Origin of the sequence: Psychromarinibacter sp. S121, assembly GCF_049801035.1 — a bacterium.
Classification (GTDB): Bacteria; Pseudomonadota; Alphaproteobacteria; order Rhodobacterales; family Rhodobacteraceae; genus Psychromarinibacter.
This window is the reverse complement of the sequence record NZ_JBNAGE010000001.1, coordinates 788,288-843,722: the sequence shown is the minus strand read 5'-3', so window position 1 is coordinate 843,722 and position 55,435 is coordinate 788,288. Positions and strand designations below refer to the sequence as shown.

53 protein-coding genes and 1 pseudogene (2 of these 54 cut by a window edge) are annotated in these 55,435 nt (G+C 67.8%); 23 read left to right on the top strand and 31 right to left on the bottom strand.

All coding sequences use genetic code 11. From position 1 onward, the window contains the following. Together carA and ACP156_RS04170 are read left to right on the top strand one after the other, a co-directional pair. A protein-coding gene (gene carA / locus ACP156_RS04175) for a glutamine-hydrolyzing carbamoyl-phosphate synthase small subunit (protein ID WP_425050041.1) crosses the window boundary here: on the top strand, positions 1-796 show its 3' portion. 362 nt of this gene lie to the left of the window's left edge; the window shows 796 of its 1,158 coding nt (coding positions 363-1,158); the start codon falls outside the window, past its left edge; the stop codon is at positions 794-796. Between the two features lie 93 nt (positions 797-889). Continuing rightward, entirely contained in the window at positions 890-2,869 is a 1,980-nt protein-coding gene (locus ACP156_RS04170; RefSeq protein WP_425050039.1) for a glycosyltransferase, read from the top strand. Here ACP156_RS04170 and ACP156_RS04165 read toward each other — a convergent pair. Further along, entirely contained in the window at positions 2,844-3,485 is a 642-nt protein-coding gene (locus ACP156_RS04165) for a GntR family transcriptional regulator (protein ID WP_425050038.1), read from the bottom strand. The genes ACP156_RS04170 and ACP156_RS04165 overlap by 26 nt on opposite strands. A 102-nt stretch (positions 3,486-3,587) precedes the next feature. On the opposite strand from ACP156_RS04165, the gene ACP156_RS04160 reads away from it, so the two are divergent. Next, a complete protein-coding gene (locus tag ACP156_RS04160; protein ID WP_425050037.1) occupies positions 3,588-4,238 on the top strand; it encodes a pyrimidine 5'-nucleotidase in 651 nt (216 codons plus the stop codon). Next, the gene (locus tag ACP156_RS04155) at positions 4,235-5,428 is read left to right on the top strand and encodes an FAD-dependent monooxygenase (protein ID WP_425050035.1); all 1,194 of its coding nucleotides are present in this window, start codon (positions 4,235-4,237) and stop codon (positions 5,426-5,428) included. Before ACP156_RS04160 ends, ACP156_RS04155 begins: the two co-directional genes overlap by 4 nt. 109 nt (positions 5,429-5,537) lie before the next feature. On the opposite strand, the gene ACP156_RS04150 is transcribed toward ACP156_RS04155, so the two are convergent. Continuing rightward, positions 5,538-6,119: a hypothetical protein gene (locus tag ACP156_RS04150; RefSeq protein WP_425050034.1), complete on the bottom strand. Its 582-nt coding sequence runs from the start codon at positions 6,117-6,119 to the stop codon at positions 5,538-5,540. Between the two features lie 85 nt (positions 6,120-6,204). Between ACP156_RS04150 and moaA the strand changes: the two genes are divergently transcribed. Continuing rightward, entirely contained in the window at positions 6,205-7,212 is a 1,008-nt protein-coding gene (moaA, locus tag ACP156_RS04145; protein ID WP_425050033.1) for a GTP 3',8-cyclase MoaA, read from the top strand. Here the strand turns inward: moaA and ACP156_RS04140 are convergent. Together ACP156_RS04140 and ACP156_RS04135 are read right to left on the bottom strand one after the other, a co-directional pair. Beyond that, on the bottom strand, positions 7,209-7,760 hold the full coding sequence (locus tag ACP156_RS04140; protein WP_425050032.1) for an RSP_2648 family PIN domain-containing protein: 552 nt from the start codon (positions 7,758-7,760) through the stop codon (positions 7,209-7,211). The two genes, moaA and ACP156_RS04140, sit on opposite strands and share 4 nt — an antisense overlap. Further along, on the bottom strand, positions 7,757-8,947 hold the full coding sequence (locus tag ACP156_RS04135) for an RSP_2647 family RNA methyltransferase (protein WP_425050031.1): 1,191 nt from the start codon (positions 8,945-8,947) through the stop codon (positions 7,757-7,759). Before ACP156_RS04135 ends, ACP156_RS04140 begins: the two co-directional genes overlap by 4 nt. Before the next feature lie 378 nt (positions 8,948-9,325). Here ACP156_RS04135 and trpS point away from each other — a divergent pair, with 378 nt between their 5' ends. Continuing rightward, positions 9,326-10,381: a tryptophan--tRNA ligase gene (gene trpS / locus ACP156_RS04130; RefSeq protein ID WP_425050030.1), complete on the top strand. Its 1,056-nt coding sequence runs from the start codon at positions 9,326-9,328 to the stop codon at positions 10,379-10,381. Positions 10,382-10,403: 22 nt separating this feature from the next. On the opposite strand, the gene eda is transcribed toward trpS, so the two are convergent. Together eda and edd are read right to left on the bottom strand one after the other, a co-directional pair. Further along, positions 10,404-11,045 carry a bifunctional 4-hydroxy-2-oxoglutarate aldolase/2-dehydro-3-deoxy-phosphogluconate aldolase gene (gene eda, locus ACP156_RS04125; RefSeq protein ID WP_425050816.1) on the bottom strand — a complete coding sequence of 214 codons (642 nt, stop codon included), beginning with the start codon at positions 11,043-11,045 and terminating at the stop codon, positions 10,404-10,406. A 136-nt stretch (positions 11,046-11,181) separates the two neighbouring features. Further along, complete coding sequence (edd, locus tag ACP156_RS04120; protein ID WP_425050029.1) at positions 11,182-12,987, bottom strand: phosphogluconate dehydratase; 1,806 nt, start codon at positions 12,985-12,987, stop codon at positions 11,182-11,184. 281 nt (positions 12,988-13,268) lie between these two features. On the opposite strand from edd, the gene ACP156_RS04115 reads away from it, so the two are divergent. Together ACP156_RS04115 and ACP156_RS04110 are read left to right on the top strand one after the other, a co-directional pair. Continuing rightward, complete coding sequence (locus tag ACP156_RS04115; protein WP_425050028.1) at positions 13,269-13,421, top strand: RSP_7527 family protein; 153 nt, start codon at positions 13,269-13,271, stop codon at positions 13,419-13,421. A 313-nt stretch (positions 13,422-13,734) separates the two neighbouring features. After that, positions 13,735-14,262: a DUF6778 family protein gene (locus ACP156_RS04110; protein WP_425050027.1), complete on the top strand. Its 528-nt coding sequence runs from the start codon at positions 13,735-13,737 to the stop codon at positions 14,260-14,262. An 82-nt stretch (positions 14,263-14,344) separates the two neighbouring features. On the opposite strand, the gene ACP156_RS04105 is transcribed toward ACP156_RS04110, so the two are convergent. Beyond that, on the bottom strand, positions 14,345-16,030 hold the full coding sequence (locus ACP156_RS04105) for a chloride channel protein (RefSeq protein WP_425050026.1): 1,686 nt from the start codon (positions 16,028-16,030) through the stop codon (positions 14,345-14,347). 125 nt (positions 16,031-16,155) lie between these two features. Here ACP156_RS04105 and ACP156_RS04100 point away from each other — a divergent pair, with 125 nt between their 5' ends. The 3 genes from ACP156_RS04100 to ACP156_RS04090 are packed head-to-tail and all read left to right on the top strand — an operon-like array spanning position 16,156 to position 18,220. Continuing rightward, a complete protein-coding gene (locus tag ACP156_RS04100; RefSeq protein ID WP_425050025.1) occupies positions 16,156-17,529 on the top strand; it encodes an FAD-binding oxidoreductase in 1,374 nt (457 codons plus the stop codon). Next, positions 17,526-17,972 (top strand): SgcJ/EcaC family oxidoreductase, encoded by a 447-nt coding sequence (locus tag ACP156_RS04095; RefSeq protein ID WP_425050024.1) that lies wholly within the window; start codon positions 17,526-17,528, stop codon positions 17,970-17,972. The genes ACP156_RS04100 and ACP156_RS04095 overlap by 4 nt, the downstream gene beginning before the upstream one ends. Next, positions 17,969-18,220, top strand: a complete 252-nt coding sequence (locus ACP156_RS04090) for a hypothetical protein (protein ID WP_425050023.1) — start codon at positions 17,969-17,971, stop codon at positions 18,218-18,220. The genes ACP156_RS04095 and ACP156_RS04090 overlap by 4 nt, the downstream gene beginning before the upstream one ends. Before the next feature lie 76 nt (positions 18,221-18,296). Here ACP156_RS04090 and ACP156_RS04085 read toward each other — a convergent pair whose 3' ends face one another. From ACP156_RS04085 to ACP156_RS04075, 3 genes are read right to left on the bottom strand one after another with little or no spacing between them, the layout of a single operon-like run. Next, positions 18,297-18,557, bottom strand: coding sequence for a hypothetical protein (locus tag ACP156_RS04085; protein WP_425050022.1), 261 nt, complete (start codon positions 18,555-18,557; stop codon positions 18,297-18,299). Continuing rightward, positions 18,554-21,355: a glutamine-synthetase adenylyltransferase gene (locus ACP156_RS04080; protein ID WP_425050021.1), complete on the bottom strand. Its 2,802-nt coding sequence runs from the start codon at positions 21,353-21,355 to the stop codon at positions 18,554-18,556. The genes ACP156_RS04085 and ACP156_RS04080 overlap by 4 nt, the downstream gene beginning before the upstream one ends. Before the next feature lie 53 nt (positions 21,356-21,408). Then, positions 21,409-21,783, bottom strand: coding sequence for a DUF4440 domain-containing protein (locus tag ACP156_RS04075; RefSeq protein WP_425050020.1), 375 nt, complete (start codon positions 21,781-21,783; stop codon positions 21,409-21,411). A gap of 64 nt (positions 21,784-21,847) precedes the next feature. Here ACP156_RS04075 and ACP156_RS04070 point away from each other — a divergent pair, with 64 nt between their 5' ends. Further along, positions 21,848-22,321 carry a YbaK/EbsC family protein gene (locus ACP156_RS04070; RefSeq protein ID WP_425050019.1) on the top strand — a complete coding sequence of 158 codons (474 nt, stop codon included), beginning with the start codon at positions 21,848-21,850 and terminating at the stop codon, positions 22,319-22,321. A gap of 29 nt (positions 22,322-22,350) precedes the next feature. Here the strand turns inward: ACP156_RS04070 and ACP156_RS04065 are convergent. The 6 genes and pseudogenes from ACP156_RS04065 to ACP156_RS04040 all read right to left on the bottom strand — a co-directional run. After that, a pseudogene (locus tag ACP156_RS04065) lies at positions 22,351-23,325 on the bottom strand (3-hydroxyacyl-CoA dehydrogenase NAD-binding domain-containing protein); the annotation flags it as partial. A 2-nt stretch (positions 23,326-23,327) separates the two neighbouring features. After that, entirely contained in the window at positions 23,328-23,816 is a 489-nt protein-coding gene (locus ACP156_RS04060) for a hypothetical protein (protein ID WP_425050018.1), read from the bottom strand. A 17-nt stretch (positions 23,817-23,833) separates the two neighbouring features. Beyond that, positions 23,834-24,733, bottom strand: coding sequence for a 3-keto-5-aminohexanoate cleavage protein (locus ACP156_RS04055; RefSeq protein ID WP_425050017.1), 900 nt, complete (start codon positions 24,731-24,733; stop codon positions 23,834-23,836). A 207-nt stretch (positions 24,734-24,940) separates the two neighbouring features. Further along, a complete protein-coding gene (locus tag ACP156_RS04050; RefSeq protein ID WP_425050016.1) occupies positions 24,941-26,251 on the bottom strand; it encodes a glycosyltransferase family 87 protein in 1,311 nt (436 codons plus the stop codon). Positions 26,252-26,373: 122 nt separating this feature from the next. After that, positions 26,374-27,150 carry a gamma-glutamyl-gamma-aminobutyrate hydrolase family protein gene (locus ACP156_RS04045; protein ID WP_425050015.1) on the bottom strand — a complete coding sequence of 259 codons (777 nt, stop codon included), beginning with the start codon at positions 27,148-27,150 and terminating at the stop codon, positions 26,374-26,376. A 485-nt stretch (positions 27,151-27,635) separates the two neighbouring features. Next, positions 27,636-29,783, bottom strand: coding sequence for a malate synthase G (locus ACP156_RS04040; protein ID WP_425050014.1), 2,148 nt, complete (start codon positions 29,781-29,783; stop codon positions 27,636-27,638). Positions 29,784-29,970: 187 nt separating this feature from the next. Between ACP156_RS04040 and ACP156_RS04035 the strand changes: the two genes are divergently transcribed. The 3 genes from ACP156_RS04035 to ACP156_RS04025 are packed head-to-tail and all read left to right on the top strand — an operon-like array spanning position 29,971 to position 31,402. Continuing rightward, positions 29,971-30,612, top strand: coding sequence for a dihydrofolate reductase family protein (locus ACP156_RS04035; RefSeq protein ID WP_425050013.1), 642 nt, complete (start codon positions 29,971-29,973; stop codon positions 30,610-30,612). Next, on the top strand, positions 30,609-30,944 hold the full coding sequence (locus tag ACP156_RS04030) for an ArsR/SmtB family transcription factor (protein WP_425050012.1): 336 nt from the start codon (positions 30,609-30,611) through the stop codon (positions 30,942-30,944). The genes ACP156_RS04035 and ACP156_RS04030 overlap by 4 nt, the downstream gene beginning before the upstream one ends. Then, on the top strand, positions 30,941-31,402 hold the full coding sequence (locus tag ACP156_RS04025) for an SRPBCC family protein (protein ID WP_425050011.1): 462 nt from the start codon (positions 30,941-30,943) through the stop codon (positions 31,400-31,402). The genes ACP156_RS04030 and ACP156_RS04025 overlap by 4 nt, the downstream gene beginning before the upstream one ends. Before the next feature lie 42 nt (positions 31,403-31,444). On the opposite strand, the gene ACP156_RS04020 is transcribed toward ACP156_RS04025, so the two are convergent. The 4 genes from ACP156_RS04020 to folE2 form a co-directional block, all read right to left on the bottom strand. Beyond that, a complete protein-coding gene (locus tag ACP156_RS04020; RefSeq protein WP_425050010.1) occupies positions 31,445-32,014 on the bottom strand; it encodes a hypothetical protein in 570 nt (189 codons plus the stop codon). 339 nt (positions 32,015-32,353) lie between these two features. Then, entirely contained in the window at positions 32,354-32,551 is a 198-nt protein-coding gene (locus tag ACP156_RS04015) for a hypothetical protein (RefSeq protein WP_425050009.1), read from the bottom strand. A 76-nt stretch (positions 32,552-32,627) separates the two neighbouring features. Beyond that, positions 32,628-34,076 (bottom strand): TrkH family potassium uptake protein, encoded by a 1,449-nt coding sequence (locus ACP156_RS04010; RefSeq protein ID WP_425050008.1) that lies wholly within the window; start codon positions 34,074-34,076, stop codon positions 32,628-32,630. Positions 34,077-34,174: 98 nt separating this feature from the next. After that, positions 34,175-35,275, bottom strand: a complete 1,101-nt coding sequence (gene folE2 / locus ACP156_RS04005; protein WP_425050007.1) for a GTP cyclohydrolase FolE2 — start codon at positions 35,273-35,275, stop codon at positions 34,175-34,177. A gap of 188 nt (positions 35,276-35,463) precedes the next feature. Between folE2 and ACP156_RS04000 the strand changes: the two genes are divergently transcribed. From ACP156_RS04000 to ACP156_RS03990, 3 genes are read left to right on the top strand one after another with little or no spacing between them, the layout of a single operon-like run. Next, on the top strand, positions 35,464-36,150 hold the full coding sequence (locus ACP156_RS04000; RefSeq protein ID WP_425050006.1) for a type 1 glutamine amidotransferase: 687 nt from the start codon (positions 35,464-35,466) through the stop codon (positions 36,148-36,150). Next, on the top strand, positions 36,143-37,495 hold the full coding sequence (locus ACP156_RS03995; RefSeq protein WP_425050005.1) for a glutamine synthetase family protein: 1,353 nt from the start codon (positions 36,143-36,145) through the stop codon (positions 37,493-37,495). The genes ACP156_RS04000 and ACP156_RS03995 overlap by 8 nt, the downstream gene beginning before the upstream one ends. Before the next feature lie 4 nt (positions 37,496-37,499). Further along, positions 37,500-38,795, top strand: a complete 1,296-nt coding sequence (locus ACP156_RS03990; protein ID WP_425050004.1) for an NAD(P)/FAD-dependent oxidoreductase — start codon at positions 37,500-37,502, stop codon at positions 38,793-38,795. A gap of 16 nt (positions 38,796-38,811) precedes the next feature. Here ACP156_RS03990 and ACP156_RS03985 read toward each other — a convergent pair whose 3' ends face one another. The 5 genes from ACP156_RS03985 to ACP156_RS03965 all read right to left on the bottom strand — a co-directional run bounded on the left by ACP156_RS03985 (position 38,812) and on the right by ACP156_RS03965 (position 45,512). After that, complete coding sequence (locus ACP156_RS03985) at positions 38,812-39,858, bottom strand: DUF2235 domain-containing protein (RefSeq protein ID WP_425050003.1); 1,047 nt, start codon at positions 39,856-39,858, stop codon at positions 38,812-38,814. Positions 39,859-39,894: 36 nt separating this feature from the next. Further along, the gene (locus ACP156_RS03980; protein ID WP_425050002.1) at positions 39,895-42,180 is read right to left on the bottom strand and encodes a xanthine dehydrogenase family protein molybdopterin-binding subunit; all 2,286 of its coding nucleotides are present in this window, start codon (positions 42,178-42,180) and stop codon (positions 39,895-39,897) included. Between the two features lie 81 nt (positions 42,181-42,261). After that, entirely contained in the window at positions 42,262-42,999 is a 738-nt protein-coding gene (locus ACP156_RS03975) for a hypothetical protein (protein WP_425050001.1), read from the bottom strand. A 63-nt stretch (positions 43,000-43,062) separates the two neighbouring features. Further along, a complete protein-coding gene (locus tag ACP156_RS03970) occupies positions 43,063-44,619 on the bottom strand; it encodes a trimethylamine methyltransferase family protein (protein ID WP_425050000.1) in 1,557 nt (518 codons plus the stop codon). A gap of 194 nt (positions 44,620-44,813) precedes the next feature. Next, a complete protein-coding gene (locus ACP156_RS03965) occupies positions 44,814-45,512 on the bottom strand; it encodes an HAD family hydrolase (RefSeq protein WP_425049999.1) in 699 nt (232 codons plus the stop codon). 97 nt (positions 45,513-45,609) lie between these two features. On the opposite strand from ACP156_RS03965, the gene ACP156_RS03960 reads away from it, so the two are divergent. Together ACP156_RS03960 and ACP156_RS03955 are read left to right on the top strand one after the other, a co-directional pair. Then, a complete protein-coding gene (locus tag ACP156_RS03960) occupies positions 45,610-46,059 on the top strand; it encodes a MarR family winged helix-turn-helix transcriptional regulator (protein ID WP_425049998.1) in 450 nt (149 codons plus the stop codon). 8 nt (positions 46,060-46,067) lie between these two features. Further along, complete coding sequence (locus ACP156_RS03955) at positions 46,068-49,259, top strand: 2Fe-2S iron-sulfur cluster-binding protein (protein WP_425049997.1); 3,192 nt, start codon at positions 46,068-46,070, stop codon at positions 49,257-49,259. A 1-nt stretch (position 49,260) separates the two neighbouring features. On the opposite strand, the gene ACP156_RS03950 is transcribed toward ACP156_RS03955, so the two are convergent. Continuing rightward, positions 49,261-49,539, bottom strand: coding sequence for a DUF3572 domain-containing protein (locus tag ACP156_RS03950; RefSeq protein ID WP_425049996.1), 279 nt, complete (start codon positions 49,537-49,539; stop codon positions 49,261-49,263). Positions 49,540-49,647: 108 nt separating this feature from the next. Between ACP156_RS03950 and ACP156_RS03945 the strand changes: the two genes are divergently transcribed. Continuing rightward, positions 49,648-51,021, top strand: coding sequence for a diguanylate cyclase (locus ACP156_RS03945; protein ID WP_425049995.1), 1,374 nt, complete (start codon positions 49,648-49,650; stop codon positions 51,019-51,021). Between the two features lie 65 nt (positions 51,022-51,086). Here ACP156_RS03945 and ACP156_RS03940 read toward each other — a convergent pair whose 3' ends face one another. From ACP156_RS03940 to ACP156_RS03925, 4 genes are all read right to left on the bottom strand, one after another. After that, positions 51,087-51,584 carry a periplasmic heavy metal sensor gene (locus ACP156_RS03940; protein ID WP_425049994.1) on the bottom strand — a complete coding sequence of 166 codons (498 nt, stop codon included), beginning with the start codon at positions 51,582-51,584 and terminating at the stop codon, positions 51,087-51,089. A 2-nt stretch (positions 51,585-51,586) separates the two neighbouring features. Further along, the gene (locus ACP156_RS03935; RefSeq protein ID WP_425049993.1) at positions 51,587-51,976 is read right to left on the bottom strand and encodes a hypothetical protein; all 390 of its coding nucleotides are present in this window, start codon (positions 51,974-51,976) and stop codon (positions 51,587-51,589) included. After that, complete coding sequence (locus ACP156_RS03930) at positions 51,969-52,553, bottom strand: RNA polymerase sigma factor (protein WP_425049992.1); 585 nt, start codon at positions 52,551-52,553, stop codon at positions 51,969-51,971. The genes ACP156_RS03935 and ACP156_RS03930 overlap by 8 nt, the downstream gene beginning before the upstream one ends. 84 nt (positions 52,554-52,637) lie before the next feature. Next, entirely contained in the window at positions 52,638-53,462 is an 825-nt protein-coding gene (locus ACP156_RS03925) for an EF-hand domain-containing protein (RefSeq protein WP_425049991.1), read from the bottom strand. A gap of 341 nt (positions 53,463-53,803) precedes the next feature. Between ACP156_RS03925 and ACP156_RS03920 the strand changes: the two genes are divergently transcribed. Together ACP156_RS03920 and ACP156_RS03915 are read left to right on the top strand one after the other, a co-directional pair. Next, on the top strand, positions 53,804-54,208 hold the full coding sequence (locus ACP156_RS03920) for a DUF983 domain-containing protein (RefSeq protein ID WP_425049989.1): 405 nt from the start codon (positions 53,804-53,806) through the stop codon (positions 54,206-54,208). A 44-nt stretch (positions 54,209-54,252) separates the two neighbouring features. Continuing rightward, positions 54,253-54,960 (top strand): NUDIX hydrolase, encoded by a 708-nt coding sequence (locus tag ACP156_RS03915; RefSeq protein ID WP_425049988.1) that lies wholly within the window; start codon positions 54,253-54,255, stop codon positions 54,958-54,960. Here the strand turns inward: ACP156_RS03915 and ACP156_RS03910 are convergent. Beyond that, positions 54,957-55,435 carry the 3' portion of an EamA/RhaT family transporter gene (locus tag ACP156_RS03910; protein WP_425049987.1) on the bottom strand. The gene runs 415 nt beyond the window's last position, so 479 of the gene's 894 nt are visible here — the last part of the coding sequence; its start codon lies beyond the right edge, outside the window; it ends in the stop codon at positions 54,957-54,959. The genes ACP156_RS03915 and ACP156_RS03910 overlap by 4 nt on opposite strands.

Genomic DNA, 55,435 nt, shown 5'->3' with positions numbered 1-55,435 from the left:
CACCCGGCGCCTGACCCGCGCGATCCGCCAGCAGGGCGCGCCGCATGTCGCGCTGGCGCACAGCCCCGACGGCGAGTTCGACCTGGAGGCGCTGGTCGCCGCCGCGCGCGATTTCCGCGGGCTGGTGGGGCTGGACCTTGCCAAGGACGTGACCTGCGCCCAGTCGTACCGCTGGGACCAGATGCGGTGGGCGTGGCCCGACGGCTTCCCGACCCGCAGCACCCCCGGCCACAAGGTCGTCGCCATCGACTATGGCGCGAAACGCAACATCCTGCGCTGCCTTGCCTCGGCGGGCTGCGACGTCACCGTGCTGCCCGCGACCGCGACGGCGGAAGAGGTGATGGCGCATGAACCGGCGGGCCTGTTCCTGTCGAACGGCCCGGGCGACCCGGCGGCGACCGGCGAATACGCGGTGCCGATGATCCGCGATATCCTCGACAAGACCGACATGCCGGTGTTCGGCATCTGCCTTGGCCACCAGATGCTGGCCCGCGCGCTTGGCGCCAGCACGGTCAAGATGAACCACGGCCACCACGGCGCGAACCACCCGGTGAAGGATCTGGAAACCGGCAAGGTCGAGATCACCTCGATGAACCATGGCTTTACCGTGGACAGCCAGACCCTGCCCGCCGACGTGATCGAAAGCCACGTGTCGCTGTTCGACGGCTCGAACTGCGGCATCCGGCACCGCGACCGCCCGGTGTTCTCGGTCCAGTACCACCCCGAGGCCAGCCCGGGGCCGCAGGACAGCTATTACCTGTTCGAGCGCTTCGTCGCCGCGATCGAGGGCCGCTGACCCACGCCGAAACCGACCGCGGTTAAGCGAAATTTAACGTAACACACGGATCTTCCGGCGAAGTCAGAACGAGGCTTCGCCGTGGAGAATCCTATGGGCCTTCGGTCCGTTCCGGGTGGCAGAGACCTGCCGCACCGGCCGACCGCCAGCGGCCATTCCGCCCCCCAGCATTCCGGCCAGCCGCGGCCCCGGCTGGGGCAGATCCTTGTCGACGCGGGCGCGCTGTCCCCCGCCGTCCGCGATGCGGCGCTTGCAAGGCAGGCGCGGGTCGATGCCCGGCTGGGCGACATCCTCATGGCGGACGGCGCGATCGACCGGCCGCTGTTGCATGCCTCGCTTGCCCGCCAGTTCGGCGCGGATCTGGCCAACCTTGCCGCCCAGCCCCCCGACCCCGTGCTGGTCGCGATGCTGGGTGCGGACACCTGCCTGTCGCTGGGGCTGCTGCCATGGCGGCGAAGCGGTGGCGCGGTGGACATCGCCAGCGCCCGCCCCGAGGCGTTCGAGCGGCACCGCCCAAGGCTGGAACGGCTGTTCGGCCCGGTACGGATGGCGGTGACCGGCGATCTGGAGATCCACGACGCGATCTGGCGCCTGCGCCCGGCCGAGCTTGTCAGCCGGGCCGAAACGCGAGTGCCCGCCGCTGAAAGCTGCCGGACCATGGCGTTCTCGCCCGCGCGGGCGCATCCGCTGGCGCTGGCGGCGGCGTTTCTGTGCCTTGTGCTGGTGTTCTTTCACCCGATGCCGGCGCTGCGGTTCCTGACGTTCTGGGCGATCGTCACGTTACTGGCCAACAGCCTGCTGAAAGGCGCGGCGCTGGCGCGGCATCTGGTCCGCACCCGCACCGCCCCGCCCGAGGCCGAGATGCCCATCGTCGCGCGCAAGCCGCGTATCTCGCTGCTGGTGCCGCTGTTCCGGGAACGGCGCATCGCCGGGCGGCTGATCGCGCGGCTGGACCGGCTGGATTACCCGCGCGAATTGCTGGACATCCTGCTGGTGGTCGAGGCGGACGACGCCGTGACCCGAGAGACGCTGGCGGGGCTGGATATGCCGCCGCATATGCGCTGTGTCACGGTGCCCGGCGGCAGCATCAAGACCAAGCCGCGCGCGCTGAACTATGCGCTGGATTTCTGCCGGGGCAGCATCGTGGGCGTCTACGATGCCGAGGATGCGCCCGACCCGGACCAGTTGAACCAGGTGGTGCGGCGGTTTCACCGGCGCGGGCCGGATCTGGCCTGCGTGCAGGCGACGCTGGATTTCTACAACAGCCGGTCGAACTGGCTCGCCCGCTGCTTCGCGGTGGAATACGCGGCGTGGTTCCGGGTGGTGCTGCCGGGCCTGACCGGGCTGGGGCTGGTGGCGCCGCTGGGGGGCACATCGCTGTTCTTCCGCCGCGCGGTGCTGGAAGAACTGGGCGGCTGGGACGCGCATAACGTGACAGAGGACGCGGACCTTGGCGTGCGGCTGGCGCGGCATGGCTACCGGACCGAATTCATCGGTTCCGTCACCTCGGAAGAGGCCAACTGCCGCGCGCTGCCGTGGATCCGGCAGCGGTCGCGCTGGCTGAAGGGCTACATGATGACATGGGCGGTTCACATGCGGCGCCCCCTAAAACTGCTGAAACAGCTTGGGCCACGGCGGTTCCTCGGGTTTCAGATGCTGTTTCTCGGCACCATCTCGCAGTTCCTGCTGGCGCCCTTCCTGTGGCTGTTCTGGCTGCTGCCCTTCGGAATGCAGCACCCCTTTGCGCCCGCCTTCGGACCCGCGATCATGGTCGGGCTGCTGACCGCCTTCCTGCTGTCAGAGGCGATCTCGATCGCGGTGGGGCTGGTCGCGGTGCGCGGGCCCGAGCACCGGCACCTGATGCCATGGGTGCTGACCCTGCATTTCTATTTCCCGCTGGCGGCGCTAGCCGCCTACAAGGGCTTGTTCGAGCTGCTGACCTGGCCGTTCTACTGGGACAAGACCGAACACGGGATCTACCCCGAGACCGAGCCCGACGCTTCCGCCGTGCCGCGCGTTGCGAAAGGGGAAGGAGAGCCCGCCGCCGTCACGCGCCGTCGGCGTCGCGCCTGAGCCGGGTCTCGAACGCTTTCGAGATATGCGCCCGCAGCGCGGCATAGGCGGCGTCGCCATCCCCTGCCCCGATCGCATCGACGATCGCCTGATGCTCGGCCAACGCGGTCTCTCCCCGCCCCTCCACCGCAAGCGAGGTGGTCGCCAGAAGCGCCATCGATCGGTGCACGAGGTCCAGCTGCTGCACCAGATAGCGGTTGTGCGAGGCAAGGTGGATCTGCTTGTGAAACCGCTTGTTCGCCTGGCTCAGCGCCGAGGGGTCGTTCAGCAAGGCGCGGTCGTCGGCCACCATCTCGTTCAGCACCCGCACCTCTTCCGGCGTCGCGTGCTTGGCCGCTAGCCGCGCCGCCAGCCCTTCAAGCTCGGTGCGGACGACGTACAACTCTGCCAGCTGGTTGTGATCCAGCGAGGCCACGATCAGCGACCGCCCGTCGCGGGTCAGCAGCGACTGCGTTTCAAGCCGCTGCAACGCCTCGCGGATCGGGGTGCGCGACACGCCGAACCGCTCTGCCAGTTCGCTTTCCACCAGCCGGTCGCCAGGGCGATACAGCCCCACGTCGATGGCTTCGAGGATCAGCGCATAGGCATCCTTCTGCGGGGTCTTCGGCGCGGTCATGTCTTTCCTTCCGGGTGAGTTCGATACGTTAGGCCCGCCGCGCGGCAATGTTCAAGCTTTCGCGGTGGACGCGACCCGGTGGCGCACTTAAATATCGCGGCAATGGTTGCCGATCAGTTCTCACATGTGCGTCACTGGGTGTTCGATCTCGACAACACCCTGTACGACCCCGCCGCCCGCCTCTTCGATCAGATCGAGGTGAAGATGAACGATTACGTCATGCGCGAGCTTGGCGTGGACGCGGAAGAGGCCGACCGCCTGCGCAGCGCCTACTGGCGCGACCACGGCACGACCCTTGCGGGCATGATGCACCACCACGGAGTCGAGCCGTGGCCGTACCTGCGCGAGGTACACGACATCTCGCTCGACCACCTCGACCCGGACCCCGCGCTGGCCGACGCCATCGGCGCGCTGCCGGGCCGGCGCATCGTCTACACCAACGGCGACGGCGAATACGCCGCGCGGGTGCTGGAACGGCGCGGGCTGTCCAAGGTCTTCGACGCGGTCTATGGCGTCGAACATGCCAACTGGCGGCCAAAACCCGAACGCGCCGCCTTCGACCTTGTATTCGCTGCCGAAAATCTGAACCCGAAGACCGCCGCGATGTTCGAGGACGACGTCCGCAACCTTGCCGTGCCGCATTCGCTGGGCATGAAGACGGTCCATGTCGCGCCCGAGGCGCTGCCAGAGCCGCCGGATCACGTGCAGCACCACACCGCCGACCTGTCGGGCTTTCTGGACAAGCTGAAATGACCGTGGTGCGGGCCGATGTCTTCATCTCGGGCGGCGGGCTGGCCGGGCTGGCCGCTGCGGCCGCCTTCGGACAGGCCGGGTTCTCGGTCCTGCTGGCAGACCCCGCGCCGCCCCCCGCCCCCGACGCCGACACGCGCGACCTGCGGTCCACCGCCTTCCTCGGCCCCTCACGCGACCTGCTGGACCGGATCGGCCTGTGGGACGACCTTGCGCCCCATGCCGTGCGGCTGGACGCCCTGCGCATCGTCGACACCGAGGGATGGCCGCCCGAGATCCGCGAGACCCGCCTGTTCGAGCCCGCCGACCTTGGCGCCGAGACCTTCGGCTGGAACCTCCCCAACGCGCTGACCCGGCACCACATGATGATCGCGCTGGCCCGGATGCCCGAGGTCGAGATCGCGTGGGGCACCGGCTTTCGCGCTCTGCTGACCCGCACCGGAGAGGCGCGCGTAACTCTGACCGATGGCCGCGTCGTCGCCGCCCGGCTGGCGGTCGCCGCCGATGGCCGCGACTCACCCCTGCGCGAAGCGGCGGGCATCACCGCGACCACCCGCCGTTACGGCCAGCGCGCCTTTGCTTTCACCGCCATGCACCCGGTGCCGCATTCCGGCATCTCGACCGAGGTCTACAATCAGGGCGGCGCCTTCACCACGGTCCCGGTCCCGGACATCGACGGCGTCCCGGCCTCTGCCATCGTCTGGATGAACGACGGCCGCCGCGCCGCCGACCTCGCCAAGCTGGACGACGCCGCCTTCGCACACGAGATGACAGATCGCGCCTGCGGCATCCTTGGCCCGATGGAACGCGCAAGCCCGATGGGCCAGTGGCCCGTCATCACCCGCACCGCCGACCACCTGACCGCCGAGCGCGTGGCGCTGGTGGCCGAGGCCGCGCATGTGCTGCCCCCCATCGGTGCGCAGGGGCTGAATACCTCGCTGAACGACATCGCCCTTCTTGCGGATCTCGCCGCCGAAGCGCCGGACGCGCTGGGGACGCCACAGCAGCTGGACGCCTATGCCCGCCGCCGTCACCGCGACATCGCGCTTCGGGCGCAGGTCATCGACCTTTACAACCGCATCTGCCGCTCGGGCGAGCCCCCGATCCAGGCGATCCGCCGCGCCGGGCTGCGGCTGGTGCATGACACCCCCTTGCGCAAGCAGGTGATGCAGGCCGGTCTGGGCGGCAACTAGGCCCGCTCGCCACTTTAAGATCCGCCCGCAACCCGCGTTGCAAAAACGAAAAACGCGCAAGGCCGAACCTTGCGCGTTCCCGTGACCCGAAGCTCTGGGCCGATCAAACTCAGTTGCGGTAGACGACCAGTTCCGGCAGCCCGTCCAGCGGTGCGTCCAGCAGCCGCAGCGCCGCCAGCGAGACCTGGCTGCCCGAACCCGATGCGCCGCCCGACGGGATCAGCTGCACCTGAACCGTGCGGCCCGACGCCGGATAGAACAGCCGGCCCGAGGCCTGCTCGCTGACCAGCGGCGTCCGGATCCAGAAGCCCGGCTCGTCCGCCGCGCCAATCGACGCGACCGTGGTGCCAAGCCGGCCATCGCCTGCCGCTTCCGGGGCCGGCGCGGGCGCAGGCTCGGGGTCCGGCGCCGCGGCGGTTTCGGGCGCCGGGGTGGTTTCCGGGGCCGGCGTCTCGGGCGCGGGCGTCGCGGGCGGCGTCACGGCGGCGGTCTCGGTGTCGTTCCCCGCCGCGGGATCGTCAAGCGTGGTGGTCTCGACGGTGTCCGTGGTGGTGTCCAGACCCGTGGGATTCGCGGGGTCTGCATCGGCTTCCGCGGCGGGCGGAGTGGTTTCGCCGCCAAGCGGGCCGGGCCCCTCGCCGGCACAGGCGGCCAGCAGCAGGAGCGTCAGGAAGGGGGTGATCTTTTTCATGTCCGGCAGGTTAGGCAGAACATCGCCGCTGATCAACACGATGCTGTGGCTTGCGGCAATGTTCTGCTGCCCTTAGGTGTGGGATATGACACCGCGCCTGACCGACCCTTTCGAACGTGCGATCACCTACCTGCGGGTCTCGGTGACCGACCGCTGCGACTTCCGCTGCACCTATTGCATGGCGGAAAACATGACGTTCCTGCCGAAGAAGGAACTTCTGACGCTGGAAGAGCTGGACCGCATGTGTTCCACCTTCGTGGGCCTCGGGGTCGAGAAACTGCGCATCACCGGCGGCGAGCCGCTGGTTCGTCGCGATATCATGACTTTCTTCCGATCGATGACCCGTCACCTCGACGCCGGGACATTGAAGGAACTGACGCTGACCACCAACGGCAGCCAGCTGGCGCGCTTCGCGGACGATCTTTGGGACGCGGGCGTGCGGCGGGTGAACATCTCGCTCGACACGCTGGACGACGACCGCTTCGCCCAGATCACCCGCTGGGGCCGCCTGCCGCAGGTGATGAAAGGGATCGAGGCCGCGCGGAACGCCGGCATGCGGATCAAGATCAACACCGTGGCGCTGAAGGGCTTCAACGAGGACGAACTGTTCACCCTCGTCGACTGGTGCGCCCGCGAGGACATGGACCTGACCTTCATCGAGGTCATGCCGATGGGCGACATGGGAGAGGTCGACCGTCTCGACCAGTACTGGCCGCTGTCCGACCTGCGCGCCCGTCTGGCCGAGCGGTACACGCTGACCGATCTGCCCGAACGCACCGGCGGCCCCGCGCGCTATGTCCGGCTGGAAGAGACTGACCAGAAGATCGGCTTCATCACCCCGCTCACGCATAACTTCTGCGAAAGCTGCAACCGCGTGCGGCTGACCTGCACCGGCGAGCTGTTCATGTGCCTCGGACAGGAAGACATGGCCGACCTGCGCACGCCCCTTCGGAACTTCCCCGACACCGACGCGCCGCTGGTCTCGGCCATCGAGAAGGCGATCGGACGCAAGCCCAAGGGCCATGACTTCGACTATTCGCGGCAGCGCGCCGACGGCCAGATGACCCGCCACATGAGCCACACCGGCGGCTAGGCGTCCCGCGCCGCCAGCGCCTTGCCCAGCCGCGGCAGCCGCGCCTTGCGCAGCAGTTTGCGGATTTCCCACGGCTCGCCCGACAGACGCTCGGCCTCTTGCCGTACCGCCTCTGCCGCTTGCGCCACCGCGTCGGGGTGGTCGGCAAACAGCCCCATCAGGAACGGATCGACCGCCTGCCGCTCCACGCCCTCCTCGGCCAGCACTCCGCGCGGAAAGTCCTGCGCGTTCTCGGTCAGGATGATATCGGCGCTGCCGGTCACCGCCGCCGCCAGCACATGCACGTCCGCCGGATCGGGCAGCCACAGCCGCGCCTCCAGCCCCTCGCGCACCGGCACCTCGGCATCGGGCCAGTCGCGGCGCACCAGCGCCACCTCGGCCCGCGCCTGCGCCTCGCCCTCGGGGCCCAGCTTGCGCGCTGCCCGCGCCCATTCCTCGAGGATGCGCGCCGACCACAGCGGCGTGAACAGCCCGGCCTTCGCGACGCCCAGAACCACCTGCCGCATCACCGTCGGATACAGCACGTTCGCGTCGATCAGGACCTTCATTCGGACAGCCGGAACACCAGCGACTTGAGATAGCCCGACTCGGCCAGTTGCGGCAGCTGCGGATGATCCGGCCCCGCGAAGCCGGTCCAGATGATCTGGCCGCGCCGCCCGCCCTTGCCGATCCCGCGCGCCGAGGCGTTGCGGAACTTCGTCAGGTCGGCGGCATGCGAGCACGAGCACAGGCACAGGTACCCGCCCGGCGCCACCAGCGGCGCCGCCAGCCGCGCGACCCGCTCGTAGGCGCGCAAGCCCGCGTCCAGCGCCTGCCGGTTCGGCGCGAAAGCCGGCGGATCGCAAACCACCACGTCAAAGCGCTCGCCCTCGTCGGCCAGCGCCGCCATCACGTCGAAGGCATCGCCCTTCCGCGTGGCGAACCGGTCGCCCGCGCCCATCGCGCCCGCGCCCTGCTCCGCCAGTTCCAGCGCCGGGGCCGAGCTGTCGACGGCCAGTGCCTGCGTTGCACCACCCGCAAGCGAGGCCAGCGAGAAGCCCCCCACGTGGCTGAACACGTCCAGCATCCGGCGGCCCTTCACCAGCCGCTGCACGAAGGCGTGGTTGTCCCGCTGGTCGAAGAACAGCCCCGTCTTCTGCCCGCCGGTCAGGTCGGCCATATAGGTCGCGCCGTTCATCGCCACCGGCACCGGACCGTCCAGCGCGCCCGTCATCACAAGCGTCTCGTCCGGCAGCCCTTCCAGCCCCCGCGCCCGCCCGCTGCCGTTCTTCACGATGGTCGAAACGCCCGTGACCTCGACCAGCGCGGCGGCCAGGTCGTCCAGCAACACCTCGGCCCAGGCCGCGTTGGGCTGGATCACCGCCGCGTCGCCGAACCGGTCGATGACGACGCCGGGCAGCCCGTCGGCCTCGGCATGGACGAGACGGTAGAACGGCGCGTCGTACAGCGCCTCCCGATGCGCCAGCGCCGCCCGCAGCCGCGTGGCCAGCCAGTCGCGGTCGATCACCGCCTCGGGGTCACGGTCCAGCATCCGCGCGATGATCCGCGACTGCGGGTTCACCGCCACCACGCCCATCGGCGTGCGCGCGCTGTCCTCCAGCAGGGCCAGCGTGCCGGGCTCGATCGCTTTTGTGCGGCGGTCGGTGACAAGTTCGTTCGAATAGACCCAGGGAAACCCGTGACGGATCGCACGGGCCTCGGCCTTGGGCATGAGGCGTATGGTGGGCATGGTCATGCGCCTCTCCTATCCACTTGCGCCCCCCGGCGGAAGAGCCCACGACACGCCGCCCCCCGACACCACGCCGCTCCCCTCTTCTTCTCTTCCCAAATACCTCGGGGGAGTCGCGCACGGCGCGACGGGGGCAGCGCCCCCTCCTCGCGCCGCTCGAACCGGCGAACCATCAAACCTGTTGACCGCCCCGCCCTGCCCGCGCTAGCAACACGCCATGACCCGTCCGACGATCACCTTCCGCAATTTCTGGTGGCGCGCCTTCTGACAAGGCGGCCGGACGATTACCCTTACACATCATCCACCGGGCCGCCGCATGGGCGGCTCTTCTGGTTCTGCGTTCCCCCCGTGCGGTGTCCCACCACCCCGAAAGGACCCAGACCCATGCAACCGTCACCGAAACCCGTCATCCTGACCGGCGACCGCACCACCGGCCCGCTGCACCTCGGCCACTACGCCGGCTCTCTGAAAAGCCGCGTCGCGCTGCAGGACAGCCACCGCCAGTACCTGCTGCTGGCCGACACGCAGGCGCTGACCGACAACGCCCACGACATCGGCCGCATCCGCCGCAACGTGCTGGAGGTCGCGACCGACTACCTCGCCGTGGGGATCGACCCCGCGCGCAGCACGATCTGCCTGCAATCGCAGCTTCCCGCTTTGGCCGAACTGTCGATGCTGTACCTGAATTTCGTCACCGTCGCGCGGCTGGAACGCAACCCGACCATCAAAGACGAGATCCGCGCCCGCGGCTTTGGCCGCGACATCCCGGCGGGGTTCCTGTGCTACCCGGCGGCGCAGGCCGCCGACATCACCGCCTTCCGCGCCACCATCGTGCCGGTGGGCGAAGACCAGGCGCCGCTGATCGAGCAGACAAACGAGATCGTCCGCCGCATCAACGCCGCCGCGGGCCGCGACGTGCTGCCCGAGGCGACCGCCGTGATCCCCGCGACGGGCCGGCTTCCCGGCGTCGACGGCAAGGCGAAGATGTCGAAATCCGGCGGCAACGCGATCCCGCTGTCGGCCTCGCCGGACGAAATCCACGCCGCGGTTCAGGCGATGTACACCGACCCCGGCCACCTGCGGATCGAGGACCCGGGTCAGGTCGAGGGCAACGTCGTCTTCACCTATCTCGATGCCTTCGACCCCGACCGCAACCTCGTGGCCGAGTTCAAAGAGCGCTACCGCTTCGGAGGTCTCGCCGACAGCGTCCTGAAACGCCGGCTGGACGATGTGCTGCAGGCGCTCGTCGCCCCGATCCGCACCCGGCGGGCGGAACTGGCGAAGGATCCGGGTTACGTGCTCGAGACGGTCCGCGCCGGCACCGAACGCGCCCACTCGGTCACCGAAGAGACCAAGGCCGAGATCACGGCGGCGCTTGGCATGTTCCGCCTTGACCCGCTGGCGCTGGCCGAGGCCGGACCGGCGCTGCTTACGGCCTGAGCCCGGTGGACCCGAAGAGGTGTCAGCGCTCCAGCGCCGACGCCTCTTTCGCCAGCGCCTCGATCCCGGCCCAGTCGCCCGACTTCACCTTGTCGCCCGGCGCCACCCAGGCCCCGCCGACGCAGGCCACGTTGGGCAAGGACAGATAATCGGCCGCGTTTTTCATCGACAGGCCGCCGGTGGGGCAGAATGTCATCTGCGGCAGCGGCGCGCCCAGCGCCTTCAGCGCCTTGGCGCCGCCCGAGGTCTCGGCGGGGAAGAACTTGGCGGTGGTGAAGCCACGCTCCAGCATCCGCATGATCTCGGTCGCCGTCACCGCGCCGGGCAGCAGCGGCAACTCGTGCTCGACGCAGGCCGCGCACAGCGCGTCCGTCGCGCCCGGCGACACGGCGAACTGCGCGCCCGCCTCCTTGGCGGCGATCACGTCCGCCTCGGTCAGCACGGTGCCCGCGCCGACGACGCCGCCCTTCACGCCGGACATCGCGCGGATCACATCCAGCGCCGCCGGGGTGCGCAGGGTGACTTCCAGCACCGGCAGCCCGCCCGCCACCAGCGCCTCGGCCAGCGGCACCGCGTCGCCCGCGTCGTCGACCACCAGCACCGGGATCACCGGGGCCAGGCGGCACATCTCCAGCGCCTGCGCGCTCATGTCCTTGGGTGTCATCATCTCACGTCTCCCCGAAACCTTACCGGCTTCTTTGGTCTTCTAAATATCCCCGCCGGAGGCAAGAAGACTCTGGCGGAACAGTAACTTTCAATGCCTCCGGCGGGGATATTTCCCGGACCAAAGAAGCATCAGGTCAAACAACGACCCCCGCGCCGGCCGAGGCGTCGCCGGCGGTCTGGCGGAACACCTCGAACAGGTCGCGGCCAAGGCCGAACTGGTTGGCCGTCAGGTCGGCTTCCGCCAGCGGGCGGGACGACAGGTCGACGCCCACCGCCTCGAGCGTGCCCGCCGTTGCATCCACCCGCACCACGTCGCCGTCACGCAGGCGGGCGATCGGGCCGCCGTTCGCCGCTTCGGGACAGACATGGATGCAGGCCGGGACCTTGCCCGACGCGCCAGACATGCGGCCATCGGTGACCAGCGCGACCTTCAGGCCGCGGTCCTGCAGCACCGCCAGCACCGGAGTCAGCGAGTGCAGTTCCGGCATTCCGTTCGCCTTGGGCCCCTGAAAGCGGACCACGACCACCGTGTCCTCGGTGAACTCGCCGGCCTGAAACGCCTTCTTCACATCCACCTGATCGTGGAAGATCCGCGCCTTCGCCTCGATCACGTGGCGTTCGGGCTTCACGGCAGAGACTTTCATCACGCCCCGGCCCAGGTTGCCCTGCAGGTCCTTCAGCCCGCCGGTCGCCTGGAACGGGTCCGAGACGGGCCGCAATACCTTGTCGTTCAGCGTCTCGCCCGAGCCCTTGCGCCACGCCAGCGTTCCGTCCTGCAACACCGGTTCCTCGGTGTAGCGCGCCAGCCCCTCGCCCGCGACGGTCTTGGTGTCGGGGTGCAGCAGGCCCGAGTCCAGCAGCTCTCCGATCATGTAGCCAAGCCCGCCCGCCGCGTGGAAGTGGTTCACGTCCGCAAGACCGTTCGGATAGACCTTGGCCATCAACGGCACCGCGCCGCTGATCTCGTCGAAATCCTCGGTATCGAGGATCACCCCCGCCGCGCGCGCCATCGCGGGCAGGTGCAGCACAAGGTTGGTCGACCCGCCGGTCGCCATCAGGCCGACGATGCCGTTCACGAAGGCTTTCTCGTCCAGAACGTCCGAGACCGGCGTGAACTCGTTGCCCAGCGCGGTGATCGCCAGCGCCCGCTGGGCCCCCGCCGTGGTCAGCGCATCGCGCAGCGGCGTGTTGGGGTTCACGAAAGACGCGCCCGGCAGGTGCAGGCCCATGAACTCCATCAGCATCTGGTTGGTGTTCGCGGTGCCATAGAAGGTGCAGGTGCCGGGGCCGTGGTACGACGCCATCTCGGCTTCCATCAGCTTGTCGCGGCCGATCTCTCCGGCGGCGAACTGCTGGCGCACGCGGGCCTTCTCGTCATTCGTCAGACCGCTGGTCATCGGGCCGGCGGGCAGGAACACGCTGGGGATATGCCCGAACGAGGCGGCGGCGATGATCAGGCCGGGAACGATCTTGTCGCAGACACCAAGGTAGACCGCCGCGTCGAAAGTGTTGTGCGACAGGGCCACCCCCGCCGCCAGCGCGATCACATCGCGCGAGAACAGCGACAGTTCCATGCCGGGCTGGCCCTGCGTGACGCCATCGCACATCGCGGGCACCCCGCCCGCGACCTGCGCCGTGGCGCCCGCGGCGCGCGCCGCATCGCGGATGATGTCGGGGAAGCGTTCGAACGGCTGGTGCGCCGAAAGCATGTCGTTGTAGGCGGTCACGATGCCGAGGTTCGGGGCGCGGCCCTCGGCCAGCGCGGCCTTGTCCTCGCCCATTGCGGCATAGGCATGGGCCTGGTTGCCGCAGGCGAGATGCGCGCGGCGCGGCCCCGCCTCGGCCAGCGCCGCCATCCGGTCGGTATAGCGGCTGCGGCTGTCGCGGCTGCGGGCGCGAATGCGCTCGGTGACGGCTTCGATCCTTGCGTCGAGGGGCATGGCTGGGTTCGTCCTGTCTTTGGCCGTCCTGCGGCCTGTTCCGGGCTCGAAGGTAGTTTAACAGTTGTGGTTAGCGCTAACAAGAACGGCATTGGGGCATGCGCGGGACGCAACGCTTCGCACATTCTGCGTTGCAGCATACGCATGGCGGAAATTCCGCATTGTCTGTGCAACTTCACTGTCGACCGACTTAGGTTGAGCACCAAGGGAAAACAGGGGCCGCCCCGGCATTCGGCTGGAAGTGCCCCGAAACAGAGCAACCGAGCACAGGAAACGGTAACATGAGCAAGTACGACGATCAGGGCCGCATCGACTTCGTGGAAATCGAACGCGAAGCACGCCGCATGCAAGCCGAAGCGATGGCCAGCGGCTTCCGCCAGATGGGCAGCTGGATCCGCGGTGGGTTCAAGCGCAACGAGCGCGGCACCATCTAAGCGACCGCCGCCGCGACCGCGGCGGAAAAGACGGGCCAGCGGCGCAGACCTTCCTTGCCGCCGGCCCCGTAAACCAAGGGCTTCGTTAACGAAATTCACCCTATGGCTGTATCGAAATCCCGGAAAGGCTCCGGGATTTTCTTTTTTTGGCCTCACTTGGTTAACAATATCCGGTCCCGTCAGAGGCCGGCCATTTTGGCCAAGGAGGTGGAAGATGATACTAGCCGCACTTCGTAACCCGCGTATCGTTTTGGCGCTTTGCGCCGTGTTGGGACTGTCTGCCTGTGCGCAGACAAGCGTGACCCGTGGTTTGATGACTGAAACGACGATCGAGGCGCCGACCGTGTCGGCCACCGCGTTGCCGCGGTTCAATGTCGTTCAGATCAACGTGCAGGTTCCGCGCAGTCTGAAAGTCAGTGAACTGAATACCTACAAGCCTGTCGCCGATATCGTGTGGCATGGCGATCCGCTGGGCGACCGCTATGAGCAGGTGGCCGCTGTCGTGAAGGCCGGCTTTGCCGCCGGCACCCGCGAGATGCACGGCAATCGCGCCGTGGTGGTCGACGTGGCGGTCCAGCGGTTCCATGCCGTGACGCCGAAGACCTACTACACCATCGGGGGCTGGCACGAGATCGAGCTCTTGATGATGGTGCGTGACGCCCGGACCGGGGCGGAACTGATGGAAGCGCACCGCGTGACGCTGAACTTCCGCTCGCTGAAGGGCGCCGACGCGGCGAATGCCGAGGCGACCGGTCAGACGCAGAAGGTCCGCATCATCAGCCATCTCGCGGCTGCGATCCGCGCCGAGATGAGCGTGCCGGCGAACTACATCGGGTTCTGACGACCCCGTTGGACCGTTCGTCCCACGTGACTGCTGCCCTCGCGGGAAACCGCGGGGGCGGCGGGTCGCGTTGAACGCCGGATCACCTGTGCTCTTCCGCCGCTGTCGCGGCCAGCGCCTTGTTATACGCCTTCAGCGCGTCGAGATGGTGCAGCGCGCCCAGCAGTTCTGGCGGCCGTCCGTCGGACCACAGCGTGACCACCGGCAGGAAGGCGACGCCGCCCTTGTCGAACACCGGCATGGCGCTTGCCAGCGTCGATGCCCCGTCGACATAGATCCCCTGCTCGATCAGTTGCCAGCAGGCGTCCTCGGTCGCCGGGCCCTTCTCGGTCGTGTCGCGGGTCAGGCTTGCCACCCGCACCATCGACAGAAGATAGGCCTGCGGACCGGCGGCAAGGTGGATGTTGCGCTTGTGAAGCTGGGTCAGGAAGAACGACCGCTGCACGATCCGGCTGGCCAGCGCGGTCGACATCGACACCGCCACCATCACCGCAAGACCGGTCTGCCAGTCTCCGGTCAGCTCGAACACGATCAGCGTGGTCGAGATCGGCGCGCCCAGCACCGCCGCCGCCACCGCGCCCATGCCAGCCAGGGCATAGACCGTCTCGGAGCCCGACACGTCGGGGAAGATGCCGGTGGCGATCAGGCCGAAAGCCAGCCCGGTCAGCGCCCCCAGCATCAGCGAGGGCGAGAACATGCCGCCGCCCATCCGCCCCGCCATGGTAATGGCGACCGCCGCCGTCTTGATCACCGCGAAGACCACCGCCTGCCACAGCAGCAATTGCCCGGTCAGCGCCGCGGTCGTGGTCTCGTAGCCGACGCCGATGATGTGCGGGAACCAGCAGGCGATGCCGCCCAGCAGCGCCCCGGCCAGCGCAGGGCGCAGGGCGCGTGGCAGGCGGATGCGCTTCTGGATCGCGCTGCCCACCCCGTCGGCCCAGAAGATCGTCCGCATCAGCGTCACCGCGACCAGCCCGCACAGCAGGCCGAGGATCAGGTAGGCGGGCAGTTCGACGTAGAACTCCAGCGCGGTGTTGGTGGACAGGCTGAACTCGGTCACGTCGCCGAAGGCCAGACGGCTGACCACGGTGCCCGCGACCGAGGCGATGACGATGGGCGCGAAGGCGTTCACCGCGAAGTGGCGCAGGATCACCTCCATCGCGAACAGGGCGCCCGCGATCGGCGCGTTGAACGAGGCCGAGACCGCCGCCGCCACCGCGCAGCCCAAAAGGTCGCGCCCGGTCACGCCGTCGGCGCTGATCCGGTTCGACACCCATGTCGACAGCACGCCGGCAAGATGGACGACCGGACCTTCCCGACCTGACGAGCCGCCCGACGACAGCGTGATCCATGACGCGATGGCCGAGACCAGCCCCTCTTTCACCTCGACCCGCCCATCGTTCAGCGCGGCGCCCTGGATCACGTCCGACACCGAGCGCACCCGCGCGTCGCGGGTGAACCGGTCCAGCAGCAGGCCCACGACCAGACCGCCCGCGACCGGGATCAGCACGATCCAGTACCACGGCAGCGTCTGGGCGAAGCTGTGGATGTGCAGCGTGTCGTCGGTGCCGTATAGCGCGGACTGCAACGCGGTGATGGCAAGGCGGAACAGCATCGCGGCCAGACCGGCGGCGGTGCCCAGCACAAGGGCGATGAACCAGAACTGGACCTGACCCGGCCCCTTCTCGCGCAGGACGCGCCCCGTCTCGCGAAGGCTGTCCCGCAGCCCCGCGATCCACCCCGCCAGACCGGTTGCAGCCCCGGTCACGTCCCGGGTATCGGCGCTTTCCGTCCCGGCCGCCGTGCCCTGCGGTTTTTGGGGCGTTGAGCGGTTCCGCAACGGTTCAACTTCCTCTATCTAGGGCCGGTCGAATGGGAGACCGGGGATTTACGATGCGTCACGCGGCGGCTGTGGATGAGTTGGCCACATTACTAGGCAATCGGCTGAGCCGATCCAAGTCCGATCTGGACCTGCACGGGCGCTCGGAGTCGCACTTTCCGCTGACCCCGCCCGACGCGGTGGCCTATCCGGAGACGACCGAGGAAGTGTCGGAGATCGTGAAGATCTGCGCCCGCCACGGCTGTCCGGTGGTACCGTGGGGCGTCGGCACCTCGCTGGAGGGACACGCGCTGGCGCTGACCGGCGGCGTGTCGGTGGACTTCAGCCGGATGAACAAGGTGCTGAAGGTCAACCAAGAGGACATGGACGCCGTGATCCAGCCGGGCGTCACCCGCGAGGACCTGAACGTCGAATTGCGCGCGACGGGGCTGTTCTTCTCGGTCGATCCCGGCGCCAACGCGACGCTGGGCGGCATGGCGATGACCCGTGCCTCGGGCACCACGGCGGTCCGCTATGGCACGATGCGCGACAACGTGCTGGCGATGGAGGTGGTGCTGGCCGACGGCCGCATCATCCGCACCGGCACCCGGGCGCGGAAATCCTCGGCGGGGTACGACCTTACGGGGCTGATGGTCGGGTCGGAAGGCACGCTTGGCCTTGTGACCGAGATGACGGTGAAACTGCACGGCCAGCCCGAGGCGGTGTCCTCGGCGGTGTGCTCTTTCGAGGACATGGAAGCCGCCGTCAACGCGGTGATCGCGACGATCCAGATGGGCATCCCGATGGCGCGGATCGAGTTCGTCGACCCCGCGGTCGCGGCCGCCTTCAACAGCTACGCGGGCTCCAGCCTGCCCGAGACGCCGCACCTGATGGTGGAATTCCACGGTTCGGAACAGGGCGTCGCCGAGGATGCCGAGCGGTTCCGCGAGATCGCGGACGACTTCGGCGCCACCGGCTTCGAATGGGCGACCCAGCCCGAGGACCGCAAGGCGCTGTGGACGATGCGGCACAACGCGCATTTCGCATGCCTTGCCAGCCGCCCCGGCGCGCGGGCCATCGTCACCGACATCTGCGTGCCGATATCGAGGCTGGCGGAAGCGGTCGAAGAGACCCGCGCCGACATCGCCGCCGCCTCGATCCCCGGCCCCATCGTGGGCCATGTGGGCGACGGCAACTTCCACTGCATCCTTCTGTTCATGGAAGACGACCCCAAAGAACACGAGGAAGCCAAGGCGATCTCGCACCGGATGGTCGAACGCGCCCTGCGGCTTGGCGGCACCTCGACCGGGGAACACGGGATCGGCGCGGGCAAGCTGGATTACATGGCGGCCGAACATGGCGAGGCGTGGGACGTGATGACGACGCTGAAACAGGCGATGGACCCGCAGAACATCCTGAACCCCGGCAAGATGGTGAAACAGAGGTGAGCCTGCGGTCGCCGGAGGACATGCCGGCGGCCTTCGCCCGCGCCTGGATGGACCGGGACGCCGCCGCGCTGGCGGCGCTGTTCGCGGAAGACGCGGATTTCGTCAACGTGGTGGGCATCTGGTGGGAGACCCGGCCCGCCATCGAGAAGGCCCACGGCTATGCGCTGGGGTCGTTCTTCGCCGAAAGCCGGCTGGTGCCGGGCCGCGTCAAGGTCCGGCGGCTGGGCGAGGACGTGGCGGTGGTACACTGTCGCTTCCTGCTGACCGGGCAGACAGGCCCCGACGGCGGCGCGGCCGGTCGGCGCAGCACCATTCTCTGTTTCGTGATGCAACGGGTGGGGGCCGTCTGGCGTTGTGTGACTGCTCAGAACACCGACATCGTTCCGGGCGCCGAGACGCAACTGGCCGGAGGCGGCGGGTTAAAACCGCAAGACTACAGATGATCCGCGACACCATTACACGCGGCGGACGCACGGCACGGGCCATCGTGCTGCGCGGCCAGCGATGGGCTCGTTACCACCTGCCGCCGGGTATGCGCCTGGTGGTGGGCGTGCTGCTGATGATCGGCGGCATATTCGCCTTCCTGCCGGTGCTTGGCCTTTGGATGCTGCCGCTTGGCTTCGCGATTGCCGCGGTCGACGTGGCGGGCTTTCGCCTGTGGCTGGCGGCGCGGCGGGCCCCGAAGCCCTAGCGCAATGGGGGCTCTGCCCCCGCCGCTGCGCGGCTCCCCCGAGGTATTTCGGAAGAGAAGAAGCCCAAGGGGCTGGTCAGCTGCGGCGACCGAACGCCCCGCCCCGGCGGCGCGGGCGGGGCGCCGGGGTCAGCGCCTCGGTCAGCACCTTGGTCATCGGGTGGTCGGGTTCGTCGTAGGTCTTCAGAAGTGCGGCGGCGGCGGTGGCGGGATCGACACCGTCCGGCAGTTGCAGCGCCCAGTCCATGAAGATCACGCGGCATTCGGGGGCGGTGATGCCCTCGATCCGGAAGGATTCGCGGATCAGCCCGGCGCGGTCGAAGTCCTGATGGGTCATGTCCCTGCCCCTCCGTTTTCGGGCGGCACGCGGGTCAGCGCCGCGCCGATGATCCGGTCCGCCGCCTCGGCGCATTCCGCAAGTTCGGCGGACAGCGCCTCGACGCTTTCGGTCTCTGCCTGCCGCAGCAGGAAGCCCTGCGCGCCCTCGCCCAGTTCCTCGACCTTCAACTGCGCGCCGGTCAGCAGGCGCGAGGCCGCCTGCACCCGCCAGAACAGCCCGTGGGCGCGGGTCAGCGTCTCGACCTCGCCGGTCGTGAGCCATCCGATGGCGCCCCCCGCCGCAAGCTGGTCCGGCGTGGTCTGCGCGGCGCTGCCGGCCAGAAGCGCCGCGGTCTGGGCCAGCAGGTCGATGTCCTGCATCCGGCCCGCGCCGCGCTTGGTGGCGAAGGCGCTTTCGGCCGGATAGGCCTCGGCCAGACGGCGGCGCATCTCGGACACGTCCGTCAGCACCTTCTCCGCATCGCGGGGGGTGGCGAGGAGATCCTGCCGGAACGCCTCGATATCCGCGCCGAGGCCCGCGTTGCCCATGATGAACCGCGCGCGGGTCAGCGCCATGTGCTCCCACGTCCACGCCTCGTCCTGCTGGTAGCTGCGGAACGACCCAAGCGAGGTCGCCACCGGCCCCTGCCGCCCGGAGGGGCGCAGCCGCATGTCCACCTCGTAAAGCGTGCCCTCGGCGGTGGGCGCGGTCAGGGCGGTGACGAAAGCCTGCGTCAGCCGCGCGAAATAGGCGCGGGTGTTCAGCGGGCGGCGGCCTTCGGAGCTTTCCTGATCCTGCGGGTCGTAGATCACGATCACGTCGAGGTCCGAGGTCACCGAAAGCTGCCGCGCGCCCAGCGAGCCCATGCCCAGCACCGCCGCGCCCCGGCCCGGCGCGGGGCCGTGCTTTCTGGCGAATTCCGCCGTGACCGGCCCCTGAAGCCCGCGCAGCACCGCTTCGGCGAGGTCGGCGTACTCGCGCCCCGCCTCGTCCGCGTCGATCAGCCCGCGCAGGTGATGCACCCCGATGCGGAAGCGCCATTCCTTCTGCCAGCGCCGCGCCGCGTCCAGCTTGCGTTCATAGTCGTCCTCGGCATCCATCGCGGCGACCAGGCGTTCGGTCAGCGCCCCCGCCCCCGGCCAGGCCGCGAAGAAGGCGCCGCCGATCACCGCGTCGAACACCTGCGCGTTGCGTCCGAGATACTGCGCCAGCGCGGGCGCGGTGGCGGCGATGTCGACGATCAGGTCGACCAGCTGCGGGTTGGCTTCGAACAGCGCGAAGACCTGCACCCCGGCGGGCAGGCCGCACAAGAAGCCGTCGAACTGTTCCAGCGCCTCGCGCGGGCGGTCGGCTTTCGACAGGCCGGACAGCAGGTCGGGCTTCAGCCGCTCGAAGATCTCCTGCGCGCGGGCCGACCGCAGCGCCGGATAGCTGCGCCACCGGTCGACGATCTCCTGCGCGCCCTCGCCAAGATCCGGCGCGTCGCCCGCCGCCTGCGGCGCGAAGAAGCCCTCGGTCACCTCGTGGACGGTGGACAGCCGCTGGTGCAGCTCGGCCCGCAGGTCGGCGGTGTCGCGGTCCATGAAGGCGGCGAGCCGGTCGAAGCCCTCGGCGTCGCCGGGCAGGTTGTGGGTCTGCGCGTCGGCGATCATCTGCACCCGGTGCTCGACCTCGCGGTGGAAGCGGTAGCAGTCGGTCAGCGTATCGCGCGCGGTTTCGGGCACCCAGCCCTTGTCGGTCAGGCGGGCCAGCCCCTCGACCGTGCCGCGCACCCGAAGCGACGGATCGCGCCCGCCCGCGATGATCTGGCGGGTCTGGGTGAAGAACTCGATCTCGCGGATGCCGCCGCGCCCGAGCTTCATGTTGTGGCCTTCCAGCGTGATCGCCCCGTGCAGCCCCTTGTGCGCGCGGATCCGCAGCCGCATGTCGTGGGCGTCCTGGATCGCGGCGAAGTCGAGGTGCTTGCGCCAGACGAAGGGCGTCAGCCGCCCGAGAAACCCTTCGCCCGCCGCGATGTCTCCGGCGCAGGGGCGCGCCTTGACGTAGGCCGCGCGCTCCCACGTGCGGCCCACGCTTTCGTAATAGGTCTCTGCCGCGTCCATCGACAGGCAGACCGGCGTCACGCTGGCGTCGGGGCGCAGGCGCAGGTCGGTGCGGAAGACGTAACCCTCGGAGGTGATCTCGGACAGGGTCTGGGCCATTTCGCGGGTCGCGCGCACCAGCGCCGGGCGGGCCTCGTGATAGTCCGCGCCCTCGTAGCGGTCGCCGTCGAACAGCACGATCAGGTCGATGTCCGAAGAGTAGTTCAGCTCGTGCGCGCCCATCTTGCCCATCGCCAGCGCCACGATCCCGCCGGCGGTGGCGATATCGTCCTCGGTCGCGCCGGGCAGCTTCCTGCGGGCGATCTGGCGCGCGACGGCGGCCTTCAGGGCCCGGTCGGTGGCGAGGTCGGCATAGTCGGTCAGCGCGCCGGTCACCTTCTCCAGCGGCCAGACGCCGCCAAGGTCGGCCAGCCCCGCCAGCAACGCGACGCGGCGCTTGCCCTGCCGCAGTCCGGGGCCGATCTCGGCGTCGGGCAGCGCGGCGGCGTCGGCGAGGATGCCCGCCAGCGCGTCCTCGGGACTGCCGCTGAGAGCCTGCTCCAGCCACGCGTGTTCCTTGCCGATCAGCCCGCCAAGGTAGGGGCTGCATCCGGCGGTGCCCGCCAGCAGCGCCTTCAATTCCGGCGCGAGGTCGGGCAGCAGCGCCTCGGCCTCGCGGCCACGGTCGGGCTCGAAGGGGCGCGGGGTTCGGGTCAGGCGGCTGGCGAATGTCATGCCCGATACCTGCGGCGGGGGGCGGTCCGGGTCAAGATGGCATGGTGCAGCGGTCAGACCGGCGCGGGGTCGGCGGCGTTGCTGTCCTGACTGAAGGTATTCAGCCAGCGGTCGCCGCGCTTCTCCCAGATCGACGAGACGTACATCGCCTCGGCCCCGGTTGCCCCGGTGCGGCGATAGTCGGCACGGTAGGCCAGCAGCACCCTGCCCTCGCCCAGCGCCACGGTGCGGGCAAGCGACAGCGCGAAGGTGGCGACCGTCGGCCCGTCCGCCAGCTGCTCGACATGACCGTCGCGGCCCGAGAATCCGGTGGAATAGACGCCAAGGAAATCCCCGGCCAGAAGCGCCGCGTCGGCGGCGGGGTCGCCGTCGACCAGCGCCTGCCAGACGCGGGTTTCGAGGTCGAGAAAGAAGGCGGTGTTGGTCATGGTGCGCAGGTTGCACCCGGGCGGCGGCGGCGTAAAGTGCGCGTCTCAAGGAACGGAGGCAGCAATGAGCAAGAGCCTGAAGCGGGTCCGCGCCGCGCTGGAAGCGGCCGGCGCGCCGGTCGACATCCGCGAGGTGGGACAGGCCCGCACGGCGGCCGAGGCGGCAGAGTCCGCCGGATGCCACATCGACCAGATCGCCAAGTCGATCATCTTCCGCGCCGAGGACAGCGACGCGGCGGTGCTGTTCCTGACCGCAGGCGGCAACCGGGTGGATGGCGGCAAGGCGAGCGCCCTGGCGGGAGAGCCGCTGGGCAAGGCGGACGCGGCGCTGATCCGGGCGCAGACGGGCTTTGCCATCGGGGGTGTCGCGCCGGTGGGGCATCTGAACCCGATCCGGGCGTGGTTCGACCCCCGCTTTCTGGATTTCGACGTGGTCTGGGCGGCGGCGGGCACGCCACGCCACATCTTTCCGATCGCGCCGGACTTATTGCTGCGGCTGACCGGGGCGGCCGAGGCGGATTTCGTAGGCCAAGAGTAACCGGCGTGGGCAGTGCCGCCCCTTTACTCGCCGTTCTTCAGCCGCGCCTCGACGCCTTTCAGCACGGCCCCCGCGCCCCAGTCCTGACCTTTCAGCGCGTTCAGCAGCGCCACGAGATTGCCGTCGCGGATCTTTTCCAGCTCGGGGATCTCGTAGGCGCCGGACTGCGCGTCGGACTGGGTGGCGATGGTCTCGACCAGTTCCTCGTCCATTTCGGGCACGTCGGTCAGCTTGGTCCACGGCCACTGAAGCGCCGGGCCGAACTGGTGCAGGAACTGCCGCATGCCGCCCTCGCCGCCGCCAAGGCGGTAGGTCTCGAACAGGCCCATCTGCGCCCACCGCAGGCCAAAGCCCATGCGGATCGCGTCGTCGACCTGTTCGGTGGTGGCGATGCCGTCTTTGACCAGCCATAGCGCCTCGCGCCAGACGGCCTCTAGCAGACGGTCGGCAATGTGGGCGTCGATCTCCTGCGCCAGCCGCAGCGGGTACATGCCGATGCCGGTCAGCAGGTCCTCGGCCATGTCCAGCACTTCGGGCGGAGTGATATCCGACCCGGCGATCTCGACCGCGGGTAGCAGGTAGACCGGCACGAAGGGATGCGCGACGATGATCTGCTCGGGCCGCCGCGACATCGCCTGAAGATCCGACGGCTTGAAGCCCGAGGTGGACGAGGCGATCACCGCCGCCGGGTCCACGTGGCTTTGCAGCGTCTGGTAGATCGTCTGTTTCAGTTCCAGCCGCTCTGGCACGCTTTCCTGAATCCAGCGTGCGCCCGTGACGGCCTCGGACATGGTGCCGGTAAAGATCACCTCGCCCTCGGGCGGCAGCGGGGCGTCCAGCACCCGTGGCAGCGCCTCGCGCGCGCCGGCCAGCACCTCGCCCACGCGGCGGGCGGCCTCGGGCGCGGGGTCGAACACCCGCACTTCCCACCCCATCAGCGCGAAACGCGCGGCCCATCCGCCGCCGATCACACCGCCTCCGATGATTGCTACATGACCCGTCATCGTCAGTTCACGCAGACGTTTTGCAGCGCCCCGGAGGACGACAGGATTTCGTTGCACCCGAACAAGGGTTTCACCGGCGCGCAGGTGCCCGACCGGGCAAGACAGTAACCTTCGCACTGCGTGGCCGAGGTGCAGGCCTTGTTCGCGTCCCGCGTCGGGTAGACGCAGGCGTAGGCCGAGGTGTTGCCCGCCCGGCTCCAGCGGCCGCCCTTCTCTTCGCAGATCACCCGCTCGCTATCCAGCGCATCGGGGTTCGCGGGGTCGATCACCGGGGTCATCAGCGGCGCTTCGGGCGGCGGCGGTTCGGCCTCGACTTCCGGTCCCGGCTCGCCGTCGCCCGGCATGTCGGGATCGGGGGTTTCGCTGTCGGGGTCCGTCGCGGCGGGGGGCGCGGTGTCGCGCATGCCGCCGAACGGGAACACCCGTTCGACCTGACCGCAGGCTGCGGTCAGTCCGAGCATCGCGAGAAGAAGCAGAATACGCGGCTTCATGGTTTCAAATGACCTTTTTACCGTTTCTTCAAATTCAGTTTGCGGCGCACGTCCTCGGGACCGATCACCGTGGCGCCGAGGCCTTCGATCACACTCACGGCCCGCTCGACCAGCCGGGCGTTGGTGGCCAGCACGCCGCGACCGAGCATCAGGTTGTCTTCCAGCCCCACCCGCACGTTGCCGCCCGCCAGCACCGAGGCGGCGACATATGGCATCTGGTGGCGGCCCAGCGCGAAGGCCGAGAAGGTCCAGTCGTCCGGCACCGCGTTCACCATCGCCAAGAAGGTGTTCAGATCGTCCGGCGCGCCCCACGGCACGCCCATGCACAGCTGCACCAAGGCGGGGCCGTCCAGCACGCCCTCTTCCACCAGTTGCTTGGCGAACCACAGGTGGCCGGTGTCGAATGCCTCGATCTCGGGCTTCACGCCAAGCTCGGTCATGATCGTGCCCATCGCCCGCAACATGCCGGGCGTGTTGACCATCACATAGTCGGCCTCGGCGAAGTTCATCGTGCCGCAGTCGAGGGTGCAGATCTCTGGCAGGCAGTCACGGATGTGGGCCACCCGCGCTTCGGCGCCGATCATGTCGGTGCCCGCGCCCGGCGGCAACGGCGCCTCGGTCGAGCCCAGCACCAGATCGCCGCCCATCCCGGCTGTGAGGTTCAGCACCACATCGACGTCGGAGGCGCGGATGCGGTCGGTCACTTCGCGATACAGCGACAGGTCGCGCGACGGCGCTCCGGTCTCGGGGTCGCGGACGTGGCAGTGAACCACCGCCGCCCCTGCCTTCGCCGCGTCGATGGCGCTGGACGCGATCTCTGCCGGTGACCGCGGAACGTGCGGCGACCGGTCCTGCGTCGCCCCGGATCCGGTCACGGCGCAGGTTATGAAGACCTCACGGTTCATTGCCAATGGCATCAGTCGTGCCCCCTTTGTTCCACAGAAGCCCCAGAACCGATTGCGTTACAAGGCGCGGCCGCGCGTCAGCCCTCGGTTTCCCGAAGGGGTGTGGCAGGATGGCGATGGAACCGGACGGGCGAAATCGAATGACGTTCACCCGAAGGGGCGCGGCAGGCGATCCGCGAGACAACCAAGGGGTGCGCGGCGGCTATCGCAACTCTCGCGTCAGGCCGCCAGAGCCTCTGGCAAACGCGCACGCCCGCTTGCACGGGACAGGCTGGCCGTCACGCCCACGAACAGCGCCAGCAATACCAACGCGCCAAGGCCCGCGCGGGGGAAATCGCCCTCGACGTTCATGCCGACCAGCACGAAGAACGGCCAGCTCAGGAACACCATCCCGCCAGCCACGCAATAAAGCGCGGCGCGCAGCGGCAGAAGGCCGACCAGCGCGGGCAGCAAGAAGACCTGCGGCAGGAAGTAGAACACCCAGCCCAGCGGGCCGAACAGCCCCACCAGCAGGCCAAGCAGGAACAGCCGCGCCACCAGTCGCGGCTGGCGGTCCAGCGGCGCGGTCACGTGGTAGGCCCACGCCAGCCCCGCCAGCATCGCCAGCTTGCCCAGCAAGGCGAACATCGCCGGCGTCTCGCCGATGCGGACGTTGCGGGCCGCCATGTCAATGGGCTCGGCCATGCCCAGCGCCGAGGCGATGCCGTTCAGCAAGACCTCTGCCGAAAACGTCACGCCGGTGATCTGGGTGCCCGCAACCGCGTGTGTAACGCTGTCGAGGAAGGCGCGGTGAAGCTCTGGCCCCGCCAGCAGAAGGCTCAGCGCGGCACAGCCCAGCACCGCCGTCGCGAAGCCGCCCAGCGCGCGCCAGTCGCGGTCGGCGAGGAAGATCAGGATCAGCGCGGCGGGCCCAAGCTTCAGCGCCGCCGCCACGCCCAGCAACGCGCCGCCCAGCCACGACCGGCCCGCGCCATAGCGCTCGAAGGCCAGCAGGGTCAGGAACACGACAAGGATATGCGGCTGAAGCTGCACCATCGCCATGAAACTGGTGAGAGAGGTCAAAAGCGCCACCGCGCTGACCGCGATCCATGCCCACAGCGGCATCGCCCAACCGCGCGCCATGCGCCACGCCACAAGGCTGCTGGCGGCCAGCAGGCAGACCAGCACGATATCGGCGGCGCGGAAGAAGGTCTGCGGCTCGAGCGCGCCCGCCAGCGGCGACACCAGCGCGGCCCAGAGCGGCGGGTAGACGTAGGGAAGAACTTCTCCGCCGTATAGTCCGATCTCTTTCAAAGCCGGCATCCATGCGGGGGGCGTGCCGCCGAAGAAGCCTTCGGGCGCGGCATAGATCAGGTCGAACCGGTCTTGGGCGAACAGCCAGCCCGCCATGTAAATCGCTGAAAGATCAGGGGGATGCGTGTTCCACATGAAGCGGATGCCGATCGCCATGACCGCACCCAGCAGGATCAGCGCCGCGCCGAGGCGGACACGGTTGTCCGCGTCCCCAGCCGTCTCGTTCGAGAGTGCCACCACCGGCCCTGTTTCCGCTGCGTCGTTTCCGTTCCCGGCACGGTGGTCCCGGAAAAGGGCAGGAATGCGGCTTTTGGGCAGGTATTTAAATGACTTTTAGCTGAACCGTCCGGATTGCGCGGTCACGCGCTGCGCAGCTTTGGCCGGGCGCCGCAGGCGGCCCATTCGCGCACCGCGTCGCCGAAGGCGCCGAACAGCTTCTGCGATACCGGGTCGTTCTCGGCGTTGTATTCCGGGTGCCACTGGACCGACAGCGTGAAGCCCGGCGCCCCCTTGACGTACAGTGCCTCGGGCGTGCCGTCGTCGGCCACGCCGTCGATCACGATCCGGTCGCCCGCATCGTCGACGCCCTGCCCGTGCAGCGTGTTGGTCATTACCACGGTGTCGCCCATCAGCGACGCGAACGGGCCGCCCTCTTGGAACGTCACCTTCTGGCGCAGGGCGAAGACCTCTTCCTCGGTCCCGTCCGGCGGCATCCGGTGGTTCATTCGGCCCGGCAGATCGCGGATCTCGGGGTGCAGGGTCGAGCCGAAGGCGACCGCGACCTCTTGAAACCCACGGCAGACGCCCAGATAGGGCTGCCCCCGTTCGGTCAGCGCGCGCACCAGCGGCAGCGCGATGCGATCACGCTCGCGGTCGAAGGTGCCATGCGCCTCGGTCTCGTCGTGGCCGTACTCATTCGGATGGACGTTCGGTCGGCCGCCGGTGAACAGGAAGCCGTCGCATTGTTCCATCAGCTCCTCGACCGACACGATATCGGGGTCGGTCGGGATGATCAGCGGCGTACATTCCGAAACCTTTGCCACGGCGCGGGTGTTGTGCAGCCCCGCCCCGTGGACGCGGTAACGGTCGTTGATCAGGTGGCTGTTGCCGATGATTCCGACGATGGGCCGTGCCATGGGTCTTCCTGCTCGCTGTGTCGCTGACAGACGTTACATAAAGCCAGACGGCCTTTTGGTCGAGAGCACAGGCGCACAGGGGGCCTGTCCCGTTGGCACATGCCGCGAAAACAGGCAGCGATGTCGGGGGGTGGTGGCGCGGTCGGAGCGGTGCGCGGGGGCCGCGCGGCCAACGGGGGACATCATGCGCTTTTCGGTGCGCGGGGGCCGCGCACCCTACGGGGGGCACCGCGCACCACACCCGGGTGCGAACCCTACGCCGTAGGGTGCGCGGTCCCCGCGCACCACAAACGGGTGCGAACCCTACGCCGTAGGGTGCGCGGTCCCCGCGCACCACAAACGGGTGCGAACCCCGCGCCGTAGGGTGCGCGGTCCCCGCGCACCACACCCGGGTGCGAACCCTACGCCGTAGGGTGCGCGGTCCCCGCGCACCACAAACGGGAGCGAACCCCGCGCACCACAAACGGGAGTGACCCCCGCGAACCCTACCCCTGCGCTTTGAGTTGCAGGCGGCGGGCGTGCAGCACCGGTTCGGTATAGCCCGAGGGCTGGTCGACCCCCTTGAACACAAGATCACAGGCCGCCTGGAAAGCGATGCCATCGTAGTCCGGCGCCATCGGGCGATAGGCCGCGTCGCTCTCGTTCTGGCGGTCCACCACCTTGGCCATCTTCTTCAGCGCGGTCATCACCTGTTCACGGCTGACAACCCCGTGGTGCAGCCAGTTCGCCAGCGCCTGACTGGAGATCCGGCAGGTCGCGCGATCCTCCATCAGGCCGATGTCATTGATATCCGGCACTTTCGAGCACCCGACACCCTGATCGACCCAGCGCACGACGTAGCCAAGAATGCCTTGCGCGTTGTTCTCGATCTCGGCAGCGATATCGTCGTCCGAAAGGTTCTCGCCCGCCATCACCGGCACCGTCAGCAGGTCCGACAGCGTACCGCGCGGACCGCCTGCGGCGATGCCGTCCTGCACCGCGAAAACGTCGACGAGGTGGTAATGCGTCGCGTGCAGCGTCGCGGCGGTGGGCGAAGGCACCCACGCACAGTTCGCGCCCGCCTTGGGGTGGCCGATCTTGGCATCCAGCATCGCGTTCATCAGGTCCGGCATGGCCCACATCCCCTTGCCGATCTGCGCCTTGCCCTGCAGCCCGCAGGCCAGCCCGATATCGACGTTGCGATCCTCGTAGGACGCGATCCACTTGGCGTTCTTCATCTCGCCCTTGCGGATCATCGGCCCCGCTTCCATCGCCGTGTGGATCTCGTCGCCGGTGCGGTCGAGGAAGCCGGTATTGATGAACGCCACCCGGTTCTTCGCGGCGCGGATGCATTCCTTAAGATTAGTCGAGGTGCGGCGTTCCTCGTCCATGATGCCCAGCTTCACCGTGTTGGCGGGCAGTCCCAGCATCTCTTCGACGCGGGTGAATATCTCGTCCGCAAAGGCGACCTCTTCCGGCCCGTGCATCTTGGGCTTCACGACATAGACCGAGCCCGCGACCGAGTTCCGCGCGCCGTCCGACTTGGCAAGGTCGTGCATCGCGATCAGCGTGGTCACGGCGGCGTCCATCAGCCCCTCGAACACCTCGTTCCCGTCGCGGTCGAGGATGGCGGGGTTGGTCATCAGGTGACCCACGTTCCGCACCAGCATCATCGCCCGGCCCTTCAGCACCAGCTTGCCGCCGTCGGGCGAGACATAGGTGCGGTCGCCTTCCAGCTTGCGGGTGAAGGTGGTGCCGCCCTTGCTGACCTCTTCGGTCAGGTCGCCCTTCATCAGGCCCAGCCAGTTGGAATAGGCCAGCGTCTTGTCCTCGCCATCGACGCAGGCGACCGAGTCCTCGCAGTCCATGATCGCCGAGACCGCCGATTCCAGCGCGATGTCGGAAATGCCCGCCGGGTCCTGCTGGCCCACGGGGGTCGAGGGATCGACGGTGATTTCGATGTGCAGGCCGTTGACGCGCAAAAGATACGCCTCGGGCTCGGCGGAATGGCCGGCGTATTGCATCGGATCGGCAAGACCGGTTTCGCCCGCGCCGTTCTCGACGATCAGCGTGCCGCCCTCGGCCTTCAGCGAGGTGACATCCGCCCACGACCCGCCCGCCAGCGGCGCGACCTTGTCGAGATGCGCCTTGGCCCACGCGATGACGCGCGCACCGCGCTCGGCGTCATAGCCCTTGCCCGAAGGCGCGTCCCCCAAAGCGTCGGTGCCATACAGCGCGTCGTACAGCGACCCCCAGCGCGCGTTCGCCGCGTTCAGCGCATAGCGGGCGTTGGTAATCGGCACCACAAGCTGCGGACCGGCAATGGTGGCGAACTCGGGGTCGATACCGGTGGTCTCGATCGCGAAGTCGCCGCCCTCTTCCACCAGATACCCGATCTCGCGCAAAAAGGCTTCGTGCTCTGTCGGGTCCTGCGGCTTGCCCTTCCGCGCGCTGAACCATGCGTCCAGTTTCGCCTGAAGCGCGGCGCGCTTGTCCAGCAGCGCGCGGTTCTTCGGCCCGAGATCGTGGATCAGCGCCGACAGCCCGTCCCAGAACGCATCCACCGACACGCCGGTGCCCGGCACCGCCTGAGTCTCGATGAAGTCTGCCAGTTGTCCGTCGACCTGAAGCCCGGCTCTCGTCACTCGCGCCATGAACTGTTCCATCCCTGTTCAGAAGTCCCCCGCCCGCGCGGCGGTTTCGACCTGCATAGGGCAGTTGGGCCGAGAGACGCAACACGGGCGAAGATCCGCCAACAGTTAGGCAATCACCTAAGTTTCAGTTGCGCGAATCCGCGAAGGGCATTCAGCTAGGCGCAAACCTGGGTAACGGAACCTCGTCATGACTCGTCTGCGCATCGAAAGCTTCACGGTCTCGCTGGATGGCTACGGCGCGGGGACAGAGCAAAGCCTGACCGACCCAATGGGCCAGAACGGTATGCTGCTGCATCGTTGGGCCTTCGAGACCGCGACCTTCCGCAAGATGTTCGGGCAGGACGGCGGCTCGACCGGCGCGGATGACCGGATCGCGCAGCGCGGGTTCGACAATATCGGCGCGTGGATCATGGGGCGGCATATGTTCACGCACGAGCGCGGCGCGTGGTCCGACCCCGACTGGCGCGGCTGGTGGGGGGACGCGCCGCCCTATCATTGCGACGTCTTCGTGCTGACCCATCACCCGAGGAAGGCGCTGGACCATGGCGGCACCCGCTTTCACTTCGTCACCGACGGCATCGAGGCCGCGCTGGACCGCGCCCGCGTCTCGGCCGGAGGCAAAGACATCCGGCTGGGCGGCGGCGTGGCGACCGTGCGCTCCTTCCTGAAGGCCGGACTGGTGGACGAGGCGCATTTCGCGATCTCTCCGGTGTTGCTGGGACGGGGCGAGGCATTGTGGACCGGGCTGGACCTGCCCGCCCTTGGCTATCGGGTGACCGAGACGACCCCGACCGAGCACGCCACGCACATCCGGCTGGCGCGGACATGAACGCGGACCGGCTCGACACCCTGTTTCAGGCGCTGGCGGACCCCACCCGCCGCGCGGTTCTGGCGCGGCTGTCGTCCGGGCCAGCGACGGCGGGCGCGTTGGCGGACCCGTTCGACATGGCGCTGCCGTCCTTCATGCAGCACCTCAAGCGGCTGGAAGACAGCGGCCTGATCGAGACGACGAAGACCGGCCGCACCCGCACCTGCGCGCTGAAACCCGGTGCGCTGATCCCGGTGCGCGGCTGGATGGAAGAACAGCGCGACCTTTGGGAGGCGCGGCTGGACGGACTGGAAGATTACCTGGAGCAATTGGTTAACGAGGAGAAACCATGACCGAAACGACCCTGACGCTGCACCGCATCCTCAAAGCTCCGCGCCACCTTGTCTGGCGCTGCTGGACCGAACCGGAGTTGCTGAAGCCGTGGTTCGTTCCCAAGCCGCATTCGGTTTCCGAGGTCGTCATGGACGTCCGCCCCGGCGGCCGGTTCTTCACATTGATGAACGTGGACGGGAACGAGTACCCGAACGACGGCAGTTATCTTGCCGTGCAGCCGGAAGAGCGGCTGGTGTTCACTGACCTGATGCTGGCGGACTGGGCGCCGGTTGCAGAACCCGGCCTTGGGTTTACCGCCGAACTGATCCTGAAGGACCACCCGGACGGCACCGACTATACCGCCATCGCGCGGCACCGGACTCCCGATGACACCAGGAAGCACGAGGCGATGGGCTTTTCCGAGGGCTGGGGCATGGTAGCCACCCAGCTAGAGGCCTTCGCGCGGACGCTGGCCTGACGGACCCGGTCGCCCGCCCCTGCTACGGGGCGGGCCGCCGTTCTAGTGAAGGCAAAGGTTCGCCGTGTCGTCCCAGCGCGCGCGGACCACGCAGGACGACCCGCGCTCCGCTTTTTGGGCGACCAGTGCACCGCGGCTGACCAACCGCGACGACACCCGGAAATTGCGGTCGATCCGGACGACCAGAAGTTTCTGGAACGGTCCGTCGAGTTCGACAGAGATTTCGTCGGCCTGGCTGAAGGGTGTGATCGTACGGATCTTCACCGTCTCGTCGCCGATGCAGCCGTCTTCACAGCTGTCGCCGATGTTGCACAGGCGGATCCCGTAAGTGATCGCCCCGTGCAGTTCTCCGATCTGACCGTAAACATTCAGGTGCCGCCCCGTATCGAGGTGGTAGTCCCGCGCAAGATAAAGGAGCTGGTAATAGTAAGGCACCAGCGAAAGATCTGCCTGCGGGCAAAGATACCTGAGCGAGGCTTCAAGCTCTCGGCGCGTCAGAGGCATGTCCTCATCTTCGCCAGTCAGTCCGTGTTGATTGTTTGGCCGGGCATCTTCCCAGCGCACCCAGTTCGTTTCTTCCCAGAACCCGTCGGGAAATTCATCATGATACATTGTAGTGTCCCCATCCGACACTGTCGGGAATCACACGCAATTGCGGAAATTCCAAGGCAAGCGAGTTTTTGTGAGTGGTGCCGCAGCGGCGTACCGCCTGCGGAATCCGCATGTAGGCAAGGGATTGCCGAGGTGCCACGCACGCGCTGCATACCCGTCATGCGAAAAATGAGAGGATGTCAAAACAACTTAAAGTGTTAATGACTGTCATTAACCGCTTAAATACTTGGGTTTTGCGAAAAACTCTTTTGACGCGCGTCCGGACGGTCGCCCCAAGGGCTCCAACCGTCCGAAATGCGAAAAACGGATGCTGAGGCGCGGCGGCGCTTGATCAAATTTTTATTCGATCTCTTCCGCTTCGCCGGTCCTGCCGTCGATAATCACATCTGGATTGTCAGGATTGTTTCCATCTGCGGCAAGATTGCCGAGGTAGTACGCTCCGTAACCGATTGTGAAGACAACGACGATCGCCATTCCGATCAGCGGCCCACGGTGGCGGCGCGTCTGTTTGTTCAGGTTCGTGTCGGGTGCGGACATATGTGGATCTCCTGTCGTCTGGTGTCAGGGTCCAACGGTCCGGCGGCCTGCGGGGTTCGGTCACAAATACGAGAGGTCAGGCGCGCCAGAACTTCGAGGTGAACAGAACGATCACCACCATCACCTCGAGACGCCCGATCAGCATCGCCAGCGACAGGATCCATTTCGCGCTGTCCGGCAACGGGGCGAAGTTGCCCGAGGGCCCGATGATCGGCCCAAGTCCGGGTCCGATGTTCGCCAGCGTCGCCGCCGCGCCCGAGACCGAGGTGACTGTATCAAGTCCGGTCGTCGCCAGCAGCACCGAGAACAGCCCCAGCAGCACGACGAAGGCCACGAAGAACGAGATCACCGAATCCATCACGTCCTTGCCCACCGGCCGCCCTTCGTAGCGCGGCGTGAAGACCCCGTGCGGCGCATGGATCTTGCCGATCTGCGCCCGGACGGACGCGAACAGCAGTTGATAGCGGAAGATCTTCACGGAACAGGCGGTCGAGCCGGCGCAGCCGCCGATCAGCCCGATGAAGAAGAAGGCCACCACCGGGAAGCCGCCCCAAAGCTGGTAGTCGACGCTGGCGAAGCCGGTGCCCGAGATGATCGAGGTGACGTTGAACAGACCCTCGCGCAGGGCGTGCTCGGCGTTGTCGTCATTCGCGATCACCCGGTACAGCGCGATCATGCCCACCAGAACGGCGATCGTCAGCAGATAGGCCCGCACCTGACTGTCGCGCAGGATTGGCTGGGCCGTGCCCGCCATCATCTGCACATAGCGCACGAACGGCAGGCTTGCCAAAACCATGAACACCGCAGCCACGTATTCCGCCGGACCCTGAAAGGTGCCGAACGATGCGTCATAGGTCGAGAAGCCGCCGGTCGAGATCGTCGTCAGCGCGTGGTTCAACGCATCGAAGCCGTCCATCCCGGTGGCGAGATAAGCCATCACGTTGGCCAGCGTCAGCACCAGGTAGATCACCGAGATGCGGCTGGCGATCTCGGCGGCGCGTGGCAGCACCTTGCCGCCGGTGTCGAATGCCTCGGACCGGAAGATCTGCATGCCGCCGACCCGCAGTTCGGGCAGGAACACCATCGCGACCACGATGATCCCCACCCCGCCGAACCATTGCAGCATCGACCGCCACAGCAGGATGCCCTCGGGCAGATCGTCCAGCCCCGAGAACACCGTCGCCCCGGTGGTGGTCATGCCCGACATCGCCTCGAAATAGGCGTCGACCGCGCGGGCGTCGGGCGGGCCCAGCATGAAGGGCAACGCGCCGAACACCGGCATGAACAGCCACACGCCCGTCGCCAGAAGAAAGGTCTGCTGGATCGTCAGCCGCTCTGCCACGCCATTGGCGCAGGCAATCGCGACCGAACCGCCGCAGACCAACGTCAGCACCCCCGCTTCAAGGAAGATGTGCCAGTGGCCGTTGCTGTACAGCAGGTCCACGAACAACGGCGCGATCATCGTCACCCCGAGGAAGGCGATGAGAAGGCCGGTCACATATCCCACGGGACGAAGGTCGAACATGGCGGGCAGGCTTGTCTCTGCGCCGCGGCGCTGTCAAGCGGCTGGGTGCCAGCCGGGTGGTCGTGGCCGCGCGGCTGTGACCTGCGCGGCCACCCCCGTCAGCCGGTGTGGTACAGGCTTTCGAACAACCTCGGGTCGAGGCTGGCCGCGGCGAAAGTCTCGCCCTCGGTCAGCACCGACACCGCGTCGTGGCTGTGCAGGCTTTCCTGATGGCTGGCGACCACGCGGAAGTCACCGATGCGCGGCTCTGCCATCAGCTGTTCCGAGAACAGCCGCGCCGCATCCTCGACGAAAATCGGGTTTGCCGCGTTCAGTTCGGCGAAGGCCTGTTCGTCCTCGCGCTTGACCATCACCTGCGTCTCGGTCGGCACCGCGCGGCGGCACAGGTCCACCAGGTCCTCGAACCACAGGCAGCCCTGCCCTTCCGCGACCACCGCCGACACCCGCGCCACCGAGCGCTGGGAATGCGGCGTCGCTAGCTGGCCCCGCTGCGCCCGCGCGTGTTCGCTGAGTTCCAGCGAACAGGGACAGGTCGACGAATACACGTAGTCCAGATGGATCACCTTGCGCCGCACGCCCGCCTGTTCGACCAGTTCCAGCGCGATGTCATAGTACTGATAGCCCGACAGCCCCGACCGCAGGCTGTCCACCTTCATCGGGAACCGGAAGCGCATCATGATGCGGGCGTCGAAACTTTCGAGGTCGGACTTGTAGTCTTCCAGCGTGCCGGCGATCACCTCAAAGCTGAACGTCTCTTCGGCGTGCTTGTAGAAAGACCGCATGATCCGGGACATGTTGATGCCCTTCTTCTCGGCCTCGAGGCTCACGGTGCCGGTCACCGAGGTTTCAAGCGTCAGGTCGCCGTTGTCGCGGGTGTGGTAGCGGATCGGCAGGCGGAAGTTCGAGATGCCGACGTGCTGGATCGCCCGTCGCGCGCCCTTGATCAGGCTTTCCGGCCCGTTCTGAAGATCGGGCAGCGTCGCGCGGTAATTGGGCCCGGCTTCGAAATCCTCGGGATAGGCCCGCGCCAGCGCCGGATAGTCGGCGGGACCGGGCCGCGCCAACAGCCGGGTCAGCGCCGGATCGACGTCGCGGATTTCCTCGGGCGCGGCGGTTCCGGCCCAGCGGCGCAGCACATCCAGCGCGCGTTCCGCGTCGGCGCGGTCCAGCCGGTCATCGACCTTGGTGTATACATTCATGATGCGTCCCCTTGCAGCATCGTCCGCCCTGAATTTAGGGCGACCCGTTGCGGTTGCAATCAAAGCTGTCCGGGATACGCACCATTCCCTGCGGCGGATCACCCGACCCGAAAAGGACGGCACCGCGTCACACTTGCCGAGGATACGGGCCACGGCTACTGTCCGCGAAACTCCCAACACGGTGTTTCATGAAAATCGGAATCCTCCAGACCGGGCACCTGCCCGACGCGCTTCAGTCCGAGTTCCCAGACTACCCGACCATGTTCGAGAACCTGCTTGCCGGTCAGGGCTTCTCTTTCGAGACCTACCCCGTCCTTGAAATGGTCCTTCCCGGTTCGATCCACGCCGCCGACGGCTGGCTGATCACCGGCTCTCGCCACGGCGCCTACGAGGATCACCCGTGGATCCCGCCGCTGGAACAGTTCATCCGCGACGCCCATGCCGCCGACATCCCGCTGGTCGGCATCTGCTTCGGCCACCAGATCATCGCGCAGGCGCTTGGCGGCAAGGTCGAGAAATACTCCGGCGGCTGGACCGTCGGCCGCCAGTGCTATGACTTCGACGGCATCGGCGAGGTCTTCGTGAACGCGTGGCATCAGGACCAGGTGACCGAGCGGCCCGAGGGCGCCGAGGTGATCGCCACCGGCCCGCACAGCCCGAACGCCGGTCTGCTGTATGGCCGCCACGCCCTGACCCTGCAGCCGCATCCAGAGTTCGAGGCAGGCTATGTCGAGGGACTTCTGGACAAGCGCGGGCCGGGCGTGGTGCCCGAGGACCGGCTGGACGCCGCGCGCGCCCAACTGTCTGACGCCGTGGATCGTCCGGTGACCGCCGGGATGATCGGCAAATTCTTCAAGGAGCGCCGCCATGTCTGACTGGAACGATGCTCTGCCCGAGGCCGCGCAGGCCTGGCTTGAGGGCCGCAGGCTGGACGAGGTGGAATGCCTTGTCGCCGACCTTGCCGGCGTCGCGCGGGGCAAGGCGATGCCTGCCGCCAAGTTCGCCAAGCAGCCGTATTTCTATCTGCCGAACTCGATCTTCCTGCAGACGATCACCGGCGACTGGGTCGACGACGGGTCCGACTTCACCGAGCCCGACATGATCCTGCGCCCCGACCTTGAAACCGCGACCGCCGCGCCGTGGACGGCCGACTGGACGTTGCAGGTGATCCACGACATCGAGGACCGCGACGGCAACCCGGTGCCGGTCGCCCCCCGGAACGTGCTGAAGCGCGTCGTGCAACTGTACAACGAGAAAGGCTGGCAGCCGATCGTCGCGCCGGAGATGGAGTTCTTCCTCGTCGCGCGCAACACCGACCCGAACCAGCCCGTGGTTCCGCCGATGGGCCGTTCGGGCCGCCGCGCCGCCGCCCGTCAGGCCTATTCCATGTCGGCGGTCGACGAGTACGGCCCGGTCATCGACGACATCTATGATTTCGCCGAAGCGCAGGGCTTCGAGATCGACGGCATCCTTCAGGAAGGCGGCGCCGGTCAGGTCGAGATGAACCTGCGCCACGGCGACCCGGTGAAGCTGGCCGACGAGATCTTCTACTTCAAACGCCTGATCCGCGAAGCCGCGCTCCGGCACGACTGTTTCGCGACCTTCATGGCCAAGCCCATTCAGGACGAACCGGGCTCGGCCATGCACATCCACCATTCGGTGGTGGACGCGAACACGGGCCGGAACATCTTTTCTAACGAGGATGGCAGCGAGACCCCCGCCTTCCGCCACTTCATCGGCGGCATGCAGCGGCACCTGCCGTCGGTCGTCGCCGTGATGGCGCCCTACGTGAACAGCTACCGCCGGTACGTCCGCGACCACGCGGCGCCGATCAACCTTGAATGGGCCAGCGACAACCGCACCACGGGCATCCGGGTGCCGGTCTCGGGCCCCGAGGCGCGGCGGGTCGAGAACCGCATCGCCGGGATGGACTGCAACCCCTATCTCGGGATCGCGGCCTCGCTGGCCTGCGGCTATCTCGGGCTGGTGGAACAGGTCGACCCGCGCCCGCCCTTCGCGGGCAACGCCTATGACCTGGAACCGGCGCTGCCGGACGGTCTGGGCGTCGCGCTGGACCAGTTCGCAGGCGCCGACGCGATGCGCGAGGTTCTGCATCCCGAGTTCTGCCGCATCTACGAGGCGGTGAAACAGGTCGAATACCAGGAGTTCCTGCAGGTGATCAGCCCGTGGGAACGCGAGCATCTTCTGCTGAACGTCTGAGCCCATGAACCTTCTTCATGCCAACGACCGGCCCGGCGAGTATCCCGGCAGCTGGTACGCCGCGAGTGCCGAACCGCTTGATCCTTTTCCCGCGCTGGAAGGCGGGCTGCGCGCCGATATCGTCGTCATCGGCGGCGGCTTCACCGGCCTGTCCACCGCGCTTCACGCCGCCCGGCTGGGCTATGACGTGGTGGTGATCGAAGCGCACCGTGTGGGCTTCGGCGCCTCGGGGCGCAACGGCGGGCAGGTGCTGGTCGGCCAGCGCAAGGATCAGGTCTGGCTGGAAAAGACCTTCGGCAAGGACGACGCGCGCAAGCTGTGGGACATCGGCTGGGAGTCGGTGGAACTGGTCAAGTCGCTGATCGAAGAAAACGGCATCGACGCCGAGTGGCGGACCGGCGTGGCCGACGCCGCGTGGACCGACGAGGACGCCGCCGACGCTGCCGAATACGCTGCCAAACTGCGCGACGACTACGGCCTCGCCTCGGCACAGGCGCTGGACCGCGACGGCATCCGCGCGCTGATCGGCTCGGACGCGTTCAAGGGCGGCATGATCGAACGCGCCTCGGGCCACCTGCACCCGCTGCGCTTTGCCTTCGGGTTGGCAAGGGCGGCGGTGAAGGCCGGGGTGCGCATCTTCGAACGGACCGAGGCGCTGTCGGTGAAGACCGGCTCGGTCCGCACCGCGAAAGGCACCATCCGCGCCGATCAGGTCGTGCTGGCCTGCAACGGCTACCTTGGCGGGCTGGAGCGCAAGGTCGCGGCGCGGATCATGCCGATCAACAACTTCATCGTGGCGACCGAACCTTTGGGCGACCGCGCCTGCGAGGTTCTGGCCGAAGACATCGCGGTGGCTGACACCAAGTTCGTGGTGAATTACTGGCGCCTGTCGCATGACGGGCGGCTGCTGTTCGGCGGCGGCGAGAACTATGGCTACCGCTTCCCGCAGGACGTGGCCGCCGTGGCGCGCAAGCCGATGCTCGAGATATACCCGCAACTTGCCGACGTGAAGATCGACCACTCTTGGGGCGGCACGCTGGCGATCACCCGGTCGCGGATGCCCGATTTCGCGCGGCCCCGGCCGGGCCTGTGGTCGGCCTCTGGCTACTCGGGCCACGGGGTCGCGATGGCGACGCTGGCGGGCAAGATCCTTGCGCAGGCGATGCACGGCGACATGAGCCGGTTCGACGTGATGGCCAAGGCCCGTCCCCCCGCCCTGCCCCCGCTTGGCCCGGCACGCGGCGCGCTGGTGGCGCTGGCGATGTCGTGGTTCGCGCTGCGGGACCGGATGGGGAAGTAACGCAGGCCAAGCCGGGTCAGGCGGACTCTGCCGCCCGCGCCGAGGGGTGCACCGTCTCTGACGCATCCGCCCCGACGATCCGCCGTTTGCGCAGCAGGAATACCTTGCCCCACCCCCGCATCGTTCCGACCGACGGCGCCAAGGCGTCGCAGGGGAAGCGGTCGCGCCAGCCGTCCGGGAACGGCAGGCCCAGCGCCTCGGACTTCTCCAGCATCCAGACGAGCGGGATGTTCGCCAGCGGGCGCGCCGCCTCGAACCCCGACAACTGGCCGCCGATGTCGCCGTGCGAGCCGCGGAACCAGACCTGCTCGACCGTGCCGGTATGGCCGGGGCGGGTCTTCCACATCACGGGCCAGAACGCCTCGCGCGTTTCGTCCATCGCCAGCGCGTGATAGCCGTGACGGATGTGCGGGCCAAGTTCGTGGTTGTGGAACAGGTGCGGGCGTTCCGTCCACTGCCAGACCACCGGCAGCCGCAGGCCCAGCGCCTTCACCGTGTCCCAGACGCCGACCAGTTCCACCTCGACCAGCGGATGACAGCGCCGCTCGCGGAAGATGCCCGCGCCGGGGCTGTCGCCGTTCCGTTCGTAATACCGATAGGCCAGCCGGATGTTCCGCTCGGTCGCATGCTCGGGCTTCAACAGCCCCACCCGGTCGATCAGCCCGGCCAGCGAGCGGACGGCATAGGCGCCACGGGAGTAGCCGAACAGCCAGATCCGATCCCCCGGCCGATAGCGCGAGGCAAGGAAGCCGTAGACCCGGCGGATCTGGCGATTGATGCCCCGCCCCTCGATCACGTTGCGGCTGTCGCGCCAGCCGGTCCACTGGATGCCGGATTCGTAACGCACCGACAGCCGCCGACCCGGCGTGCCGTTGGCGGATTGCGCCACCTCTTGCAGCAGTTTGTAGAGCCGCCCGGCGTTGGTCTCGCGCCCCTCGTCCAGCGTGGACAGGGTGCCGTCGAGGATGATCACGTGATCCACCGTGCCGCGAACCGGCGCAGGGGTCGTTTCGGCCCGCATGCGCAGGCGCAGCCATCCCAGAAGGCGGTCGCGCCAGCGCATTGTCAGTGGCCCCGTCCGGTCACGTGATCACAACCCTCACGCGGCGTTCAGAAGCTCCCACACCCGCATCGGCGTGAAGGGCATCGAGACGTTCTGGATTCCGCGATCCCACACGGCGTCCTGCACCGCGTTGGTCACGGCGGCCAGCGCACCGACGGTGCCGGCCTCGCCACAGCCCTTCATCCCCATGATGTTCGCGGTCGAGGGAACGGGTTCCGAGTTGAACATGATCCACGGCGTGTCATAGGCGCGCGGCATTGAATAATCCATGAACGTCGCCGTCAGAAGCTGACCGTCCTCGTCATAGACCACACGCTCGTTGATCGCCTGTCCGATGCCCTGCGCGACGCCGCCATGCACCTGCCCCTCGGCCAGCATCGGGTTGATCAGGTTCCCGAGGTCGTCGACCACGGTGTACTTGACCACCGTCGTCTCGCCGGTGTCCGGGTCGATCTCGACCTCTGCGAAATGGGCGCCGTTGGGATAGGACCGGCCCGGGATCTTCGCCTTCTCGCGGAAGGACAGCAGGTCGGTGCGGTTCTTCTCGCGCGCCATCGCCGCCACTTCCAGGAAGGTCGGCGCGACGTTCGAGCCCTCGATGCGGAACCGTTCGTCGTCGAAGCTAACGTCGCCCTCGTCCACGCCGTTCTCTTCGGCGAGGAACTTGGTGAACGCCTTCGTCATCACCTCGACCGTGTACAGAACCGCGTTGTTCTGCGTCGTGACCGAGCGCGAGCCGCCGGTGCCGCCGCCGATGGCGATGCGGTCGCTGTCGCCCTGCACGAAGCTGATCTTGTCCGTCGGAATGCCGGTCTGGTCGCTGAGGAACTGGGCGAAGACGGTTTCGTGGCCCTGCCCGTTCGACTGGGTGCCGACATAGATCGTCGCGGTGCCGTCGTCGTTGAAATCGACCTGCGTGTGCTCGGACGGATCGCCGAGGATCGACTCGATGTAATAGCACAGCCCCAGACCGCGCAGCTTGCCCGCCTCGGCCGACTTGGCCTTGCGCGCGGCGAAACCCGCGATATCGGCTTCGGCCTCGGCGCGGTCCAGCACCTTGTTGAAGTCGCCCACGTCGTAGTTCTCGCCGGTGACGGTCTTGTAGGGGAACTTGTTGACCGGGATGAAGTTCTTGCGGCGCAGCTCCATCGGGTCGACGCCCAGCACGCGGGCGGCGTTGTCCATCGAGCGTTCCAGCGCGAAGATCGCCTCGGGCCGGCCCGCACCGCGATAGGCGTCGGTGGGTACGGTGTTGGTGAAGATGCCCTTCACCTCAAGCAATGCATGCTGCACGTCATAGACGCCCATCAGCACGCGGGCGAACAGGAAGCTTTGGATGAACTGGCCGAAGTTCGAGCTGTAGGCGCCCATGTCCGACATCGTCTGAACCCAGTAGCCGATCAGCTTGTTGTCGGCGTCGAAAGCCAGCTTGGTGGTCGAGACCAGCGCCCGCCCGCCATTGTCGGTCAGCATCGCCTCGGTCCGGTCAGACATCCACAGCACCGGCTTGCCGGCGCGCTTGGAGGCCTCGGCGATCACGAAATACTCGGGGTACGGCGGGGCCTTCATGCCGAAACCGCCGCCGACGTCGGGATGGGTCACACGGACTTTCTCTTCGTCCATGCCGAAGCTTTTTGCGAGGTGGGATTTCATTCCCCAGACGCCCTGCCCGTTGAAGCACAGGTGCAGCCTGTCGCCGTCCCATTCGGCATAGGCGCCGCGCGGCTCCATCGAGTTCACGATGATCCGGTTGTCGACGACTTCCAGCTCGATGACGTTGGCCGCCTCGTCGAAGACCTTCTTCGTGGCCTCCGCATCGCCATCGGCGAAGTCGTAGACGATGTTGTCCTTGGTGTAGTCGGGATGCAGTTCCTCGCCGCCCGGCACCGGATCGACCTTGGCGGGAAGTTCGTCATAGTCGAACTCGATCAGTTCGGCCGCATCCTTCGCCTGCGCCATCGTCTCGGCCACGACGCAGGCATAGGCCTCGCCGACATAGCGCACACGGTCCGTCGCCAGCACCGGGCGCGGCGCGGCGCAGCCCTTGGTGCCGTCGCGGTTGGGCGCCTGGCTGAATTCGATATGCAGATCCACACCGGCATCGATCAGGTCCTGCGCCGTCAGAACCGCGTGAACGCCGTCCACGTCCTTCGCTTCGGCGGTGTCGATGCTGTTGATCGTGGCGTGGGCGACGGTCGAGCGCACGAAAAACGCCACCAGCGATCCCTGGGGCGCAATGTCTTCGACGTAACGGCCATGACCGGTCAGCAGGCGCAGGTCCTCTACACGCTTGACCGACTGGCTTTTCCCGAACTTCTCCATGCTGCGCTCCCTGATGCGTGGCGGTTTCCGGGCGAGCCTAGCCTTTCGCGCCCCGGTGTCCAGCCCCCGCAGTCGCGGCGATCAGCCGTACGTCATTTCCCGCTGCGGTGGCCCTACGTCACCCTCCCAGCAGGCATGGCGGCCAAGCCGGAAAACCACGATCCGGTCGCCCGGCGCGTAGGTCTCGCGCAGCCATTTTGCGTCGTGCGGAAAGCTCTCGCCCGTTCGCCCATCGGGTTCGCGCCACATCAGCCGGCCCTGCGGTTCGCCACCGACCCGACGCCGCAGCTGGCGCACGCCCATCACGTCGGCCATCCGCTTTTCGCCGTCACGCCGCACCTTGACGTCGCGGTTGGCGCGCTGTCCGAACGCCCACAGCGCCCAAAGGCCCAGCAGCCCCAGCACCAGCGCCCCGCGCCGCAGACGGGTGCCGATGCGCGCGTAATAGCTTAGATCGGTCTCGACCACGCCGGGCGTCTCCGGGTCGTACCGGATCGGGCGTTCCTCGCCCTGCGCGATGCTGTCGTAATACGTGGGCTCGACGGCCACCGTCTCGGTCCGTCCCCCGCCGCCGCGCGCCTTGAAGGTGAAGGTGACAAAGCGGGCGTCTCCGTCCTCGCGCTTGTCCGTGACCGTGGCGTAGGCCAGCGCACCGTTCCGGTCGATGCGGTCGGCAAGGAACAGGGCTCCGGCGCTGAACAAGGTGGTCACCAGAACCGCCGCCGCCAGCAGGATCGCCGCCCAGCCGCCATAGCGCAGGAACAGGCTCCACCAGCTTCGCGGCTGCGCCCTTTTGTGCCTGCGCCTGTAGTCCGTCATCTGCCGCCCGCCCGGTTGCCTGCCCGCGAGACTAGGCGAGACACGCGGCAGGGAAAACCCGGATCAATAGTCGGTGGGCGCGCCGCCCTCGACCTTTCGGCGGGCGACGAAATCGGAAAGCTCCTCGCGGATCGAGGGCTCCATTGGCGGTTCCTCGAAGCTATCGACGATGCGGCGGGCGATCTGGTTGGCGCGTTCGGGGGTGCGGACCGCGCCCGCCTGCTCCCACGCCTCGTAGTTGCGCCAGTCGCTTGCGAAGGGCTGGTAAAACGCGGTCTCGTACCGTTCGCGGGTGTGGTCGATGCCGAAGAAATGGCCATGCGCGCCAACCTCGCGGATCGCATCGACGGCGACGTCTTCGGGGCCGGTGGCGCAGATTTCCGGCTCCATGTAGCGCTGGATCATCTGGATGACCTCGCAGTCCATCACGAACTTTTCCGGGCTGGCGATCAGCCCGCCCTCCAGCCAGCCGGCGGCGTGGTAGACCATGTTGGTGCCCGACTGCACCGCCGACCACAGCGAGTTCGAGGTCTCCCACATTGCCTGCCCGTCCGGCACGTTCGCGGCGCAGGCGCCCGAGGCGCGCAAAGGCAGGCCGTAGTGACGCGCCATCTGCCCGGTCATCTGCGTGGCGCGCATGTATTCCGGGGTGCCGAAGGCCGGAGCGCCGGATTTCATGTCGACATTCGAGGTGAAAGTGCCGATGGCGCAAGCGCAGCCCGGCGTGTCGTACTGGAACAGCGCGATGGCCGACAGCGCCTCGGCGATCGACTGGGTGACCGCGCCCGCCATGGTGACCGGCGCCATCGCGCCCGCCAGCGTGAACGGCGACACCACCACCGCCTGTCCCCTGCGGATCAGCCGCAGGCAGCCGTCGATCATCGGCAGATCGTGCTTCAGCGGCGAGGTGGAATTGATGTTGGTGTACATCCGTGGCGTTGCGGCAAAGGCGGTTTCGTCCAGCCCGCCCGCGATGCGCACCATCTCCATCACGTCCTCTACGCGCTCGGGGCCAAGGCTGTAGGCGTGGGCCACCTTGTCGGTCACCGTCAGCTTGTCGAACAGCACGTCGAGGTGCCGGGTCGAGGGGTGCAGGTCTACCGGCTCGACCGGGTAGCCGCCCGCGAAGTGGATGCAGTTGAATGCCTGCGTCAGGATCAGCAACTCGCGACAGTGCTGGCGGGTGCCGGGCAGCTTGCCGGTGTCGAGCGACCAGTAATTCGGCGGCGAACTGACATTGCCGAACAGGATATGCCGCTCGCCCATCACCAGCTTTCGGTCGGGGTTGCGCGGCGTCATGGTGAAGCTTGGCGGCGCGCGGCCCACCATCTCCATCACGAAGTCGCGGTCCATCCGCACGTTGGTCTCGGTCACGATGGCCCCGGCGCGGCGGAAGATCTTCAGCGCCTCGTCGTTCAGGAACTCGATCCCGATCTCTTCCAGCACCTGCATGGCGCCGTCGTGGATCGCCGCGATGCCGTCCTCGGTCAGCGGTTCGGTCGGGCGGTCGATGTTCACCGGCAGGCGCCACGGCATCTGCCGGATCGCCGCGGTGTCGGTGACCCTCCGGTTGCCCGCATGGCCCCCGCCGCGTCTGCGCCGCCGTACTGCCTGTTCCATCGCCGGACCCTCCGTTTGGTTCAGCAAACAGGAGCGCGGACCGAAGCACCGGTCCGAATACGACGTCAAAAGTCGTTTTCGGGCCGTCGGCACCAAAGCACCCGATCGCGCTTTTGCGTTGGGATTGCGATGGTTAAGATGTTCGATTAATGCAAACGCAGGGCGTTATTTTGCGCAAATCCCAGCGCAAAATATCAGTTCCGTGCTTCCAGCCACATCCCGATCTCGCCGATATCCCGCAGCACGATATCCGCGTGCGGCGCCAGCGCGTCGGCATCGGCCATCCCGGTCAGCACCGCGACACAGTGCATTCCGGCGGCGCGGCCGGCTTCCAGGTCGTGGGTGGAATCACCGACCATCGCGATGCTTTCGGGCGGCAGGCCCACCGCTTCGGCGAACGCAAGGCACATGCCCGGATCGGGCTTGCCGCCATGACCGGAATCGTAACCGGCGATGAAGTCGAACATCCCCGACAGCCCCGCCGCTTCGATATGGGCCCGCGCGGGAACCTCGGAATCGTTGGTGGCGATGCCCAGCTTCAGCCCGGCGTCCCGGAAACCGCTGAACAGCGGCACCAGCGGCACCGCTTCAACCTGCGTAGCTTCGGCGGCGGTGGCGTTCAGGCGGGTGACGATCTCGTCCCCCGTCAGTTCAGGCACGCCTGGCCCCAGCAGCAACACGATATCGTCCGGCGTACCCGCGATGACCGGGCTTTGCGGATCGAACCGCTTTGCCGCGAAGTCGTAACCGATCCGCGCGCCCAGTTCGGATGCCCGATCAAGGTCGCCCTGCGCCAGATCCGTCAGCGTCGTCGCGGCCCACGCGTTCCACGTCGCCTCGAAGTCGAACAGCGTGCCGTCCTTGTCGAACAGTAGCCCACGGATCTCTGCCATCTGGTCCCTCCTTGCAGACGCCTCTCCATGCCACAAGACGCCTGTGGCGGACAGGAGGAAGTAAGGTAATTGACAATGCCAATCACTTTGATTGACAATGACAACCATGTACCGCCTGAGCGACTCCCTCGGCTATCGCCTCACCATCGCCTCGCGCGTTCAGCAACGCAGGCTGGAAGAAAAACTGCGCCCGCTTGGCCTGTCGCGGCTGGACTGGGTGATCCTTGTGGCGCTTGGCTATGAAGACCTGCGCCAGCCGTCGGACATCGCAGACCACGTCGGCGTCGACCGCACCGCCATCTCGCGCGCGTTGCGCCGGATGGAGGACGCCGGCCTGATCGCCCGCAGCGGCGGCGACGGCGACGGGCGCACGCGCACCGTCGAACTGACCGACGCCGGCCGGACCGCGCTGTCCGACGCCACGCCGCTGGCGCAGGCGAACGCCGAACTGATCGCCGACCGCCTGACCGACGGCGAACAAGAGCTGCTGGCGCGGCTGCTCGCCAAGCTCATCACCGACGACGACTCCCGTCCGTCCAAGTTCTGAGGTCCCGCATGGGCAAGCTGTTTTCGTATCGCAACCGCCCCGTCCACCTTGGCCCCTACCCGCTGGAGGGGCTGAAACGCACCGACCGCGCCGTGGGGCTGGACCGGTTGCCGCCGATGCAGGGCCTGTCGTTCCGCAGGCCCGAAGACCCGCTGTCCATCGTCAACGCGATGCAGGAGTATCAGGCGATGCTGGACGCCACCCGCGACGGCACCGTCCGCGCCCGCGCCGAGATCCCCCAAGACCCGCTCGAGCGCAGCAACCACCTGAAGGCGTTCGGCTATTATCTCGACAGCGCGATGGTCGGCGTGTGCGGAATTCCCGGCGGCGCATGGCTGGACACCCCCGTGACCAACCCCGACGTGGACCGGCTGGCGGAGAAAATCCGCACCATGCAGCCCAAGACGCTGGCCGCCGGGATCGACGTGATCATGGCCGGCCTGCGCGAGTCGCTCGCCACGCCCCCCGGTGACATCCGCCACCACACGCATGCGCTTGTCTTCCTGTGCGAGCATCCCCGCGATCCGAGGAAGGACGAACCCGGCACCGACTGGATCCACGACGCGCAGGACCACCGCGCCTGCCTGCGGACGATGGAAACCGCCGTGACGCTGGCGAATTACATCCGCCTGCTGGGCTTCGACGCCCGCGCTCATTCCGCCGCTCAGTCCGATGTGGACCTGACGCGCCTTGCCGTCGCCGCCGGGCTGGCGGCGGTCGAGGATGGCGGCGCGGTGAACCCCTTCCTTGGAACCCGCTATGGCCTTGCCGTGATCACCACGACGATGGAAATGGCGCCGGACAAGCCGATCCTGCCCGGCCAGCGCCCAGGCTTCGCCTATACCGCGGGCCTTGGCCGGCAGGCGAAGACCGCCCGCACCGCCGACCCGTTCGCGCAACGCGACTTCAAGGACGGCGCGCATCCGTTCGAGCGGCTGAAGCGGGTCGACGAACCCACTACCTATATCGACCGCGCCAATGTCGCCCGCGTACCGAAACGCGCCAACATGTTCGCCCGCTCGCTGTTCGGCGACCTTGGCAAGGCGGCACAGGAAGGCGCGAAGAACGGCAACTACGTGCGCAAGGCGGCCTCGGCCTTCGCCTTCCGTCCCTCGCTGGGCGCGCTGATCCTGTTGCAGGATGGCGAGACGAAGGCCGTGCATCCCTCGACCGCTGACCCCAGGCGCAATGCCGACAACATCAAGGGCGCGCTGTACTGGCTGGGGCAGGACGCGGTGGGCCTGAGCGAATGCCCGGACTGGGCGTGGTACAGCCACGACGCGGCCGGCAACCCGATCACGCCCTACCACGCGCAGGCGATCAGCATGATCGTCGATCAGGGTCACGAGACGATGGAAGGCGCGTCGGGCGACGACTGGATCAGCTGCGCCCAGTCGATGCGGGCCTACCTGCGGTTCAGCCTTGTGGGCGGCGTGCTGGCGCAGCACCTGCGCGACCTCGGCCACCCGGCGCGGACGCACACGGTGATGGACGACGAGGTCCTGCACCCGCCCCTGCTGCTGCTGTCCGGACTGGGCGAGGTCAGCCGCATCGGAGAGGTCATCCTGAACCCCTACCTCGGGCCGCGCCTGAAGTCGGGGGTGGTGACCACCGACATGCCGGTCACCCACGACAGGCCCATCGATTTCGGCCTGCAACGGTTCTGCGAGGCCTGCAACAAATGCGCCCGCGAATGCCCGTCCGGCGCGATCACCGCCGGGCCGAAGCTGATGTTCAACGGCTACGAGATCTGGAAGTCCGACAGCCAGAAATGCACCACCTATCGCGTCAGCCAGAAAAACGGCGCGATGTGCGGGCGTTGCATGAAGACCTGCCCGTGGAATCTGGAGGGTGTGCTGGCCGAAAGCCCGTTCCGCTGGGCGGCGATGAACCTGCCCGGCACCGCGCCGATGCTTGCGAAGTTCGACGACATCGTCGGCAACGGCGACATCAACCCGGTCAAGAAATGGTGGTGGGATCTCGAGATGACCGACGAAGGGCCCTATGGCCCGCCGTCCGAGCCGCCCAACGAACGCGGGCTGAACCGCGACATCGACCTGAAGTACGAGGACCAGACGCTGGCCGTCTACCCCGCCCCTCTGGCGCCGCCGCCGTATCCGTGGCCCTTCCCCATGGACCGCGAAGCCGGGATCGCCGCATATCAGTCGATGATCCCCGCCCACGAGCACCGCCGCCGCCGCGCCGCCGGCACACCGCCCGAGCATGTCTATATCGCCGGGACCGGCGAAAGCCCGGTGTTGCAGGTGGTGGTGTCGAAGGCCGAGGTGATGGCCGACGGCGTGACCAAGTACGAGTTCTCGTTGCCCGACGGGTCGGACCTGCCCGCCTTCACCGCCGGCGCGCATATCGACGTGGTCGTGGCGCCCGAGTTCTTCCGCCAATACTCGCTGTCGGGCGACCCGGCGGACCGGTCGAAGTACCAGATCGCGGTGCTGCGCGAGGACAAGGGGCGCGGCGGGTCGAAGCTGATGCACCGGATCTTCACGCCGGGGCGGCGGGTGTTCATCTCGCACCCGATCAACCACTTCCCCTTGGCCGAGGACGCGTCGTTCACCTACCTCATGGGCGGCGGCATCGGGGTCACGCCGATGATCGCGATGGCGCACCGGCTACACGCGATCGGGGCCGACTTCGCGCTGCACTATTCCTGTTCGCGCCGGGCCGACGCCGGGTTTCTTGAAGACCTGCGCGATGTGCCATGGGGCAACCGGGTGCATCTGCACTTCTCGGACGAAGGCAGCCGTGCCGACTTTGGCGAATTGCTGCGCTACCGCGATGGCGCCCATGTCTACACCTGCGGCGGCGACGCCTACATGGGCGCGGTGATGGCGGCGGCCGAGGCGAACGGGTTCGACGACGAACAGCGCCACCTGGAATACTTCTCTGTCCCCGAAGAGCCCGAGTACGAGAACCACCCATTCACGCTGAAACTGGCGGGGTCCGGCCGCGAGATCGAGGTGTCAGCCGATGAATCCGCCAGCGACGCGCTGCTGCGGTCGGGCGTTTCCGTGGACGTGAAATGCTCGGACGGGCTGTGTGGCGTATGCCAGTGCGGCGTCGTCTCGGGCAAGGTCGAACACCGCGATTACGTGCTGTCGGCGAAGCAGCGCGAAAGCCGGATGATCCTGTGCCGCAGCCGCGCCGCCGAGCCCGAAGGCGTGGTCGAAATCGACCTCTAGCCTAGGTCCAGTGCATCTGTTGCCCGCCCGGCAATGCCGCGCGGGCGCGCATGACCGAGTCGTAGGGCAGCCCGGCCACGTCGCAGAAGCCGGTGATCCACGCGTCGTCCATCAGCAGGAAGTCCAGCACCGAGGCCAGGAACTCGGGCTCGCTGGCGCGGGCGCGGATGTCGTCGACGGAGATGCCCGTCGCACCCATGAATACGGGCATCAGCTCTTCCGACCCGGCAAGCCACCCAAGCGCCTGTGCCGCCAGCGTTTCCGCCTGTTCCTGCTTCATCTATCCGACCTTCCTTCAGACCCTCGTTGAGGGGGAAAGCTTTTCTTAACCAATTTGAACGAGACCATAAGCCGGAAAGGGCGATTTGTATCGAATTGCGAGGAAATGATGTCTGGACGCATCCTGATTGCCGCGGCCATACCGGCCGAGCGCATCCTCCTTCGGGCAACCCTCGCCTCGCATGCCTATGACGTCCTTCTGGCGTCCTCGGCGCAGGCGGTTCTGGACCACGCGCAGGGCGACCGGCCCGACGTGATCCTGCTGTCGGAAACGCTGGATGGCAGTTGCGGCATCGAACTGTGCCGCCGCCTGCGCGCCGATCCCGAGACCAGCCGCCTGCCCCTGATCCTGCGGACCGGCGCCGGAGAGCGTGGCGGGCGGCTGCGCGCTCTGGCCGCCGGCGCGGATGCGGTGATGGATGCCGACACCGCTCCGTCGATCGTGGCCGCGCGCATCCGCAGCCTGATGCGGCGGGTCGCGTCGGGTGCGGAACTGGACGACGTGGTGCGGACCCCGGGGCTTGCCGATGCGATAGACGTGATCCCGCATACCGGCCGGGTCGCGCTGATCGTGCCGGCGGAGCTGTCGTGCGACCTTTGGCGGGCCGAAATGCAGGCGCGCATCCGTGGGCCGCTGCGGGTGTGCCGCGACGACACCGCGCTGACCGAACTGCGCGCTGGCGACCCGCCGGACGCCATCGTCGTGGTCGAGAACCCCGCCGTGCCCGAGATGGCGTTGCGGCTGGTGTCGGAACTGCGCTGCCGCAGCGCCACGATGCGCGCGGCGATCCTGCTGGTGCAGTCGGAACCGGGCTGGGACCGCGCCGTGATGGCGCTGGACATCGGCGTGGACGACCTGATCGAGACCGGCTTCGACCCCGAGGAAGTCTCGCTGAGGCTGCGGCACGCGTTGGCGCGGAAGGCTTACGAGGATCGCTGCCGCGCGGCGCTGCGCGACGGGGCGCGGCTGGCGGTCACCGATCCGCTGACCGGGCTTGCGAACCGCCGTTTCGCGATGGACCGGCTGCGGCAGATCGCAGAGCGCAATCGCGGCGCATCTGGCGCTTTCGCGGTGCTGGCGCTGGACCTCGACCGGTTCAAGTGCATCAACGACACCTACGGCCACCCCGCAGGCGACGCCGTTCTGGCGGAAGTCGCACGCCGGATGGAGGGCACGTTGCGGCAGGGCGATCTGCTGGCGCGGATGGGCGGGGAAGAATTCATGGCGGTGATCTTCGGATGCCGGCTGGATCAGGCGGCGCGCACCGCCGACCGTCTGCGCGAGGCGGTGTCCTGCGCCCCGGTGCGCCTGCCCGACGGCACCGAGATCCCTGTAACCATCAGCATCGGCGTGGCGATCAGCGACGGCTCGGCCAGCGGCCGCCCTGATCCCGCGGCGCTGATGGCGCAGGCGGACCGGGCGCTGTACGCGGCCAAGGCGGACGGGCGTAATCAGGTGACGGTGAGTTCCCACGCGGCGTGAACGCCGGCGCTTTTGTCGTCGTCGCGCCTGCGCGCGTTTCAGGCATCGTCGCGCCTGCGCGCGCTTCAATCGTCGTCCGGCTTTTCCCGGCGCCAGCGTTTCACGTCGCTTTCCAGTTTGTCCGCATAGGCCGTGCGCTCGGCGTCGCTCATCCCGGCAAGATGGTCCAGGAACAGCCGCCCGCCCATGCGTTGCGAAGCCAGCGCCTCTTCCTGCTGCGAGGTGATGATCGCCTGCACCGCGTCGTGGTCGTAGGGCGTCGCGCGCAGGGCGGTCAGCAGCTCTTCGAACTGGCGGCGCAGGGTCTCGCGCCGTTCGCGGAAGTTGCCTTCCTCGGCCTTGAAGGCGGTTGCAAGGGCCGCCTGATCCTCGCGCGAGAGCGACCGGACATAGGGCCCGAACCCGAGATCGGCGATCTTGGGCGGCCGGTCCGGCCCGTGCGGCCGGTTCACGATGGCGCCCGCCACCAGCCCGACGATCAGCAGGTTCAGCCCAAGCGACAGGATCAGAAGGATCCGGCCCGCAGTCCACTTGCGTTTCGGCTTTTCGATTTCGCTGGCCATGTTCAGCCCCCGCTTCCCATCAGGCCCGCGTAGGAAACCATCAGGTCTTCCATCCCGTAGCCGGTCGTCCCGGACACGTAGCCGCCCGAAAGCGTCTCGACCGCCGAGGGCGCGGCCATGCCGATGAACACGCCGGTCGCCGCCGCAGCCACAAGCCCGGTCGCCGCCGGCCATCCGCCGACCGCCGAAAGCAACCGCGCCGCCAGCCCGCGCCGGGGCGCAGGTGCAACGGGCGACGCCACGGGGGGCGCCGTGGGCATCTCTGCCTCGGCATCCGCAAGCACGCGTTCGAACAGTGCCGCCGTGGGCTCTGCCGTCCGCGTGCGGGCAGCCTCGAACAGGGCGTCCAGATCGTCCGCCCCCAGCGGTTTCATCTCAGCCTTCTCAGCCATCGTCGTATCCCAGTTCTGCGCGCCGCCCGCCCAAACTGGCCGCCAGCGCGCGCTTCCCCCGAGCGGTCAGACTCTCGACCGCCTCGACACCGATGTCCATGACCTCGGCGATTTCGGGGTTCGAAAACCCCTCTAGGTGACGCAGTATCACCGCCTGCCGCTGCCGGTCCGGCAACGCCTGCAGTGCCTCTTCCAGCGCCTGCGCCCGCGCTGCTTCCTGTAGTCCTGCCTCTGCGCCCGGCGCTTCGTCTTCCGGCTCCGGTACGCTGTCGAGATCCTGTCCGCGCCCCTTCCGCAGCCGGTCGGTGCACAGGTTGGCCACGACGCGATACAGCCACGTCGTCACCTTTGCTTCCCCCTGCCGCCACTTCGGCGCCTGCCGCCACAGCCGCAGCATCGCCTCTTGCGCGACGTCTTCGGCCTCGGCGCGGTCGCCCAGAACCCGGGCGGCATAGCCCAGCACCCGCGGGGTCATCCGCAGGGTCAGGGCCCGCGCGGCATCGCGGTCGCCATTTCCGTAGGCGATCAGCAATGCCTCGTCGGGCACGTCGGAGAGCGCGTCGAGTGCCATGGTCATGGGCCGGCGGCGTAGTCCTTTTGAGCCATACTGGCAATCGGCGGCGCGCCTACCTGGGGACGAGAAGCGCGCCGCCGCCGAGGGTCAGCCGTCAGGCTGTTCCGCCGGGTTCATCGCGGGCGGGGTCATCGGACGCCCGTCCATCTGGCCGTGCATCGGGCCATCCATCTGACCGTTCATCGGGCCATAGCCGTACATCTGCATCGGGTAGACCGGGACCATCACATAGCCCTGCATCATCGGCATGCCCTGCATCATCGGCGGCATGTCGCCATGGCCGCGCCCTTCGCCGGGACCGCGCTTGTGAAAGCCCATGCGGTCACCGTCGCGATGCTCGCCCCGACCTTCACCGCGGCCCTCGCCACGGCCCTCGAAGCGCCCATGGCCTTCGCCGCGGCCAGCGTCGCGATCCCGACCCTCGCCGCGCGGACCGAACTTGCCGCGCATGTCTTCGAGTTCCGCCGTGGTGATCGTGCCGTCACCGTCCGCGTCAAGCCGCGCGAAGAAGTCGCCACGGCCCATCTCGGCCAGTTCCTCGGCGCTCAGAAGACCGTCGCCGTCAGTATCAAGCCGGTCGATCATCGCCTGTTGGCGGGCGGCCTGCTGCTCGGCGCGGCGCGCGTCCCAGAAGGCAGTCAGTTCGTCGGCGTTCAGAAGCCCGTCGCCGTCGGCGTCGACCTCGGCGATCCGCTCGGCGCGGACCGCGTCGACCTCGGCCTGAGTCACGGCGCCGTCGCCATCGGTGTCGAATTGTTCGATCATCCGCAGCATCGGACCCCGCGGACCCGGCCCTGCATCGGGCGTCTCTTGGGCGGGCGGCGTCGCGTCATTGTCCTGCGCCGTCGCGATCACGCCGGTCGAAGCAATCGCCAGCATCGCGGTGGCGGCCAGAAGCGTTGTGCGTTTCATCGTCTACTCTCCTCGCAGTCTCTTTCTGCTGGAACAGCGTCGGCGTCATTGCCGCGTGTTCTGAACCTGAAACGGGGGGCCGCGGGGTTTCCGTCGCACGGAATCGAAAAAAATTTTCTGACGCCGGTCGCCCCCTTTTCGATGGCTCCGGCCTGCACTGTTTCCGGGCCAGTCACCGCCATGCGCTGCACGCGGGCGAAAAGAGTATTAACAAGGCAAGAAACAGGCCCGACTGCGCGACAGACCGCCGCAAGGACAATCCGTCAGGTTTCACGCCGGGCAAAATGGCCTATCTTCGGGGAAGTCCCCTAAATCCTGTCCGCCCGCATTCCAGGTACGCCATGAGAGATTCGTCGACATTCGAAGACGCCGAGACGCTTGCCGAACGCCCGGTGAAGCCCGCAATGCTGCGCGGTTGGCGCCGCCGCTGCCCCTGCTGCGGGTCCGGCGCCATGATGCGCGGCTACCTCAAGGTCCGCAACGAATGCCCCGTCTGCGGCGAGGAACTGCATCACCACCGCGCCGATGACGGCCCGGCCTATCTGACCATCCTTATCGTGGGGCACCTGTTGGCGCCGCTGATCCTTGCCGTCTATACCCACTGGCGGCCAGAGCCTCTGGTGTTGGCGGTCGTGTTCTCTGTTGGGTGCGTGGCGCTTTCGCTCTATCTTCTCCCAAGGCTGAAAGGCATGATCGTCGGCCTGCAATGGGCCAAGCGGATGCACGGGTTCGGCGGAGGCCGCTGAACCGCAACGCGTCCGCCGCGTCGACAAGGTCGGGGGAGGACCACATGGACAAGACCGCCCTTCGCGATGCAGCGACGGTAATCCTCGTGCGCGATCCCGGCGGCGCGCCCAGTGTGCTGATGGGTCAGCGCGGCGAGACCGCCGCCTTCATGCCGAACAGGTTCGTCTTTCCCGGCGGCGCGATGGACGCGGGCGACCGGGACGTGCCGCTGGGCTCGGACCTCGACCCAGGATGCGTTGATCGGATGGACGACCAAAGCCCGCCCGGCCTTGGCCGCGCGCTGGCCGCCACCGCGATCCGCGAACTGTGGGAAGAGACCGGCCTGCGGCTGGCGGTGCCCGGCGTCTGGCCCGGCGAGCCGCCCGAGGACTGGCACGAATTCGCGGCCCCCGGCTGTCTGCCCGCCGCATCGGCCCTGTCCTTCGTGTTCCGCGCGATCACACCGAAGGGCCGCCCCCGCCGCTTCGACGCCCGCTTCTTCGTGGCGGACGCCGATGCACTGCTTGGCGACCTCGACGATTTCTCGCGCGCCTCGGATGAGCTTAGCCACCTGCAATGGATCCCGCTTCAGAAGGTGCGCGACTTTCACCTGCCCTTCGTGACAGAGGTGGTGCTGGCCGAGGTCACGGCCGCCCTGCCCTCGCTCGACCCGCCCGAGACGGTGCCGTTTTTCGACAACGGGGCCGAGGAAAGCCTGTTCCGCCGCCTGGGCGGCATCGGGCCGATGCAGGCGATCGGCGCGAAGGGTTAAAGGAACAGCACCAGCATCGCCACGCTGACACCCAGCAGCAGACCGCCCGCCACTTCGCGCACCGACAGCCGCTCGCGGAATACCAGCACGGTGACGGCGAAGCCGAAGATCAGCTCGATCTGGCCCAGCGCCCGGACATAGGCCGCGTTTTGCAGCGTGAAGGCGGTGAACCAGCCGAACGAGCCCAGCATACCTGTAACCCCCACCGGCAGCGTCGAGCGCCATGCACGGACGACTTTGGTCATCTCGCCCGGTTCGCGCAGCCGCAGCCACGCCGACATCGCCAGCGATTGCAGCAGCGTCACCATCGACAGGGTCAGCGCCGCGCGGAACAGGAAGTTGCCGTCGCCCAGTTCCAGCGTCGCCCCGCGATAACCGATGGCCGAGATCCCGAAGGCCGCGCCGCCCAGCAGGCCCAGCGCCACGGCGCGGCTGCCGACGCCGCCCTCGGTGCCCGCGGGCTTCAACGAGATCA

Coding starts and splice junctions, on each gene's coding strand:
- eda (WP_425050816.1), bottom strand. CDS start 11,045: ATGACACCCAAGGACATGAGCGCGCAGGCGCTGGAGATGTGCCGCCTG.
- ACP156_RS04165 (WP_425050038.1), bottom strand. CDS start 3,485: ATGACCGCGCCGAAGACCCCGCAGAAGGATGCCTATGCGCTGATCCTC.
- ACP156_RS03930 (WP_425049992.1), bottom strand. CDS start 52,553: ATGACCATGGCACTCGACGCGCTCTCCGACGTGCCCGACGAGGCATTG.
- ACP156_RS04135 (WP_425050031.1), bottom strand. CDS start 8,947: ATGACCATGCCCACCATACGCCTCATGCCCAAGGCCGAGGCCCGTGCG.
- ACP156_RS03965 (WP_425049999.1), bottom strand. CDS start 45,512: ATGGCAGAGATCCGTGGGCTACTGTTCGACAAGGACGGCACGCTGTTC.
- ACP156_RS04045 (WP_425050015.1), bottom strand. CDS start 27,150: ATGGCACGGCCCATCGTCGGAATCATCGGCAACAGCCACCTGATCAAC.
- ACP156_RS04055 (WP_425050017.1), bottom strand. CDS start 24,733: ATGCCATTGGCAATGAACCGTGAGGTCTTCATAACCTGCGCCGTGACC.
- ACP156_RS03940 (WP_425049994.1), bottom strand. CDS start 51,584: ATGGCCAGCGAAATCGAAAAGCCGAAACGCAAGTGGACTGCGGGCCGG.
- ACP156_RS04085 (WP_425050022.1), bottom strand. CDS start 18,557: ATGACCCATCAGGACTTCGACCGCGCCGGGCTGATCCGCGAATCCTTC.
- ACP156_RS03980 (WP_425050002.1), bottom strand. CDS start 42,180: ATGGAGAAGTTCGGGAAAAGCCAGTCGGTCAAGCGTGTAGAGGACCTG.
- ACP156_RS04155 (WP_425050035.1), top strand. CDS start 4,235: ATGACCGTGGTGCGGGCCGATGTCTTCATCTCGGGCGGCGGGCTGGCC.
- ACP156_RS04040 (WP_425050014.1), bottom strand. CDS start 29,783: ATGGCGCGAGTGACGAGAGCCGGGCTTCAGGTCGACGGACAACTGGCA.
- moaA (WP_425050033.1), top strand. CDS start 6,205: ATGACACCGCGCCTGACCGACCCTTTCGAACGTGCGATCACCTACCTG.
- ACP156_RS04075 (WP_425050020.1), bottom strand. CDS start 21,783: ATGACCAACACCGCCTTCTTTCTCGACCTCGAAACCCGCGTCTGGCAG.
- edd (WP_425050029.1), bottom strand. CDS start 12,987: ATGCCCCTCGACGCAAGGATCGAAGCCGTCACCGAGCGCATTCGCGCC.
- ACP156_RS04070 (WP_425050019.1), top strand. CDS start 21,848: ATGAGCAAGAGCCTGAAGCGGGTCCGCGCCGCGCTGGAAGCGGCCGGC.
- ACP156_RS04030 (WP_425050012.1), top strand. CDS start 30,609: ATGAACGCGGACCGGCTCGACACCCTGTTTCAGGCGCTGGCGGACCCC.
- ACP156_RS03950 (WP_425049996.1), bottom strand. CDS start 49,539: ATGAAGCAGGAACAGGCGGAAACGCTGGCGGCACAGGCGCTTGGGTGG.
- ACP156_RS03995 (WP_425050005.1), top strand. CDS start 36,143: ATGTCTGACTGGAACGATGCTCTGCCCGAGGCCGCGCAGGCCTGGCTT.
- folE2 (WP_425050007.1), bottom strand. CDS start 35,275: ATGAATGTATACACCAAGGTCGATGACCGGCTGGACCGCGCCGACGCG.
- ACP156_RS04100 (WP_425050025.1), top strand. CDS start 16,156: ATGCGTCACGCGGCGGCTGTGGATGAGTTGGCCACATTACTAGGCAAT.
- ACP156_RS04160 (WP_425050037.1), top strand. CDS start 3,588: ATGGTTGCCGATCAGTTCTCACATGTGCGTCACTGGGTGTTCGATCTC.
- trpS (WP_425050030.1), top strand. CDS start 9,326: ATGCAACCGTCACCGAAACCCGTCATCCTGACCGGCGACCGCACCACC.
- ACP156_RS04150 (WP_425050034.1), bottom strand. CDS start 6,119: ATGAAAAAGATCACCCCCTTCCTGACGCTCCTGCTGCTGGCCGCCTGT.
- ACP156_RS03955 (WP_425049997.1), top strand. CDS start 46,068: ATGGGCAAGCTGTTTTCGTATCGCAACCGCCCCGTCCACCTTGGCCCC.
- ACP156_RS03935 (WP_425049993.1), bottom strand. CDS start 51,976: ATGGCTGAGAAGGCTGAGATGAAACCGCTGGGGGCGGACGATCTGGAC.
- ACP156_RS04115 (WP_425050028.1), top strand. CDS start 13,269: ATGAGCAAGTACGACGATCAGGGCCGCATCGACTTCGTGGAAATCGAA.
- ACP156_RS04090 (WP_425050023.1), top strand. CDS start 17,969: ATGATCCGCGACACCATTACACGCGGCGGACGCACGGCACGGGCCATC.
- ACP156_RS04015 (WP_425050009.1), bottom strand. CDS start 32,551: ATGTCCGCACCCGACACGAACCTGAACAAACAGACGCGCCGCCACCGT.
- ACP156_RS04060 (WP_425050018.1), bottom strand. CDS start 23,816: ATGAAGCCGCGTATTCTGCTTCTTCTCGCGATGCTCGGACTGACCGCA.
- ACP156_RS04140 (WP_425050032.1), bottom strand. CDS start 7,760: ATGAAGGTCCTGATCGACGCGAACGTGCTGTATCCGACGGTGATGCGG.
- ACP156_RS03925 (WP_425049991.1), bottom strand. CDS start 53,462: ATGAAACGCACAACGCTTCTGGCCGCCACCGCGATGCTGGCGATTGCT.
- ACP156_RS03915 (WP_425049988.1), top strand. CDS start 54,253: ATGGACAAGACCGCCCTTCGCGATGCAGCGACGGTAATCCTCGTGCGC.
- ACP156_RS03975 (WP_425050001.1), bottom strand. CDS start 42,999: ATGACGGACTACAGGCGCAGGCACAAAAGGGCGCAGCCGCGAAGCTGG.
- ACP156_RS04035 (WP_425050013.1), top strand. CDS start 29,971: ATGACTCGTCTGCGCATCGAAAGCTTCACGGTCTCGCTGGATGGCTAC.
- ACP156_RS04020 (WP_425050010.1), bottom strand. CDS start 32,014: ATGTATCATGATGAATTTCCCGACGGGTTCTGGGAAGAAACGAACTGG.
- ACP156_RS04110 (WP_425050027.1), top strand. CDS start 13,735: ATGACTGAAACGACGATCGAGGCGCCGACCGTGTCGGCCACCGCGTTG.
- ACP156_RS04010 (WP_425050008.1), bottom strand. CDS start 34,076: ATGTTCGACCTTCGTCCCGTGGGATATGTGACCGGCCTTCTCATCGCC.
- ACP156_RS03920 (WP_425049989.1), top strand. CDS start 53,804: ATGAGAGATTCGTCGACATTCGAAGACGCCGAGACGCTTGCCGAACGC.
- ACP156_RS04000 (WP_425050006.1), top strand. CDS start 35,464: ATGAAAATCGGAATCCTCCAGACCGGGCACCTGCCCGACGCGCTTCAG.
- ACP156_RS04170 (WP_425050039.1), top strand. CDS start 890: ATGGGCCTTCGGTCCGTTCCGGGTGGCAGAGACCTGCCGCACCGGCCG.
- ACP156_RS03990 (WP_425050004.1), top strand. CDS start 37,500: ATGAACCTTCTTCATGCCAACGACCGGCCCGGCGAGTATCCCGGCAGC.
- ACP156_RS03985 (WP_425050003.1), bottom strand. CDS start 39,858: ATGCGCTGGCGCGACCGCCTTCTGGGATGGCTGCGCCTGCGCATGCGG.
- ACP156_RS03970 (WP_425050000.1), bottom strand. CDS start 44,619: ATGGAACAGGCAGTACGGCGGCGCAGACGCGGCGGGGGCCATGCGGGC.
- ACP156_RS03945 (WP_425049995.1), top strand. CDS start 49,648: ATGTCTGGACGCATCCTGATTGCCGCGGCCATACCGGCCGAGCGCATC.
- ACP156_RS03960 (WP_425049998.1), top strand. CDS start 45,610: ATGACAACCATGTACCGCCTGAGCGACTCCCTCGGCTATCGCCTCACC.
- ACP156_RS04025 (WP_425050011.1), top strand. CDS start 30,941: ATGACCGAAACGACCCTGACGCTGCACCGCATCCTCAAAGCTCCGCGC.
- ACP156_RS04080 (WP_425050021.1), bottom strand. CDS start 21,355: ATGACATTCGCCAGCCGCCTGACCCGAACCCCGCGCCCCTTCGAGCCC.